Annotated in this window: 44 protein-coding genes; 11 read left to right on the forward strand and 33 right to left on the reverse strand. The window is 70.2% G+C overall.

What is annotated here, in order from left to right; genetic code table 11:
• Positions 1-179 precede the first annotated feature (179 nt).
• The 19 genes from HMPREF3165_RS11390 to dinB form a co-directional block, all read right to left on the reverse strand.
• A complete protein-coding gene (locus tag HMPREF3165_RS11390) occupies positions 180-788 on the reverse strand; it encodes a DivIVA domain-containing protein (RefSeq protein ID WP_003786267.1) in 609 nt (202 codons plus the stop codon).
• 165 nt (positions 789-953) lie between these two features.
• Positions 954-1,250: a YggT family protein gene (locus HMPREF3165_RS11395; protein ID WP_003786269.1), complete on the reverse strand. Its 297-nt coding sequence runs from the start codon at positions 1,248-1,250 to the stop codon at positions 954-956.
• Positions 1,251-1,262: 12 nt separating this feature from the next.
• Complete coding sequence (locus HMPREF3165_RS11400) at positions 1,263-1,727, reverse strand: cell division protein SepF (RefSeq protein ID WP_003786271.1); 465 nt, start codon at positions 1,725-1,727, stop codon at positions 1,263-1,265.
• A 151-nt stretch (positions 1,728-1,878) separates the two neighbouring features.
• Positions 1,879-2,694, reverse strand: coding sequence for a purine nucleoside phosphorylase YfiH/LACC1 family protein (locus HMPREF3165_RS11405; RefSeq protein WP_070513644.1), 816 nt, complete (start codon positions 2,692-2,694; stop codon positions 1,879-1,881).
• A 29-nt stretch (positions 2,695-2,723) separates the two neighbouring features.
• On the reverse strand, positions 2,724-4,097 hold the full coding sequence (ftsZ, locus tag HMPREF3165_RS11410) for a cell division protein FtsZ (RefSeq protein ID WP_176747056.1): 1,374 nt from the start codon (positions 4,095-4,097) through the stop codon (positions 2,724-2,726).
• Positions 4,098-4,364: 267 nt separating this feature from the next.
• The gene (locus HMPREF3165_RS11415; protein ID WP_256275303.1) at positions 4,365-5,603 is read right to left on the reverse strand and encodes a cell division protein FtsQ/DivIB; all 1,239 of its coding nucleotides are present in this window, start codon (positions 5,601-5,603) and stop codon (positions 4,365-4,367) included.
• On the reverse strand, positions 5,600-7,174 hold the full coding sequence (gene murC, locus HMPREF3165_RS11425) for a UDP-N-acetylmuramate--L-alanine ligase (protein ID WP_070513653.1): 1,575 nt from the start codon (positions 7,172-7,174) through the stop codon (positions 5,600-5,602). Before murC ends, HMPREF3165_RS11415 begins: the two co-directional genes overlap by 4 nt.
• Positions 7,171-8,430, reverse strand: coding sequence for an undecaprenyldiphospho-muramoylpentapeptide beta-N-acetylglucosaminyltransferase (gene murG, locus HMPREF3165_RS11430; protein WP_070513657.1), 1,260 nt, complete (start codon positions 8,428-8,430; stop codon positions 7,171-7,173). The genes murC and murG overlap by 4 nt, the downstream gene beginning before the upstream one ends.
• Positions 8,414-9,943: an FtsW/RodA/SpoVE family cell cycle protein gene (locus HMPREF3165_RS11435; protein WP_070513660.1), complete on the reverse strand. Its 1,530-nt coding sequence runs from the start codon at positions 9,941-9,943 to the stop codon at positions 8,414-8,416. The genes murG and HMPREF3165_RS11435 overlap by 17 nt, the downstream gene beginning before the upstream one ends.
• Entirely contained in the window at positions 9,940-11,499 is a 1,560-nt protein-coding gene (gene murD / locus HMPREF3165_RS11440) for a UDP-N-acetylmuramoyl-L-alanine--D-glutamate ligase (protein ID WP_176747057.1), read from the reverse strand. Before murD ends, HMPREF3165_RS11435 begins: the two co-directional genes overlap by 4 nt.
• Before the next feature lie 102 nt (positions 11,500-11,601).
• Entirely contained in the window at positions 11,602-12,702 is a 1,101-nt protein-coding gene (mraY, locus tag HMPREF3165_RS11445; RefSeq protein WP_003786289.1) for a phospho-N-acetylmuramoyl-pentapeptide-transferase, read from the reverse strand.
• Positions 12,699-14,150 carry a UDP-N-acetylmuramoyl-tripeptide--D-alanyl-D-alanine ligase gene (gene murF / locus HMPREF3165_RS11450; RefSeq protein ID WP_070513662.1) on the reverse strand — a complete coding sequence of 484 codons (1,452 nt, stop codon included), beginning with the start codon at positions 14,148-14,150 and terminating at the stop codon, positions 12,699-12,701. Before murF ends, mraY begins: the two co-directional genes overlap by 4 nt.
• Positions 14,135-15,721, reverse strand: coding sequence for a UDP-N-acetylmuramoyl-L-alanyl-D-glutamate--2,6-diaminopimelate ligase (locus tag HMPREF3165_RS11455; protein WP_070513667.1), 1,587 nt, complete (start codon positions 15,719-15,721; stop codon positions 14,135-14,137). The genes murF and HMPREF3165_RS11455 overlap by 16 nt, the downstream gene beginning before the upstream one ends.
• A gap of 106 nt (positions 15,722-15,827) precedes the next feature.
• Positions 15,828-17,627, reverse strand: coding sequence for a peptidoglycan D,D-transpeptidase FtsI family protein (locus HMPREF3165_RS11460; RefSeq protein WP_070513670.1), 1,800 nt, complete (start codon positions 17,625-17,627; stop codon positions 15,828-15,830).
• Between the two features lie 6 nt (positions 17,628-17,633).
• Positions 17,634-18,098 (reverse strand): cell division protein FtsL, encoded by a 465-nt coding sequence (locus tag HMPREF3165_RS11465; RefSeq protein WP_003786297.1) that lies wholly within the window; start codon positions 18,096-18,098, stop codon positions 17,634-17,636.
• Positions 18,099-18,205: 107 nt separating this feature from the next.
• On the reverse strand, positions 18,206-19,333 hold the full coding sequence (rsmH, locus tag HMPREF3165_RS11470) for a 16S rRNA (cytosine(1402)-N(4))-methyltransferase RsmH (RefSeq protein ID WP_070513673.1): 1,128 nt from the start codon (positions 19,331-19,333) through the stop codon (positions 18,206-18,208).
• A 266-nt stretch (positions 19,334-19,599) separates the two neighbouring features.
• Positions 19,600-20,031 (reverse strand): division/cell wall cluster transcriptional repressor MraZ, encoded by a 432-nt coding sequence (mraZ, locus tag HMPREF3165_RS11475; protein ID WP_003786301.1) that lies wholly within the window; start codon positions 20,029-20,031, stop codon positions 19,600-19,602.
• 635 nt (positions 20,032-20,666) lie between these two features.
• Positions 20,667-21,080: a DUF3040 domain-containing protein gene (locus tag HMPREF3165_RS11480; RefSeq protein ID WP_020991642.1), complete on the reverse strand. Its 414-nt coding sequence runs from the start codon at positions 21,078-21,080 to the stop codon at positions 20,667-20,669.
• A 124-nt stretch (positions 21,081-21,204) separates the two neighbouring features.
• Positions 21,205-22,476 carry a DNA polymerase IV gene (gene dinB, locus HMPREF3165_RS11485; RefSeq protein ID WP_070513675.1) on the reverse strand — a complete coding sequence of 424 codons (1,272 nt, stop codon included), beginning with the start codon at positions 22,474-22,476 and terminating at the stop codon, positions 21,205-21,207.
• 87 nt (positions 22,477-22,563) lie between these two features.
• Between dinB and HMPREF3165_RS11490 the strand changes: the two genes are divergently transcribed.
• Complete coding sequence (locus HMPREF3165_RS11490; RefSeq protein ID WP_256275304.1) at positions 22,564-23,400, forward strand: spermidine synthase; 837 nt, start codon at positions 22,564-22,566, stop codon at positions 23,398-23,400.
• Positions 23,401-23,461: 61 nt separating this feature from the next.
• Here HMPREF3165_RS11490 and HMPREF3165_RS11495 read toward each other — a convergent pair whose 3' ends face one another.
• On the reverse strand, positions 23,462-24,400 hold the full coding sequence (locus HMPREF3165_RS11495) for a PAC2 family protein (protein WP_010613651.1): 939 nt from the start codon (positions 24,398-24,400) through the stop codon (positions 23,462-23,464).
• A 494-nt stretch (positions 24,401-24,894) separates the two neighbouring features.
• Between HMPREF3165_RS11495 and HMPREF3165_RS11500 the strand changes: the two genes are divergently transcribed.
• From HMPREF3165_RS11500 to HMPREF3165_RS11510, 3 genes are all read left to right on the forward strand, one after another.
• Complete coding sequence (locus HMPREF3165_RS11500; RefSeq protein WP_070513681.1) at positions 24,895-27,510, forward strand: HelD family protein; 2,616 nt, start codon at positions 24,895-24,897, stop codon at positions 27,508-27,510.
• Between the two features lie 160 nt (positions 27,511-27,670).
• Entirely contained in the window at positions 27,671-29,587 is a 1,917-nt protein-coding gene (locus tag HMPREF3165_RS11505; RefSeq protein ID WP_070513682.1) for an AMP-binding protein, read from the forward strand.
• Between the two features lie 75 nt (positions 29,588-29,662).
• A complete protein-coding gene (locus HMPREF3165_RS11510; protein ID WP_070513684.1) occupies positions 29,663-31,447 on the forward strand; it encodes an AMP-binding protein in 1,785 nt (594 codons plus the stop codon).
• A gap of 38 nt (positions 31,448-31,485) precedes the next feature.
• Here HMPREF3165_RS11510 and HMPREF3165_RS11515 read toward each other — a convergent pair whose 3' ends face one another.
• Positions 31,486-31,932, reverse strand: a complete 447-nt coding sequence (locus HMPREF3165_RS11515) for a pyrimidine dimer DNA glycosylase/endonuclease V (RefSeq protein WP_083303312.1) — start codon at positions 31,930-31,932, stop codon at positions 31,486-31,488.
• 22 nt (positions 31,933-31,954) lie between these two features.
• Positions 31,955-32,851 (reverse strand): 4-hydroxy-tetrahydrodipicolinate synthase, encoded by an 897-nt coding sequence (gene dapA / locus HMPREF3165_RS11520; RefSeq protein WP_070513688.1) that lies wholly within the window; start codon positions 32,849-32,851, stop codon positions 31,955-31,957.
• A gap of 121 nt (positions 32,852-32,972) precedes the next feature.
• Here dapA and HMPREF3165_RS11525 point away from each other — a divergent pair, with 121 nt between their 5' ends.
• Positions 32,973-33,725: a GNAT family N-acetyltransferase gene (locus HMPREF3165_RS11525; RefSeq protein ID WP_070513694.1), complete on the forward strand. Its 753-nt coding sequence runs from the start codon at positions 32,973-32,975 to the stop codon at positions 33,723-33,725.
• 39 nt (positions 33,726-33,764) lie between these two features.
• Here HMPREF3165_RS11525 and dapB read toward each other — a convergent pair whose 3' ends face one another.
• Positions 33,765-34,517: a 4-hydroxy-tetrahydrodipicolinate reductase gene (gene dapB / locus HMPREF3165_RS11530; protein ID WP_070513695.1), complete on the reverse strand. Its 753-nt coding sequence runs from the start codon at positions 34,515-34,517 to the stop codon at positions 33,765-33,767.
• Positions 34,518-34,686: 169 nt separating this feature from the next.
• On the opposite strand from dapB, the gene HMPREF3165_RS11535 reads away from it, so the two are divergent.
• Positions 34,687-35,619, forward strand: coding sequence for an oxidoreductase (locus tag HMPREF3165_RS11535; RefSeq protein WP_083303315.1), 933 nt, complete (start codon positions 34,687-34,689; stop codon positions 35,617-35,619).
• Positions 35,620-35,872: 253 nt separating this feature from the next.
• Here the strand turns inward: HMPREF3165_RS11535 and HMPREF3165_RS11540 are convergent, their stop codons facing one another.
• Together HMPREF3165_RS11540 and HMPREF3165_RS11545 are read right to left on the reverse strand one after the other, a co-directional pair.
• On the reverse strand, positions 35,873-37,279 hold the full coding sequence (locus tag HMPREF3165_RS11540; RefSeq protein ID WP_070513697.1) for a M16 family metallopeptidase: 1,407 nt from the start codon (positions 37,277-37,279) through the stop codon (positions 35,873-35,875).
• Between the two features lie 185 nt (positions 37,280-37,464).
• On the reverse strand, positions 37,465-39,822 hold the full coding sequence (locus tag HMPREF3165_RS11545) for a polyribonucleotide nucleotidyltransferase (protein WP_070513699.1): 2,358 nt from the start codon (positions 39,820-39,822) through the stop codon (positions 37,465-37,467).
• Between the two features lie 431 nt (positions 39,823-40,253).
• Between HMPREF3165_RS11545 and fucO the strand changes: the two genes are divergently transcribed.
• Entirely contained in the window at positions 40,254-41,405 is a 1,152-nt protein-coding gene (gene fucO, locus HMPREF3165_RS11550; protein ID WP_070513700.1) for a lactaldehyde reductase, read from the forward strand.
• Positions 41,406-41,491: 86 nt separating this feature from the next.
• Here fucO and rpsO read toward each other — a convergent pair whose 3' ends face one another.
• Together rpsO and HMPREF3165_RS11560 are read right to left on the reverse strand one after the other, a co-directional pair.
• Entirely contained in the window at positions 41,492-41,761 is a 270-nt protein-coding gene (gene rpsO / locus HMPREF3165_RS11555; protein WP_010613637.1) for a 30S ribosomal protein S15, read from the reverse strand.
• Between the two features lie 221 nt (positions 41,762-41,982).
• Positions 41,983-43,008, reverse strand: coding sequence for a bifunctional riboflavin kinase/FAD synthetase (locus HMPREF3165_RS11560; protein WP_003786336.1), 1,026 nt, complete (start codon positions 43,006-43,008; stop codon positions 41,983-41,985).
• Positions 43,009-43,310: 302 nt separating this feature from the next.
• Between HMPREF3165_RS11560 and HMPREF3165_RS11565 the strand changes: the two genes are divergently transcribed.
• The gene (locus tag HMPREF3165_RS11565; protein WP_070513702.1) at positions 43,311-45,641 is read left to right on the forward strand and encodes an FtsX-like permease family protein; all 2,331 of its coding nucleotides are present in this window, start codon (positions 43,311-43,313) and stop codon (positions 45,639-45,641) included.
• Between the two features lie 11 nt (positions 45,642-45,652).
• Positions 45,653-46,474: an ABC transporter ATP-binding protein gene (locus tag HMPREF3165_RS11570; RefSeq protein WP_070513704.1), complete on the forward strand. Its 822-nt coding sequence runs from the start codon at positions 45,653-45,655 to the stop codon at positions 46,472-46,474.
• A gap of 10 nt (positions 46,475-46,484) precedes the next feature.
• Here HMPREF3165_RS11570 and HMPREF3165_RS11575 read toward each other — a convergent pair whose 3' ends face one another.
• The 3 genes from HMPREF3165_RS11575 to rbfA form a co-directional block, all read right to left on the reverse strand.
• Positions 46,485-46,787 (reverse strand): hypothetical protein, encoded by a 303-nt coding sequence (locus HMPREF3165_RS11575; RefSeq protein WP_070513706.1) that lies wholly within the window; start codon positions 46,785-46,787, stop codon positions 46,485-46,487.
• A 71-nt stretch (positions 46,788-46,858) separates the two neighbouring features.
• The gene (gene truB / locus HMPREF3165_RS11580; protein ID WP_083303313.1) at positions 46,859-47,968 is read right to left on the reverse strand and encodes a tRNA pseudouridine(55) synthase TruB; all 1,110 of its coding nucleotides are present in this window, start codon (positions 47,966-47,968) and stop codon (positions 46,859-46,861) included.
• Positions 47,965-48,462, reverse strand: coding sequence for a 30S ribosome-binding factor RbfA (rbfA, locus tag HMPREF3165_RS11585; RefSeq protein ID WP_070513707.1), 498 nt, complete (start codon positions 48,460-48,462; stop codon positions 47,965-47,967). Before rbfA ends, truB begins: the two co-directional genes overlap by 4 nt.
• Positions 48,463-48,659: 197 nt before the next feature.
• Between rbfA and rarD the strand changes: the two genes are divergently transcribed.
• A complete protein-coding gene (gene rarD / locus HMPREF3165_RS11590) occupies positions 48,660-49,652 on the forward strand; it encodes an EamA family transporter RarD (RefSeq protein WP_070513709.1) in 993 nt (330 codons plus the stop codon).
• Here the strand turns inward: rarD and HMPREF3165_RS11595 are convergent.
• From HMPREF3165_RS11595 to HMPREF3165_RS11605, 3 genes are read right to left on the reverse strand one after another with little or no spacing between them, the layout of a single operon-like run.
• Positions 49,603-50,427: a slipin family protein gene (locus tag HMPREF3165_RS11595; RefSeq protein WP_070513711.1), complete on the reverse strand. Its 825-nt coding sequence runs from the start codon at positions 50,425-50,427 to the stop codon at positions 49,603-49,605. The two genes, rarD and HMPREF3165_RS11595, sit on opposite strands and share 50 nt — an antisense overlap.
• 50 nt (positions 50,428-50,477) lie before the next feature.
• Positions 50,478-51,407 (reverse strand): hypothetical protein, encoded by a 930-nt coding sequence (locus HMPREF3165_RS11600; RefSeq protein WP_070513713.1) that lies wholly within the window; start codon positions 51,405-51,407, stop codon positions 50,478-50,480.
• Positions 51,407-53,749 (reverse strand): nitric-oxide reductase large subunit, encoded by a 2,343-nt coding sequence (locus HMPREF3165_RS11605; protein WP_070513714.1) that lies wholly within the window; start codon positions 53,747-53,749, stop codon positions 51,407-51,409. The genes HMPREF3165_RS11600 and HMPREF3165_RS11605 overlap by 1 nt, the downstream gene beginning before the upstream one ends.
• A 365-nt stretch (positions 53,750-54,114) precedes the next feature.
• Between HMPREF3165_RS11605 and HMPREF3165_RS11610 the strand changes: the two genes are divergently transcribed.
• Complete coding sequence (locus HMPREF3165_RS11610; RefSeq protein ID WP_070513716.1) at positions 54,115-55,686, forward strand: molybdopterin-dependent oxidoreductase; 1,572 nt, start codon at positions 54,115-54,117, stop codon at positions 55,684-55,686.
• Positions 55,687-55,779 lie beyond the last annotated feature (93 nt).

Below are 55,779 nucleotides of genomic sequence, written 5' to 3' on the forward strand. Positions count from 1 at the left end.
GGCGACCCGTGCGGGTCGCCGCCCTTCGTAGGAGGCCGTGTCACTGGTGACTGGTGGAGCCGAACCATCCTGATCGGATGGGGACCGTCGTGATGGGGCTCCGTTGGCCACTCCCGAAGGTGCTCACGGCGATGGGCCGGGAGGCGATCACGGCCTGGAGGATCACGACCCCTGCAGGATCACAGGCTGGAGATGGAGCTCTCGCCGCCGTCCTCGACGTTGGCCAGCAGGTTCTGCAGGTAGCTCTTGAGGCGAGTGCGGTAGTCGGACTCGAAGCGGCGCAGCTCGTCGATCTTGTGCTCGAGGTTGGCACGCTCCTTCTCCAGCTGGGCGAGGGTGCGGTTGCGCTGGTCCTCGGCCTCGCGCACGATCTGCTCACCGGTGGAGCGGGCCTCGGTGACGATGCGCTCGCCCTCGGCCTTGCCGTTGGCGACGTGCTCGTCGTGAAGGCGCTGGGCCAGCTCGAGCATGCCGGAGGCAGCAGCCGGGCCCTGGCCGCCGGTCTCGCCGGCGGAGACGGCCGGCATGGACATGGCAGGCTCCGCCTGAACCGGAGATACGGGGGAAGCGGGTGCGGAGGGGATGGCAGCCCCCTCGCCGAGCTGGGCCACTCGGCGGTTGGCGGCCTCGAGCTTGGCCTTGAGGTCGGCGTTCTCAGCCTCCAGCTGACGCATGGCCTCGACTACCTCGTCGAGGAACTCGTCGACCTCGTCCTGCTCGTAGCCCTCACGGAACTTGGTCGCCTGGAACTTCTTGTTGAGGACGTCGTCTGCTGTCAGCAGCGTCATGGGTCGTCACCTCGGTGTCGTTACGGATAAGGTCACGAGCACCGGGCATCCGGTCACTCATGCGGACAGAGTACCTGAACTCGAGGTTCAGGCCACATCAAGCGCGCTATCTCACGCTGACGTGAGAACAGCACTCTAGCGGTTCGCTCACAACTTCACACCTGTTCAGATGAGAAGCCCGAGGAACCACTGGATGATCCAGATCCCGAAGACCAGGACCAGGAAGCTCAGGTCGATACCGACCCCTCCCAGGCGTGCCATGGGAACCCTCCGACGGATCACTCGCAGAGGAGGATCCGTCAGAGCGTAGACAAGGTTGGCCAACACCAGGACGACCCCCTGGGGACGCCACTGGCGGGCGAAGACCTGAATCCAGTCGAGCACGACCCTGACCAGGAGGATGAGGAAGTACAGGCTCAGAATGCTCGACAGGATCCCGGCTACCGCAGAGACGAGGTTCACGTACGAGTCAGCTCAGCTCTGGTTGAAGAAGCGGCCGCGGGCCTCGGCGACCTCGCCGCCGTCGATCTCCACGCTGGCCGGGGTCAGCAGGAACACGCGCGGAGTGACACGCTCGATGGCACCGTGCAGCCCGAAGACCAGACCGGCGGAGAAGTCCACCATGCGACGCGCGTCGGACTCGCTCATGCCGGTGAGGTTGATGATGACGGGGACGCCGTCACGGAAGGACTCGCCGATGATCCTGGCCTCGTTGTAGGTCGAGGGGTGAACCGTGACGATGCGGCGAAGGTCGGGGGCAGCGGCAACGGGATCGGGCGCAGCCGGGGCAGAGAAGTCCTCGTACCCCTCGTCAACGAAGTCCTGCTCGTGCTCCTGCACGGCGTAACCGGCATCGGCAGCCTCGTAGCTGTCCTCGTAGGTCTCTTCCTCCGGCTCCGAGTAGCCGAGGAAACTGGTCATACTGCGCAGCGCGCCCATTTATCGCTCCTTGGTTCGTCCGGTCCCCTGCGTTCCGGATGTGCTGCGACGGTATCCGTCCCCGTGACGCCGCACGGGGACCTCACCTCGGCGTGTCCCCCACCTCAGGTTTCAGGAAGGTCACGCCCAGGAGTTACTCAGCAGACGGGCCTTATCGCGGAACTCCAATGCCTGCCAGACGTCCAGTCACTCCGTCACGGCGGTAGGAGAAGAAGCGAGGGTCCTCGTAGGTGCACCACTGACCAGCGCTGATGTGACCAACACCGGCGCGCTCGAGCTGGGCGAGGACCCCTGCCGCAACATCAAGGCCGGGCGTCCCCCACGATGTGCGCGAGGCGCACGCCGGTTCGCGCTGCGCGGACAGGGCAAGCATCTCCTCGGGGACCTCGTAGCAGGAGCCGCAGATCGACGGCCCCACGGCGGCCCACAGATCCGCCGGTTCCACTCCGCTGCGCCGAAGGAAGTCGATGGTGGCGGGGACGACGCCGTCGAGCATGCCTCGCCGACCGGCGTGCACGGCGGCCGTCAGAGCTCCGTCCCGGGACGCGAGCAGGACGGGGACGCAGTCGGCCACGAGAACGCAGCAGCCTGCAGGAGCCCCGCCCGTCCGAGAGTCCAGGACGAGGGCGTCCGCAGTGGGAACGTCACCGGCCTGGGCCGTGGCCACGACGGTGGAGTGAACCTGGTTCATCCAGGCCAGGTGGCGCCCCTGCTCGAGCCCGAGCAGCTCCTCGAGCCGACGACGATGACAATGAACACGTTGCGAGTCGTCCCCGACGTGGAGCGCCAGGTTCCACCCGTCATATGCGGCCCCTTCCTCGCGCTCCGCACCCCGGTCCTGAGCGCCGCCACCCGGGGCCGAGACGGGACGGGCCCGCAGGCCGCGGGTGGTGAAGAACCCACGAGCCCGCGGGCCCAGATCCACCTCGATCAGATCCGAGGCCTCAACGGCGGTGGTGTCGCACATGTTGCCGCGCCCCCGGACAGCGATGCCGCTCAGCGCAGGAAGTCGGGCAGGTCGATGCCGTCATCGTCGGCGTCGACCCCGATCACCTGAGGAACCTCAAGATCGGAGACCGAGTGCTGCTGCGCCGGCACCGAGCCGTAGGAGCCGTAGGACTCATCCACATAGGCCGGCATGCTTCCTGAGGAGAGGGCCTCGGCCGCACTGACCTCCGACAGGTGCGCCGCGGCCGCCGAGGAGGAGGAGGGCGGCGGAGCCAGCGGGACCGGACGAGTCACCGGGTTCTGGGCGGCATGGGCGCCACCACGAGGAGCCGGGGCCGGGGGCAGGTCGTCGACCGGGGAGGAGGGCACCGGCGGCACCGCGGCGGCGCGCGAGAGTCGAGTCATCGGGTCGGCCAGGCCACCAACGACCGGCTCGGAGTCGAAGCCGGCGGCGATGACCGTCACCCGCACCTCGTCTCCCAGGGCACCGTCGACCACGTTTCCGACGATGATGTTGGCCTCGGGGTGGACGGCCTCGCGCACCAGGTTGGCGGCCTCGTTCATCTCGAACAGACCCAGGTCGGAACCGCCCTGGAAGAAGAGCAGCACGCCGTGGGCGCCGTCGATCGAGGTCTCCAGCAGCGGCGAGGCGATGGCCTCCTCGGTGGCCGTGATCGCGCGCCCCTCACCGGTGGCCGAGCCGATGCCCATGAGCGCGCTGCCGGCGCCCTGCATGACGGACTTGACGTCGTTGAAGTCGACGTTGATGAGACCGGGGGTCGTGATGAGCTCGGTAATGCCCTGGACACCCTGAAGAAGGACCTGGTCGGCCTGCTTGAAGGCGTCAACGACGGAGATGTTCTTGTCGGCGATCTGCAGGAGGCGGTCATTGGGGATGACGATGAGGGTGTCGACTTCCTCGCGCAGCGCCTGGACGCCGTCCTCGGCCTGGGCCGAGCGGCGGCGTCCCTCGAAGGAGAAGGGACGGGTGACCACACCGATGGTCAGCGCGCCGATGCTCTTGGCCAGACGAGCGACGACGGGGGCTGCGCCGGTGCCGGTACCGCCTCCCTCGCCCGCGGTGACGAAGACCATGTCCGAGCCGTCGAGAGCCTCGCGGATCTCGGACTCGTGGTCCTCGGCGGCCTTGCGGCCGATCGCCGGGTCGGCCCCCGCTCCCAGCCCTCGAGTCAGGTCCCGCCCGACGTCGAGCTTGACGTCAGCGTCGGACATGAGCAGCGCCTGGGCGTCGGTGTTCACGGCGATGAACTCCACGCCACGCAGATCGGCCTCGATCATGCGGTTGACGGCGTTGACACCGCCGCCACCAACACCGACGACCTTGATCTCTGCCTGGTAGTGCTGTGAGTCGTCCACAGCCATGCTCTCGACCACTGGCGTCCCCTCCGCGAGTTTCGTCATGAGCCCTCCGACGAGGACTCCCCTCAAACCTCAACCTCAAGTTAAGGTCAATACTTATGTCATTCTCTGAACGACGGGCTTAACGCTATGAGACATCCAGGACGTCGCATCGCATTGAAGCCCGGCGTGTTCGTGTGCAGTTGCCTGCGGATTCCCTGCTATATCACTGCAATTTACCTGCGATGAACCTGAAGGTTTACGGGTGCATGCTGCTGCGTGCCCCGCTGTTCCTGGAGATGCCGCGCAGCGTCGGAGCGCAGCAGCCGTTCAGGACGTCGGCGATGGTGCCACGGGGGTCGCGCCGGCGCTGTCAGCAGATCGTGTGGTGGGGCGATGCGGCGAGGAGACGTCGTAGATGGAGGCGGTGGTGGTCATGAGAGTCGCCAGGACGCGTGCCTTGAGCGCGTTGTCCTGGTTGTTGCCCCAGACCACGCTGGCCCCGCTGGACAAGGTCAGTGTGACCTGCCCCGCCTCGGTGGCGCTGCCGCTGCTCACCTGGGCCAGGGTCTCCGGCATGAGGGAACCCACCACCTGGGTGACGGCGGCGACCTGCTTGGCGGAGATCCTCTGTGGCCCCGATGCCTGCGCGGCGGGATCGGGCACGATGTTCACCAGGCCTGATGGCGGCTCGGAGACCCGCTCGAGGACCACGGCCTCGTTGTCGAGGACCTGGTAGCCGTCCGAGTCCTGCACGGTGGCCACCGGCACGCGCATCGTCAGGTGCACCCGCAGCCCGTGGGGCCAGGCCCTGGTCACCTGCGCCCGGCGCACCCGGACCAGCTTGTCACTGACCTGGGTGGAGAGCCGGCCGGTGTCGAGCCGCAGCAACGAGTCGCCCTCGTAGGCAGCCAGAACCTCGCGGACCTGCTGGTCCGAGACGCTGCCGTCCGAACCCGCCACGGAGATCCTCCGGGCCTGCAGACCCAGGAGGGGTGAGAAGGCCAGGGCCCAGACCGCCACGACGATGGCGACCACCACGACGGCGGCCCTCACCGCCCGTCGCAGCCGCAACCGGCGCACGGCGGCCTGACGCTCCTTGAGCCGATCGGCCAGTCCGGTGGAGACGACCCGGTCATCTCCACGGGAAAGAGCCACCTGCCTGCGGCCGAAGACGGTCAGCTCGGTGCTCGCCGCCGCGTCGGGGCTGGAGGACTCCTGGCGGGGGCTGGTGCGGCCGGCGCCCTCGCCACCGCGACGCGGGGCCGGCGAGGAGCTGGACGCGCCCCTCGACGTCGACGGACGCCTGGGTCGCGAGGCCGACCCGGCGCCGCCGCTCGGCTCCTTGGGGGTCCTGGGGGCCGAAGCGCTCCGGGGCCGCTTGGCGGGGGCCGCCGGCCCGGCCTGCTCGGTTCCGTGATGCGCCGGCGGGGTGCTCGGCGCGGATGGTCCCTGCACCGAGCGGGAGGGACGCGGACGCCTGGGTCCGGAGCGGCGCGGCGGGATGCTGGCCGGGGCGTCCTGAGCGCGGTTGGAGCGCTCCGGACGGGGGGCCGAGGGCTTCCTCATGCCCGCTCGTCCCGGTCCGCGGGCGAGGGGGCTGCACCGCCCTCGCGTGCCGCCAGGTCGCCCAGTACCGTGCCGGCGAGCTCGGTGACGTCTCCGGCACCGACTGTCAGCAGCAGGTCGCCAGGGCGCGCCAGGTCGGCCACCGCGTGGGCGGCATCGAGGCGCTCGGCGACGAACCTGGCGGTGCCACCGGGGACGCGCTGAGCGACCGTGTCCCCGGTGATGTCGGGGAAGTCCGCCTGAGTCTCCCTGGCGGGGTAGACGTCGGTGACGACAACGGCGTCGGCCAGGGCCAGCGCCTGTCCGAAGCGGTCGGCGAAGGCCCGGGTGCGGGAGAACAGGTGCGGCTGGAACAGGACCAGGACCCGACCGCCGCGCTCCTGGGCCACGCCCCGCGCCGTGCGCAGCAGGGCCTCGATCTCCGTGGGGTGGTGGGCGTAGTCGTCGATGACGCGCACACCGTCGGCCTCGCCCCGGTCCTCGAAGCGCCGACCCGTCCCCCCGAAGGCACCCAGTGCCCGGGCCATCAGGGCCGGTTCGACGCCGAGCTCGATGCCCGCGGCCCAGGCTCCGGCGGCGTCGAGGGCCACGTGGTCCCCGGGTACGGCCAGCACCAGCTCGACCGGACCGTGATGCGGCTCCTCGCCCGCGCCGCCGGCGGGCTCGCGGCCGGCGGCCGTGGTGAGGGTCAGCAGTCCCCGAGTGGATGAGGCCCCACGTTCCTGGATGTCCAGGTGGACGTGCCCCTCCCCCACGAGCACTCCGCCGGGGAGGGTGTCGGGGCCTGCGAAGGAGTAGGTGACGACGCGCAGGCCCTCGGCGGCAGCGGACTGCGCCAGGCGCAGTGCGCCGGCGTCGGCGGCGCAGGCGACCAGCAGACCCCCGGGCACCAGCCGGTGAGCGAAGTCGACGAATGCCGTCTCGAAGGCCTCCGCGGTGCCGTAGCTGTCGAGGTGGTCGGGCTCGACGTTGGTGACGATCTCCACGCGCGGGGTGTAATTGAGGAAGGAGCGGTCGGACTCATCGGCCTCGGCGACCAGGGCGGAGCCGCTGCCCAGGTGGGCCCCGGTGCCCAGGGCCCGCACGATCCCGCCGATGGCGAAGGAGGGGTCGGCTCTGGCCTCCGTGAGGGCCTCGGCGAGCATGCCCGAGGTCGTGGTCTTGCCGTGCGCACCCGCCACGGCGACGAAGTCCAGGCCCCGAGCGGCCAGGGCCAGCGCCTGGGACCGGTGGATGACGTCCTGGCCCCGCCGGCGGGCCTCGGCGAGCTCGGGGTTGGTCTCCTTGATCGCGGTGGAGACCACAACGGTGCTCCGCTCGGGCACATTCGCGGCGTCGTGCCCCAGGTGGGTCGTGATGCCCAGATCGGCCAGGTGGTCGAAGGCGGGACCCCCGTGGGCGTCGGAGCCGGAGACCTGGGCGCCGCGGGCCGCGAGCAGCTGAGCGACCACGCTCATCCCCGCTCCCCCGATGCCGATGAGGTGGAAGGCCCGGTCTGCCAGAGTGCAGTGGTCACCGTCGGTCGATCGGTGCGAAGTACGGGAGGCGTCCTGGGATGTTGTGGCGGTCATGCCGCATTCTCCTCGTCAGTGGGAGTGTCGTGGATGGAGGCGCACTGCCGGATAAGGGCGGCCAGGCGGGCCGCCGCATCCTGGACGCCGGTGGAGGCCGCGGCCCGGGCCATGGCGGCCTGTCGCTCAGGGTCGGAGATGAGCATGGCGAAGTCAAGGATGTCCGAGGGCTTGAGCTCGGCGTCGAGCACCATACGCCCGCCTCCGGAGGCCAGGACGTCAGCGGCGTTGAGACGCTGCTCGCCGTTGCCGATCGGCAAGGGGACGTAAAGCGCTGGAAGACCCAGGGCCGTGATCTCTGCGACGGTACCGGCACCGGAGCGGCACAAGACCCCGTCGGCGCAGGCATAGGCCTGTTCCATCGTGGTCAGGTAGTCGAGCACGTGGTACCGCTCAGCGAGGTCCTGCACAGCGCCCGAGGCCACTGCCGCCTCGAGGGCGGCGCGCACCGGGGCGTCCTTGTCCTTACCGGTCAAGTGCAGCACCTGCAGGCCGGTTGGCAGGGAGTGCAGAGACTCGCTCAGGACCTCGTTGAGGTGCTGGGCCCCCAGGGATCCGCCCGTCACCAGCAGGGTGGGCAGGTCGGGGTCGAGTCCCAGCGCCTGAGCGCCCTCGACGCGGGCATGGCGGGTCCCCTCGTCCGTGGCACGCTGCGCGACCAGGGTGGCGATGGCCGGGCGCAGCGGCAGTCCTGTGACCTCGGTGCAGCCCTTGGAGGCCTTGAGACGGGTCGAGGCGAAGGTCAGGGCGACGGCCTGGGCCCAGGAGGCGCCCAGCCGGTTGGCCAGGCCTGGGCGGGCGTTCTGCTCATGGATGACGACCGTAACCCCGGCCTTCCTGGCGGCCAGGTAGGCAGGGGTCGACACGTAGCCGCCGAAGCCGACGACGACGTCGGCCTTGACCTTCTCAATGGCCTCAGTAGCCGCGCTGATCGCCTTGCCCAGCCGGTGCGGCAGACGCAGCAGGTCACCGCTGGGGCGCCGCGGCAGAGGGACTCTGGGGACCAGGGCCAGCTCCAGGCCGGCCTCGGGCACGAGCCGCTTCTCCAGTCCCTCGGCGGTCCCCAGGACGAGGATCTGCGTGCCGGGGTCACCGCCCAGGGCCGGGTCCCGCAGGGCCGCAGCCGTGGCCAGCAACGGGTTGACGTGGCCGGCGGTGCCCCCGCCGGCCAGCAGCACCCGCAACGGCCGGGGCCGCTCCGAGCCGCTGGGACGCTCCTGCTGGGGCGAGCCTGCGCTCTCACTTGTCTCGGGCACGGTTCCTCCTAGGGACAATGACTGCCAGGGAACGACGCAGCGCCCCGGGACTCGTGGACAGGGCCTCCTGCGCACCGGGTTCGTGGCGCGCGAAGGCCAGAAGCACCCCGATGGCCAGGAGGACCGACACCAGCGCGGTGCCTCCACGGCTGACGAGGGGAAGCGGGACGCCCAGCACCGGCAGCGCACCGGTGACGACCCCCATGTTGATGATCGCCTGCCCCACGATCCACGCACCGATGGCCGAGGTCGTAGCCACGACGTACAGGGAGGTGTGGCGTCTCATGAGCCGCAGGCAGCAGGCGCCGATGACGGCGAACAGGGCGATGACGACGAGGGTGCCCACCAGCCCGAACTCCTCGCCGAGCACAGCGAAGATGTAGTCGGAGTCCGCCTGGGTGAGGTAGCCCCACTTCTGGCGCGACGATCCCGGACCCACGCCGAGCCAGCCCCCGGTCCCCAGCGCCCACATCCCGTGCTTGGGCTGGTAGCCCACCCCCATGGGGTCTGCGCCCTCGGGATGGATCCAGGCGGTGATCCGGGCGCGGCGGTTGGCACTGAGCATGGAGGCCGCCGCGAACATGACGATGCCGCCGGCCCCCAGGAGGGCGAACCAGCGCTTGCGCATTCCGCCCACCCACAGGGCCCCGGCGACGATGATGACCAGGATGATGACGGTTCCCAGATCCTGTCCGCCCAGGACGCTCGCGATCGCGACTCCGACACCGCCCCAGCCCACCACCCATGCCCGGTCCCGGGGGCGCTTGTTCGCGTACCAGGTCACCAGGGTGCCCAGGACCAGGGCGAGGGCCACCTTGATGAACTCCGAGGGCTGGGCGGTGCCGACCCCCGGGACCTGGATCCAGTTGCGGTTGCCGTAGACGTTGACGCCCACGGGCGTGAACACCAGGCACTGCAGGGCGATCGTTAGCACCAGGAGCCCCCAGGCCATCCTGGGGAACCAGGACAGCGGGATGCGGGAGACCCCCACCATGCCCAGCGTCCCCACCGCGGCGAAGATGAGGTACTTGGCGAAGTCGGTGAAGGCGTTGCCACCGTTGGCGGCCACGGTCACCGACTGCACGGAGAAGACCATGATGAGCCCGAAGGTCTCCAGCACCAGGGTGGACACGAGCAGGCAGTAGTAGGTCAGAGTCACCTGCTCGGCGCTCTGGGTGGAGTCGGACCCGCCGGAGGGACGCCGACGACGCTCCTTAGGGGTGCCCTCGGGCTGAGGGCCCCCGCCGTCCCAAGGTCGTGAGAGCCGCTCGCCCCAGCGCGTCAGGCGCTTGCGCCAGGCGTCACCCAGGCGACTGCCCGCTCCCGTGGGCCGGGAGCCGGAGGGCTTCCTGGTCTGTTTGGACGCCGTGGCAGCACCCTTCCCGGGGGCGGCCCGCTCCGGCTTGCGGCCGGCACCGGCCCCCCGCGACGAACCTCCGGGGGCTCGTGAGGATCCTGACGAGGAGGGGCTCGACGAGCGGGCGTTGGTGGCCGAGGTGGACCCGGTCTTCACAGCTGCTCCTGGTCGCCGGAGACGTCCATGTCCCGGGTGCCATCGCCTCGGGTGTAGGCCTGGGCGCAGGCGGCGAACAGGTCGCCGCGCTGGGCGTAGGACGTGAACTGGTCCCAGGAGGCGCAGGCCGGGGCCAGCATGACGGTGTCGCCGCTGCGAGCCATGGCGCCGGCGGCTTCCACCGCGGCGGCGCTCACCTGCTCGGCGCTGCCGTCGCTGACGCGGGTGACGGGCAGGCCGGGGGCCTCCCGCTCCAGGGCCGCCAGGATGTCGTTCTGGTCCTTGCCGATGACAACGGCGCCGCGCAGGTGGGGGCGCACCGTGCGGACCAGGTCGAAGAACTGGGCGCCCTTGGTGTCGCCGCCGCAGATCCACACGCCGGTCCCCTGCGGCAGGGAGGTCAGTGCGGCCTCGGCGGAGTGCGGGTTGGTGGCCTTGGAGTCGTCGACCCAGGTGACGCCCTCCGCCTCGGCGACGGTGACGATCCGGTGGGCTCCGGGGCTGTAGGCGCGCAGTCCAGCGGCGACCGCCTCCGGGTCGGCTCCGGCCGCACGGGCCAGCGCGGCAGCCGCCAGGGCGTCGGCCAGCAGGTGCGCGGGCAGGTTCTGGGCACGCCGCCCGGGGGCCAGGTGCGCCAGGTCGGCGGTCGTGGCCAGCTCGACGCCGCTTGAGCGCCGCTCGGCGTGAAAGGCGCGGTCGACCAGCAGGTCCTCAACCATGCCGACCTGTCCCAACCCCGGCGCGGACAGGGTGAAGCCGACGGCTCGGCAGCCCTCGACGACGTCGGCCTGGCGGACCATGTCCTCGGTGGCGGCGTCGGCGAGGTTGTAGACGGCGGCGAGCCGGGTGTGGGAGTAGACGCGGGCCTTGTCCTGGGCGTAGGCCTCCAGGCCCCCGTGCCAGTCGAGGTGGTCGGCGGCCAGGTTGAGGCAGGCCGAGGCCAGGGGCGCCAGGGTTCTGGTGGTGTGCAGCTGGAAGCTGGACAGCTCTACGGCCAGGGCGTCGGCACTGCCGGCCAGCACCGCCTCAATGACGGGGGTGCCGATGTTGCCCACGGCCGGAGCCGTGAGTCCCTGGGCCTCAAGGATCGCCGAGAGCATGCTGACCGTGGTGGTCTTGCCGTCCGTTCCGGTCAGAGTCAGCCAAGGCACGTGCGGACGCGCTGAGTCCTGCTGAATCCTCCATGCCAGCTCGACCTCGCTCCAGGTCTCGATACCCGCCGCCGCAGCGCCTCGCAGGACCGGCCCGGTGGCCGGTACCCCGGGTGAGACGACGAGGAGCCTGGCCGGGGACTGCGCCAGGGCGGCCGCGGTCGCCTCGGCGTCGGCGACCGTGGTGGAGGCCACGGGGGTCTGCAGCATCTCGACGGAGGACTCGCGGCTGTCGAAGACGTGGATGCGGGCCCCCAGCGTGGCCAGGGCGTCGACGACGGCGCGCCCGGTGCGCCCCAGGCCGACGACGGCCACGTGGGCGCCGTCGAGCTGGTCGTTCAGGGACCCGCCGGGGCCGGTGACGGCGCTGGACGGCTCACCGGGGACTTCAGTCAGGCTGGTCACGGTGCGGGCTCACGCTCCTGGTTCCTCACTTCTCCTGACGGGGCTTCCGGCAGGATAAGACTGCTTCAATGGTTCGGGTCGCAGTGGCCCGGTCGTCCTGGCTCATCCGAAGATGAGCTGGCGCAGGTACTCGGCGTAGAAGATTCCGAGTCCCGCGATGACGCACAGGCCGGCGATGATCCAGAAGCGGATCACCACGTTGACCTCGGTCCATCCTCCCAGTTCGAAGTGGTGATGCAGTGGAGCCATGCGGAAGACGCGTCGGCCTGTCGACTTGAATGAGACGATCTGGATGATGTCGCTCATGACCTCAGCCAGGAACAGTCCACCCAGGATGACAGCCAGGAACTCGGTTCGAGTCAGGATCGACAGGCCGGCAACCGCCCCTCCCAGGGCCAGGGACCCGGTGTCGCCCATGAAGATCTTGGCCGGTGAGGCGTTCCACCACAGGAAGCCGAAGCAGGCCCCCATGAGGGCGGCAGCGATCATGGCCAGGTCTCGCGGGTCCCTGACCTGGTAGCAGGTGGTGGGGACCATGGTCTCGTGGCCGTAGTTGCAGGACTGGTTGGTCTGCCACACGCCGATGAGCGTGTAGGCACCGAAGACCATGGCCGAGGCGCCGGCGGCCAGTCCGTCGAGTCCGTCGGTGAGGTTGACGGCGTTGGACCAGGCGGTGATGAGGAAGTTGGCCCACAGGATGAACAGGATGAGCCCGACGACGCTACCGGCGAAGGCCAGGTTGATCGCCGAGTCCCGGGCGAAGGAGATCCGGGCGGAGGCGGGGGTCAGTCCGTTGCGGTCCGCGAAGTGCAGGGCCGCCACCGAGAATCCGATGCCGATGAGCGCCTGCCCCACGATCTTCTGCCATGCCCTCAGTCCCAGAGAGCGCTGCTTGGAGATCTTCTCGAAGTCGTCCAGGAATCCGATGAGCCCGAGCCCGACGACGAGGAAGAGCAGCAGGACCCCGGAGGCGCGCGGTGTGCGCAGCTGGCTGAGATTGGCCAGGGTGTAGCCCAGGACAGTGGAGATGATGATGACGAGGCCGCCCATGGTCGGCGTGCCGCGCTTGGTGAAGTGTCCCTGGGGCCCGTCCTGGCGGATGAACTGTCCGTACTCCTTGGCGTGGAGGTAGCGGATGAGCAGGGGGGTCCCCAGCAGGGTGCCCACCAGTCCGACCACACCGGAGATGAGGATGGCGGTCATCGGGGACGAACCTCCTTGAGGTGGTCGGCCAGGCGCCAGGCGCCCGAGCCGTTGGAACCCTTGACCAGGACGGCGTCGCCGTCGCAGAGCAGGGCGTCGATCTGGGAGATGGCGGTCGCGGCATCATCGAAACCGACGACCTCGACCCCTCGCGCCCTGGCCGCCTCGAGTGCCTCCTGGGTGGAGCCGATGCCGATGAGCATAGCGGCTCCGGCTCGGGCCGCGAGCTCTCCGGTGCGCGCGTGATCGGCCGCAGAGGACTCCCCCAGCTCAAGCATCTCGGAAATCACGACGACGCGACGTCGGTCCCCGGCCAGAGCCGGCAGCACCGCCAGCGCCGCCGTCATGGAGTCGATGTTGGCGTTGTAGGAGTCGTCGATAAGGAGAAGATCACCACTGAGTTCCGAAATATCCATCCGGTGGGGGCTCTCGATGCTCACCGAGCCGAGTCTGTCGGCGACGAGCTCCGGGGCCAGCCCTGCGGCCAGGGCCAGCCCCGCGGCGGCCAGGGCGTTGGACACGTTGTGCACGCCGGCCACGGCCAGCTGGACGCGGCGGGGCTCGGCAAGACCGGGCAGGTGGAGGTCGAAGGCCGCTCGGGCAGCCGCGTCCAGGTCCACATTCTCGGCCCTCAGGTCGGCCTGTCGCCCCCGGGCGGAGAAGGTCAGGACGCGTGCCGGTGCGAGCTCGGCCATGGCGGCGGCGCGGGCATCGTCGGCGTTGAGGATGGCGATTCCCTCGGGCCGCAGGCCGGCGATGATCTCCGCCTTGGCCGCGGCGACTCCCTCGATGGAGCCGAACCCACCCATGTGGGCGTGGCCGATCATGAGGACCCCGGCCGCGTCCAGGGGGGCGATGTCGGTGAGGTAGGCGATGTGGCCCGGTCCGGAGGCCCCCATCTCCAGGACGAGGTAGCGGGTGGACTCGTCGGCCTCCAGCACGGTCAGCGGCAGCCCGATCTCGTTGTTGAAGCTGGCCCGGGGCGCCACCGTGGGGCCGGAGGCGGCCAGGAGCTGGCGGGTGAGGTCCTTGGTGGTGGTCTTGCCCACCGAGCCGGTCATCGCCACCACGGTGAGACGATCGCCTTGCTCGGCTGCCGCCTGGCGCAGTGCCTCCAGGTGGGTGCGGGCCAGCGCGCCGAGGGCCGCCACGGTGTCCTCCACGAGGACGAGCCCCATGGACACCTCCTCGGCCTGCCCCTGGGACAGTCCGCTGCGGGCGGCCTCCAGGTCGGAGACGATGGCGCCGACGGCGCCCAGGTCGCGGGCCGATCCCAGGTGGGCATGGCCGTCAGTGCGCTCGCCGTGCACGGCGACGAACAGTGAGCCCTCGGCGGCCTGGCGAGAGTCGGTGACAACCGGTCCGGTCACCGGCGCGTCCGGGCCGATGAGCCTGCCGCCGACGGCTGCTGCGATCTGACTCAGGCTGAGCCTCATGCCCGTCCCCATTTCTCCTCGACGGCCTCAGCCATCACGGGCGCGTCGTTGTAGCGGATGAATTCCCCGGCCATCTCCAGGAAGGGCTCGTGGCCCTTCCCGGTGACGATGACGGTGTCGTCGGGTCCGCACAGCTCAACACCCCGGCGCACGGCGTCGCCGCGCCAGGTGGTGATCTCCTCGACGTCCGTCAGGTCGGGGCGCACGCCGCGCACCCCCTCGAGGATGGCGTTGCGGATGAGCTGGGGATCCTCGCTGCGGGGGTTCTCGTCGGTGACGACCAGAACATCGGCCAGGCGGGCGCACACCTCGCCCAGCATGGGCCGCTTGCCCTGGTCGCGGTCGCCGTCGGAGCCGAAGACCACGATGAGGCGCCCCGGGGTGATGGGGCGCACGGCCTTGAGGGCCAGCTCCATGGCATCGGGGGTGTGGGCGAAGTCGACGATGCACAGGCCGCGTCGGCCGTCACGCTGGCTGATGCGCTGCATACGGCCGGGGATGTTGTGGGCACCGGCCAGGGCCGCGGCGGCCGTAGCGGCGGGCACCCCGGCGCGGATGGCCATGACCAGGGCCAGGGCGGCGTTCTGCACGTTGACGAGTCCGGGAAGGGGGCAGGAGGCCTCGATCTTCTCGCCGTCGGGCCCGTGGAGGGTGAAGGTGGTGGCGGAGTCGGTCATGGAGACAGCGGCGTCGCTGACCCACCAGTCGGCGGGAGTCTCACCGGGGTAGGCGCGCACGCGGTCGATCTCGATGGGGGCCTCGGCGGCCAGGGCCGTCCCCCACTGGTCGTCGACGCAGACCACGCCGCGGCGGGCGTGCTCGGGGGTGAACAGCTGCGCCTTGGCCTCCAGGTAGCCCTCCATGGTCTTGTGGAAGTCGAGGTGGTCGCGCTGGAGGTTGGTGAAGCCGGCGACGTCGACGACAATCCCATCGAGCCGGTGCAGGACGATGGCGTGGCTGGAGGCCTCCAGAGAGGCGGCGCCGACCTTGTCCTCCACGGCCAGGGCCATCATCCGCTGCAGGACGGGGGCCTCGACGGTGGTGCGCGGGGACTCCACGGAGCGCTCCCCCACGCGCAGCTCGACGGTTCCGGCCACCATGCAGCCTCCGACGTGAGCGGACAGGATGGCGTCGAGGAAGTATGCGGTGGTCGTCTTGCCGTTGGTTCCCGTGACGGCGGTGGTGACCAGGCCGCGTGCCGGGTGGTGGTAGACCTCGGCGCTCAGGGGACCGACGACGGCGCGGGGGTCGCTGTGCACGAGGACGGGGGTACCGGGAGCGGTCTGGTGGACGATCTGGGCGCCGTCGGCATCGGTCAGGACGGCAACGGCACCGGACGCGACGGCATCGGCGGCGAAGCGGGCGCCGTGGACGGTGAAACCGGGCAGTCCCACGAAGAGCTCGCCCGGGACGGTGTCAGCGGAGTCGACGCTGACCCCCAGGATGCTCAGGTCGTTGAGGGCCGCGGCGTCCTCAGCTGAGGCGGGAGCCAGGGAGAAGCGCTCGCACAAGGTGCTGATGGGGATGGGACCATTGGAGCTCGGCCGTAGGGCGGCGGCCGACTCGTAGGCGTGGTTGCTCATAGTTCCTCAATCTATCGCGACCTTCCACTGTCGATGTTCCACAAGAGCCCCTCCGGCCCACTTCGCCGAGGTGCTGGTGGTCACGCTCATCTACCTATAGGCGTCCTCACTGATTCGCGTCCCTTTCTCCTCCGGCCCCGTTGCGAGCCGCCCGGGCCGCAACGACGCTGGGGTCCGGGGCGATGTTGAGCGCCTGCATGGCTGCCAGCGCCACCTCCCGGAAGACGGGGGCGGCAACGGTGCCTCCGTAGATCCCCTCGGGACGGTTGACGATGACCGCGATCGCCAGCACCGGGTCGCGCGCAGGCAGGAAGCCGACGAAGGAGGCCACGGTGGAGTCGTCAGTGAGGATCTCGGTGGTTCCGGTCTTACCGGCCACCAGGTAACCGTTGATGGAGGCCGACTCCGCGGTACCGCCCTCCTGAGTGACGCCGATGAGCATCTCGGTGAGGGTCTTGGCCGTCGCCTCGGAGATGACCCGCACCCCCTCGGGGCGGTCCTGGGGGGTCTCCTTGCCGTCGGCGTCGATCCAGGCGTCGATGACGCGTGGGGCCACGCGCACGCCCTTGTTGGCCACGGTGGCCAGCACCTGGAGGGACTGGAGCGTGGTACCGGCCACGCCCTGCCCGAACATCGTGGTGTAACGGGTGCGGTCGTCCCAGGAGCTGGGCGGGTAGAGGATGCCGTCGGACTCCGCCGGCATCTCGATGCCCGTGGCCTGCCCCCAGCCGAAGCGCTTCATGTAGTCGTAGCGGACGTCGTCGGCGAGCTTCTCGCCGATCTGCACGGTGCCGACGTTGGAGGACTCCGCCAGGACTCCGGCGGTGGTCAGGGTCTGGGTCTCGTGCTCGTGGGAGTCCTTGAAGGTCTGCCCGTTGGCCGAGGTCCAGGTGTAGGGGACGGTCCAGGTGTCCTCGGGCTTGACGGCGCCCTCCTCCAGAGCGGTGGCGAAGGTGACGACCTTGCCGACGCTTCCGGGCTCGAAGACGGCCTGGACGCTGCGGGCGGTGCGGTTCTCCTCGGAGGTGGCCGAGGGGTCGGAGGGGTCGACCGAGTTGGAGTCGGCCAGGACCACGACCTTGCCTGTGGCCGGCTCCATGGCCATGACGATGCCCCAGTCCGCGTGCTGGGCGGCCACCGTCTTGTCGATGGTCTCCTGGGCGATGGACTGCAGGTCGGGATTGAGGGTGGTGCGCACCGTGGCGCCGGGTCTGGCCGGTTCGTCCTCCTGTTCACCGGTGGGGATGATGACGCCGCTGCGCCCGACCTCCTCACTGCCCTTGCCGTCGGTTCCCGTCAGGAGCTTGTTCTGGGTGAGCTCCAGCCCGGCCGCCCCGATGAGCTCGCGGTTGTGCTCGCCCTCGTGGGTGAAGCCCAGGACGTTGCCGGCCACGGTTCCGGCCGGGTAGGTGCGTCGGGTGCGCTGGTCGGGCTCGACCCCGGGGATGTCCAGGGCCTTGATCTTGCGCCAGGTGTCAGGAGAGACCTCCTGGGCGATGACCTCGTAGCTCCGGTTTCCCACGAGCTTGGCTCCCAGCTCCAGGGGATCGACGTCGAGGATCGGGGCGAGCTGGGCCGCGACCGCCGTCGCCCCGTAGTCGACGACGACCTTCTCGTTGGCGCCGGTGGACTCGTTGAGTCGCATCTCGGTGCGCTCGTACTGGGCGATGGCGGACTGGTTGACGCCGACGTCGTAGCTGACCGCCGAGGAGGCCAGGACGGTGCCGTCGCGCCCGGTGATGTCGCCTCGGGGGGCTCGGTTGACCCAGGTGACCGTGCGCTCGGCCTTCGCCTTCTCAGCCAGCTCCGGCCCCTCAATCGCCTGAACGTAGACGGTGCGCCCGGTCAGTGCGGTGAACACGAGCAGCCCTCCGAGCTGGAGCGCCTGACGACGCGAGGGATTCACCGGCGCCTACTTCCCGCTCTTGGCGGCGTGGGCGGGGGTTCCCTCCGTGAGCTGCCCCTTGTTGACGTCGACGACGCCGGGGGCGGCGGCGGGCACCATCCCGAGCTCCTTGGCGCGGCCGGCCAGCGCGTCGGGCGCCGAGGCCTCCTGAACCTGGGTGCGCAGCGTCTCGACGTGGTCCTCGGCGACGTTGAGCTCGATCTGCTTCTCCTTCATCCGGTAGGCGGTGTCGGCCATCTTGGCGTTGAGGAGCATCGAGGTGATGAGAGCGCCGGCCAGCACGAGGATGATGACGGTCAGGAAGGGAAGGGAGGACGAGGCCGCCCGGGAGGCGCCGCTGACGACCCGCAGCTGGGGCCGGTTGACGGCGCCCGCCTCGGCGCGTCCCTGGGTGCTGGTGGAACCACTTGCCTGGGCGGTGCGCCGCGTCGCGATCGGGCGGGTGACTCGAGCAGTAGCAGTGGCGCTCATCAATGTGCCTTCCCTGTGCGTAGTTGGACTGGTGTGGATGGACGATGGTGCAGTGGGATCGTTGGCCGCCTGGGGCGGTCCGCCGGCGTCTGGAGCGGCTGGATCGCCTAGCTGCGGTGGCGACGGCGGGCGGTGCGTTGACCGCTGCGGCGCCCGGGGTCCCGTCCTCGGCCGCCGGCGGGCGCAGAGGCCTCTGGCGAAGGGGCCTGGTCGGCCGGACGCAGGCGGACGGCTGCCCGTAGTCGCACCGGTGCTGAGCGGGGGTTGTGGTCGAGCTCGCGGGCGTCGGCCTTCTCCGCGCCGTTGGTGAGCAGCTCCAGGTAGGGGCGGTCCACCTCGGGGACGACCGGAAGGTCCTGGGGCGCCCGGGAGGTGGCTCCGTGGGCCAGCGCCCGCTTGACGATGCGGTCCTCCAGGGACTGGTAGGACTCCACCACCAGGCGCCCTCCCACGCGCAGGCTGTTGAGAGCCCGGGGCACGGCCCGCTCCAGGACGTCGAGCTCGGCGTTGACGGCGATGCGCAGCGCCTGGAAGGTCCGTTTGGCCGGGTGCCCGCCGCTGCGGCGCGCCGGCGCGGGCACGGACTGACGGACGAGCTCGGCCAGGTCCTGGGTACTGGCCACCGAATCCCCGGACTCGCGGCGGCGCACGATGGCGGCGGCGATGCGGGAGGCGAAGCGCTCCTCGCCGTAGGTGCGCAGGATGCGGGTGAGCTCGGCGGCGTCGGCATGCGCCAGCAGGTCCTGGGCGGTCATTCCTGAACCCTGGTCCATGCGCATGTCGAGAGGCGCCGGGCGGGCGTAGGAGAAGCCCCGCGAGGCCTCGTCGAGCTGAAGGGAGGAGACCCCCAGGTCCATGAGGACGGCGTCCACGGTCCCCTCCGCACGAACGGAGTGCTCACGAGCCACCCGGCTGACGGCGTCGTAGGTCGCCTGAACCGCGACGAAGCGGTCCCCGAAGCGGGCCAGGCGCGCCGAGGCCAGTGCGATCGCCTCGGGGTCGCGGTCGATGCCCACGACCTTGAGGGTCGCGAAGCGCTCGAGCGCCGCCTCGGTGTGGCCCCCCATGCCCAGGGTGCAGTCGATCATGACCGGCTGGGCCGGGCCGGGCGCCGCCGCGCTGCCGGCAGCGCCCTCGATGGCGGGCGCGAGCAGGTCCAGGCAGCGCTCCAGGAGCACCGGCTTGTGCCGGCCGACGGCGTCGGCAGCGGATGCCTGCGCCTGAGAGCTGGTCATAAGGCGTGCTCCTTTCTGGTGCTGGCCCGGCCCCGGTCCGGGTACCCGGCTGGTTGTCAGTTGCTGATGAGCCCTCGACATCCGTCCCTCCCCGGCGCACCGTGCGGGGCGGCCATCTCGCCAGGACTCCTCCCGTGGTTCCGGCGCCGGGGAAGAGGCGTCGGACTCGACATCGGGCGGAGACCTCACGAGATGGTTCGCCAGAGCCCAGATGGCATCTGCGTGCGGTCCGTCGGGTTCGTTCAGTTGTCGAAGAGGTCGAGGCGTCAGAAGAAACCGGGGATGATCTCCTCGGCCGTGTCGGCGAAGACCTGTTCCTGGGCGGCCAGGTAGGTGCTCCAGGACTCGGAGTCCCAGATCTCCACCCGGGCACCGGCTCCGATCACCGCCAGGTCCTTCTTCAGGCCCGCGTAGGCCCTCAGCGGGGCCGGCAGAGTGATCCGCCCCTGCTTGTCCGGGATCTGCGAGTCCGCCCCCGAGAGCATGACGCGCACGTAGTCACGCGCCTGCTTCTGGGCGAGGGGGGCCTCACGCAGCTGGGCGTACATGCGCTCGAACTCGGCGGCGGTGAAGGCGTACAGGCAGTGCTCCTGACCTCGAGTCAGAACCACGCCGCCCGCAAGCTCCTCACGGAACTTCGCCGGGAGGATGAGACGGCCCTTCTCGTCCAGCTTGGGTGCATGCGTTCCCAAGAACATGAGCCACCTCCTTCCCCTCGACGACCCCGTGCACCCCACCCTACTCCACTTCCCTCCCTTTTCTCCCACCCCTTCTCCTCGAGAGCGTCACAGCTGCGTATCACCGACGACGGCACCACCACCCCAGACCCCTGCCTTTTCATTGGAATCACAGCAGTTCAACACCCGTTCACGCGGAGTGGAGGGAGGTGGAGGACAGGTGGAGGGAGGCATTCACCACCACCCTCCTCGGCGTGGTGGGCATCCAGGAAAAAAGCAGATTCCACTCGGCCTGCACGCAGGATTCTGGTGGAGTTCGGAGCTCCGAGCAGAGGTAGGAGCGGAGCCGCACCGCTCTCGAGGCAGCTCTTCCGAGTCCAAGGAATTCCTTGAGATTCTCAGAATTCTGTCCCGACCTGACGAGGTCCGCAGAGGGCTGATCGGGGTCTGCAGATACTCAGGTCCTGTCTGCAACGGGTGAGCGTTGGAGACAGGACCTGTGGAGCCGTGCCGGCGGGAGGGATATGGAGGTGGAGGGAAGTGGGGGCAGTGGAGGGATGTGGGGATCGGCGTACGCCAGCAAAGCTGCAGGGGCGCGGGCGTGGTGGAGCGGCTGGAGAGGAGTAGGGGGGCTCGGGGAGGTGGATGCGGGCCGGTCAGTCCTCTGAGTCGCGACGGCGATCCCAGCGCTCTGACTGGCGGTCCATGAAAGAGGAGCGCTTCTTCCCGCCGTTCCCGCTCTTGGCGGGCCCGCCTCGACCTCCCGCGGGGCGACGCGGGCTCGACGTGCTCTCGACCCGGGTCAGCGCCATTGCGACACCTCCGACGGCCACGAGGAAACCGGCGACCCCCAGCAGGATGGACAGGAGGCTGTGGGGCACCGAGACCCCTGCGATGAGGAGCGCCAGACCGACCAGGACCAGGGCCACGCCGCCGCCGATATGGCGGGGCGAAGGCCGTGAGAGCCGACGCTCCTCACGCTGGAACGTCTGAGCCAGCTCGGGGTCATCCTCATGGAGCTGCGATTCCAGGTCTCGCAGGACCTGCTGCTCTCGCTCTGACAGTGCCATCATGCTCCTTGCTTCCGGGCGGGGCCGGGGATCTGCGCCGTAGTTGCCAGGATAGGCGCTGTGGGGGCTCAGGAGAAACTCACCGACGAGGTTGGCCGGGACGCAGACGGCTCCCCCACCCGAGTCACCGACGACGACCTCGCCCTCCTCGCCCTTCCTGCCCGGGCGGCGCCTTGGTGGGGCCGTCTCCTGACAGGAGGCTGGCCGGGGCCACTGCATGAGCTCCCCACCTGCGGCGCACCGCGTCGGCGGCCCGCTCGGAGGCGCCGCGCCGCGGGTCCTCGTCCAGGAGGAGCTGCACACCGTCGTCGGGGCGCAGCAGTCCCTCGACCCGCACCCCCAGGAGGCGGAAGCCACCGGGCGGGGTGGGCAGGGCGGAGTAGAGCGAGGAGACGGTCTCCCAGATGTCCTGGGCGAGGTCGGTGGGGGTGGCCAGGGTGCGTGAGCGGGTGACGGTGGTGAAGTCGGCCCCTCGGGCCTTGAGGACGGCGACCCGGCAGCGCCGGTCCGCCGCGCGCAGACGGGCGGCGCACTGGTGGGTCTGGTCCAGCAGGACCCGCCGGGCGTGCTCCCGGTCGGTGAGGTTCTCGAAGAAGGTGGTCTCGGTGCCCACCGACTTCTCCTCACGCACCGGCTCGACCCGGCGGGGGTCGACGCCGTGGGACAGCTCGTGCAGGTGGCGCCCGACTGCCCGGCCGAGGATCTTCTCCAGGTGACGCACGTCAGTGCCCGCCAGGGTGCGCACGTCCTGAATCCCCCATCTGGCCAGGACCTCCTGCGTCCGGGTGCCGACGCCCCACAGGGCCCCAACCGGCAGCACGTTGAGGAAGTCCTGCGTGGCGGCGGCCGGCACCAGGAGTAGTCCGTCGGGCTTGGCGTGGGAGGAGGCGAGCTTGGCGATGAACTTGGTGGAGGCGATGCCCACCGAGGCCGGAACGCCCACTCGCCGGCGTATCTCGGCGCGGATCCAGCGGCCGATGGTCACCGGGGAGCCCATGCGGCGCCTGGCCCCGCTCACGTCCAGGAAGGCCTCGTCGATGCTCACCTTCTCCAGGGCGGGGGTGACCTCGGCCAGGACGGCCATGACCTGGGCCGAGACCTGGGAGTAGAGGCCGTGGCGCACGGGGAGGACCACGGCCTGGGGGCAGCGGCGGGAGGCCTCAGCCATGGACATCGCCGAGGAGACGCCGAAGGCGCGGGCCTCGTAGGAGGCTGCCGAGACGACGCCCCGGCCGTCGCTGCCGCCGACGATGACGGGACGGCCGGCCAGCTCGGGGTGCTCGAGGAGCTCGACCGAGGCGAAGAAGGCGTCCATGTCGACGTGGATGATGGGGGTGGCGGAATCATCGTCCCCCCAGGACCGGCGCGCGGCCTGGGAACGGGGTGCTCTGCTCATCTCCACCTCCTCAACGAGTGCGACGGACTCACCGGCTGACGGCCCCCGAGGAGTCCGCCCGCGCTCCTCTCAGGCTACCGTGGGGCTGTGACACGTAGACGCAGGAGCTCCGGGGCCCCGGCGCTGACCGATCTGCCCCCAGGCCCGGTGCACACTTCCCTGGCCACGGCCGAGCTCGTGGCGCGAGACACCGGGATCCTTCTCATGCTCGACGGCGCGGAGTCCTCCTTCTTGGACCTGCGCGACCCCTCCCACCTTGACTTCGAGTACCACCAGCAGATGGACGCGGTGCTCTCGGCCCTGCTCGGCGAGGGCAGCCCCGTCAGGGCGCTCCACCTGGGCGGGGCGGGCTGTGCCCTGGCCAGGGCGTGGGACGTGACCCGCCCCGGCTCCCAGCAGGTCGCCGTCGAGATCGATGAGATCCTCGCGAGCCAGGTGCGGACCTGGTTCGACCTGCCCCGGTCCCCCAGGCTGCGGATCCGGGTCGGCGACGCCGCCGAGGTGGTGGCGGGGCTGCGGCCGGGCCAGTGGGACGTCGTGGTGCGCGACGTGTTCAATGGTGGGAGCGTGCCGGCCTCCTGCAGGAACCGGGAGTTCTTCGACTCCTGCCTGAGGGCGCTGGCTCCAGGAGGACTGCTGCTGGTCAACACCGCCTCCATGCCGCGTGCCCTGGCCGGCGCTGAGATCGCCACACTCGCCGGCGCCCTGGACGGGGACACCTCCCGCGTGTTCATCGTCGCCGACCCCGCTGCGGCGCGTGGCCGGCGCCGGGGCAACCTGGTGCTGGTGGCCCGCCAGGACCCTTTCACAGCCGATGAGCTCGAGGAGGCCGAGCGCGCAGTGCGCCGCCTGCCGCTGCCGGTGCGCACCTGGTCGCTCGATGATGCCGTGCTACCGCGCCCAGAGGGTGGCCGGGCCCGCTAGACCCGCATGAGGCGAATGACCGGCCGCGCCGGTCCGGGCTGCTGGCGGCGCTCGGTACCGTTCAGCCCCCGCGGCCGGGGTTCCAGCCCTGGGGCCCCAGGTCCCCGGAGTCGTTGGCCTCCAGGAAGGCCTCCAGGCGCGCGCCGATCTCCTCGGCGCTGGGCAGGTTGAGGATCGGCGCGGAGGTGTCGACCTCATCGATGGCGATCCTGGGGGCCATGGCGTCGTACTGGGCCTCCAGGGCGGAGACGACGGCACTGACCTCCGGCTGCTGAGCGGCCTCAGCGTTGATCTCGGCGCGGTTGATGCTGGCGGCGGCCTCGAGGTCCCCCACCGGCAGCGCCAGGCCGGTGGCCTGCACGACGGCGGTCAGCAGCGCCGAGGCTCCCTGCGGGAACTCGTCGCGGGCCACGTAGTGCGGGATCGCGGCCGAGACTCCCCGAGAGTCCAGGCCCAGCTCGCCCAGACGCAGCTCGAGGTAGGCCGACATCGACCCGGGCAGCTCGACGTGCCCGAACAGCTCGGGCTGGTTGGGCAGCAGGTCGGGCTGGCTGCCGTGATGGTGCACGTAGGTCGGGCGCGTGTGGGGCACGGCCATGGGGATGCCGCTCATGCCGACGGCCTGGCTCACGCCCATGGAGACGGCCAGGTGGGCCACGGCTCCGACGAACTCGTCCCAGCGGTAGTCCGGCTCGCTGCCGTGGAGCAGGAGGACGTCCTCGCCGTCGTCGTCATGGAGGAGATCCAGGACCAGCTCGGGCATGATGACTGAGGAGTAGTTGTTGTGGACGAAGGTCATCGTGGGACGCCGGGCGCGGTAGTCCACGAGGGCGTCGATGTCGAAGGTGGCGACACGCTCACTGGGGAGCGTCATGAGCAGCTGGTCGACGGCCAGCGCGCCGGCGTTGCCGGCGTCCATGGCGCCCTCGAAGTAGTGGATGAGGACCCTCGGGGAGATCGGCTGATCCGCGGGGTGCTGGATGGTGAACAGTGGTCTCACGAGCCCGTCTCCTCCTGTCTGGTCTGGTTCATCCTCCCGTGGCATGGGTCCGTTGGTGCGCTCGCCGCCCGAGGTGACGGGCGGCGAGACCGACGGCGCCGGGGAGGGCGTGTCCGTGTCGTGCGATGGTCATGGTCTGGGCATGGCCTGGGTTCAGCACCCGGAGCGATCCCGTTTGAGTCGCTCCATGGTCGAGCGACGCCGAGCTTCCTCGACTCAGTGAGACGATTCGGCGTTTTATCAGGATTCGTCCGGGTGAGTGCCCGGGAACGGCGGTTAGCGTCCTGGGCACTCCTGCCAACACCTTCTGGATTGTCGATGTTCCCGCCCGCGCCGGGTTGGGGCGCCTTGTTCGCCCTCGGCGTCCCCGTCGGGGCGTCAGCAGGAGAATAATGGGTCGACCGTACTGAAGCCATCACCGACCCCAGTACCCGTCAGCGTCAACCAGAGCCGGCCAGTGCACCCCACGCGCATGCCTGCCAGAACCAGAACCGATGCGAGGCCTTGTGAGTCAGACGATCCCCTCTCGCCCACCGCACTCCCAGCAGGAGGCGCCGTCGCGGGCGGAGGAAGATGCGGGCAGTGTCCGCGAGCGCGAGATGCGCGGTGAGCAGGTCGTCGTCGACCTCGCCTACAGCGAGCTGGATCGCCAGCTGGCTCAGGCCCGCCACTCCCTGGCCCGTACCGAGGCCCAGGGCGTCAGCGGCACCCACCAGTCCCGCGGGGAGCGGGACGCCTACGCCGTGCACTACTCGTCTCTGGTCTCCTCCCTGGAGGGGGTCGAGGACCGTCTGGTCTTCGGACGGATGGATATGAGCACCTCGCCCGATGACGCGTCGGACTCGGGGGCCTCCGGGCGGGCACCGGCCGCAGTCTCCGGCTCTGGCAGGGGCACGGGCGGCTCCTCCCCGGTCACGGACGGGGGACGGCGCCACTACGTGGGGCGCATCGGTCTGCAGGACGCCCAGCACCGTGAGGTGATCCTGGACTGGCGCGCCCCTCTGGCCCGGGCCTTCTATCAGGCCACGGCCTCCGAGCCCATGGGGCTGGTGCGTCGGCGGCACATCGACACCCGGGCCCGTCAGGTGCTCGGGGTGGAGGACGAGGTCCTGGACCTGGCCGCCCTGAAGGCCGGCGAGGGCCCGTCCGACTCGTCCGGGACGGCCGTGGCCGCTGGGGACCTGCAGGGCGAGGGGGCACTCATCGCCGCGATGTCCAGCGCCCGTGACGGCCGTATGGGTGACATCGTGGCCACGATCCAGGCCGAGCAGGACCGGGTCGTCACCTCCTCGGGTCGGGGTGTGCTCGTGGTCCAGGGCGGCCCGGGCACGGGTAAGACGGCCGTGGCACTGCACCGGGTGGCCTACCTGTTCTACTCCGAGCGCGAGCGCCTGGAGCGTTCCGGCGTGCTCCTGGTGGGGCCGTCGCGCACCTTCCTGCGCTATGTGGAGCAGGTGCTGCCCTCCCTGGGTGAGACGGGGGTCGTCTCCACGACGATTGGCGACCTGGTTCCCGGGGTGCGGGCCACGGCGCAGGAGGATGCCCGTATCGCCGAGCTCAAAGGTCGCTCCCTGTGGGTCAAGGCCCTGGAGCGGGCGGTGCGGGGCTTGCAGCGCGTCCCGGATGCTCCCCGCGAGATCGAGGTCCAGGGGGTGCGCCTGTCCCTGGAGCCCGACGACGTGCGTGAGGCGGCCTCCCGGGCCCGTCGGGGCGGCAAGCCCCACAACCTGGCCCGCGAGGCCTTCGTGATCTGGCTGCTGGAGCGCCTGACCGACCAGTACGCGGCGGCCACGAACCAGGACGCCTCGGACGCCGACACGCGCGCCTGGATCCGGGAGGACATCCGTACCGCCCGTGACGCCCGTCGGGAGATCAACCTGTGCTGGATGCCGACGACGCCCCAGGGGCTGCTGGAGCGGCTGTGGAGCCGGCCCGCCCTCCTGGAGCAGGTGGCGCCATCCTTGAGCGAGCAGGAGCGCGCGCTGTTGCACCGTGAGCCCGGGAGCGCTCTGAGTGCGGCGGACATCCCGCTCATTGACGAGCTGGCCGAGCTGCTGGGCCCCAGTGAGGACGCCCAGGCCCGGCGCGCCCGATTGGAGGCCCGCCGCCGCGAGGACCTGGTGGCCTACGCGGCCCAGGCAATCGAGTCCCAGGAGCTGGGCGGCGGGATGGTCAGTGCCGAGATGCTGGCCGACCGGGTCTCCCAGGGCGGCCCCACTCTGACTCTGGCCGAGCGGGCTCGGGCGGATCGGACGTGGACCTACGGGCACGTTGTCGTCGATGAGGCCCAGGAGCTGGGCACCATGGCGTGGCGGGCGCTGGCGCGTCGCTGCCCGGTGCGATCCTTCACGGTGGTGGGGGATCTGGCCCAGTACTCGGGCCCCCATGCCCCGGGCAGCTGGGGTGAGGTGCTCACCGCCCTGGGGACGGCGTCGGCTGAGGATGCTGCGGAGACCCGGGGCCGCTCCCGGTCGCAGTCCCGCCACCGGGCCCGTTCGCGCTCGCGGCAGGGCCGGCAGTCGGGGCGCTCGCGTGGAGGCTCGACCCCGCTGCGCGAGGAGGCCCTCAGCGTCTGCTACCGCACGCCGGCCACGATCATGGAGGCGGCCGAGGAGACGGTGACGCAGCTGGGTCACCCGCCGGTCTACCCGGTGCGCTCGGTGCGCGACCTGCCCGACTGCCTGGAGGTCACCGATCTGTCGCAGTCCCCTCAGGGTGGGCAGCCCGAGGCCTGGGCGAGTCTCCTGCGCGAGGTCGTGGCCCAGGAGTCGGCCCGCCTGGATGACCAGGTGGGGGCCGGCGTCGGGCGCATCGCGGTCATCTGCCCCTCCCCCGGCCGCACCGAGGCGCTGCTGCGCCAGGACCCGGACCTGGCCGCGGCGATGGAGGCTCCGGGAGGCGACGTGCTGCGCTCGCGACTGCTGGTGGTCGACCCGGTGCTGTCCAAGGGGCTGGAGTTCGACGTCGTGGTGCTCGTGGATCCCGCTGAGATCGGTGAGCGCAGCGCGGGCGACCTGTATGTGGCGATGACTCGTCCCACGCGCCGCCTGCGGGTGGTCAGCCGCCTACCGCTCCTCCGGGGCCTGGAGCCGCGTTCCTCCGGCCGGTGAGCCGGATCGCACAGGGTTGTCGACGCCACCGACCACGCAGGTTACGCCACCGTAGGTTACGGTTGCTCCTGAGTTCTCATCGTCGCTCGCGGGCGGCACCCGCGGCGGGCGAAACCCTCCCCGTCGGGGGAAGGCTCACGGCAGACAAGGGGGAAGACCCATGAGTGCTTCACGCACGTCGGTAGCCGCGCTCACGCGTGGCGCCGCGTCGGCGGCCGGCTCGGACGCCTCCGGTAATGAGGTCCTTGAGGCCGTCTACCGTCAGGCGGGGGTGCCCTCCACGATCCCTGCGGTGAGCGAGCCCCTGTCCTGCATGCTCCGCGACGCCGCCCGGGACTTCCCGGACCGGGTGGCCCTGGACTTCCTGGGCGCCACGACGACTTACTCCCAGCTGGAGACCCAGGTGGCGCGGGCCGCGGAGGCCCTGCGGGGCCTGGGGGTCGGGCGCGGGGACGTCGTCGGGGTCATTCTTCCCAACTGCCCTCAGCACGTGGTCGTGGCCTACGCGGCCTGGCGCATCGGGGCGATCGTGGCCGAGCACAACCCGCTGGCGCCCGCCGCTCAGCTGCGCGAGCAGTTCCACATTCACCGTGGGCGCGTCATCATCGCCTGGGAGAAGACCCTCGAGCGCCTCGTGGCGGCGGTGGGCTCACTGGAGGCGGCGGGCCTGGGGGGCCTGAGCGTGTACTCGGTGGACCTGTCCCGTCACCTTCCGTTGCGCAGCCGCCTGGCCCTGAGGCTGCCAGTGGCGGCCGCCCGCACCCAGCGCCGCGAGCTGCGCGGCAGGATCCCGGCCGGGGTGCGCTCCTGGGACGACCTGGCCGCCTCCGCCATCCCCTTGGCCACGGGCTTCCCGCTGCCGAGCGTCTCGGAGGCGGCGGCCCTGCTGTACACCGGCGGGACGACGGGCACGCCCAAGGCCGTGTGCCTCACCCACGAGAACCTGCGCTCCAACGCCGAGATGTCCTTGGCCTGGGCGTCGGGCACCACGAGCGCGGGCAAGGAGACCTTCTACGCGGTCCTGCCCTTCTTCCACGCCTTCGGCATGTCCCTGTCGCTGCTGTGCGCGGTGGGGCTGGCCGCCACCCAGGTGGTGCTGCCCAAGTTCGGGGCGGACCTGGTGCTGGCCGCCTGGAAGCGGCGCCCGGCCACCTTCTTCCCGGGGGTGCCGGTCATGTTCGACCGTCTGGTGACCCGGGCGCGGGCCACCGGGGCGAACCTGTCCTCCTGCAAGATCGCCGTGTGCGGGGCGGCCCCCAACCCGCTGGCGGTGGCGCAGGCCTGGGAGGAGGCCACCGGGGGCACCATCATCGAGGGCTACGGGATGACTGAGTCCTCCCCCATCATCTTGGGAAACCCGATCTCGCCGGCGCGTCGGCCCGGCACCCTGGGGGTGCCCTACCCCTCCACGCAGGTGCGCCTGGTGGACCCTGAGGACGTCGAGCGCGAGGTGGCTCCCGGGGAGGTCGGCGAGCTGCTGGCCCGCGGCCCCCAGGTGTTCTCCGGCTACTGGGACAACCCCGAGGAGAGCGCCGAGGTGCTGCTGGATGGGGGCTGGCTGCGCACGGGCGACCTGGTGCGCCAGGAGGCGGACGGCTTCTACGTCATCGCCGACCGCCGCAAGGAGCTCATCATCTCCGGGGGCTTCAACATCTACCCCACGGAGGTGGAGGCCGCGGTCCGCTCGATGCCGCAGGTGGAGGAGGTCGCCGTCGTCGGGCTGCCGGCCGAGGCCGGTAACGAGTCCGTCGTCGCCGCGATCCTGCCCAAGGAGGGCCAGACGGTCACCCTGGAGCAGGTGCGCGAGTGGGCGGCCAAGAACTTGTCCAACTATGCCCTGCCACGCCAGATCGCGATCCTGACCGAGATGCCCCGCTCCCAGATCGGCAAGGTGCTGCGGCGCGTGGTGCGCGATGAGCTCCTGGCGGCCCGGGAGGCGGCCTCCGGGGCGGCGACGGCGGCAGCCGTGTCCATCGTCGAGCACTTCCCCGGCAGGGGTGAGCACAAGAACGGTGGTCAGCAGGAGGGCGGCCAGGACGGCAAGACCGGGCCGCATGACACCGCGGCCTCCCGCTGAAGGCATGCCTTCGGATCGCAGCCGTTCCAGATCACCTGACTGCTCCCACCCACAGCCCGATTCGACTCCACAGACATGACTGACAGCACGATCAACGCCGCCGCCTCGCCGCAGCGGGCCACCCAGGACCACCGCCACTACCTGCGCCCTCACTACCAGCCCGGCATCCCGGCGGTGATCGAGGTTCCCGACGCACCGCTGAGCGAGCTGCTGGAGACGGCGGCGCGCTTCTACCCCGATCGGGTCGCCATCGACTTCCTGGGTGCGGCGATGACCTACCGCGAGCTGCTGGAGGCCTCGGAGCGGGCGGCGCAGGTGCTGCGGACCTCGGGAGTGCACAAGGGCGAACGGGTGGCCCTCATCATGCCGAACTGTCCGCAGCACGCCGTGGCCCTCTACGGGGCGCTGCGCATCGGCGCGGTCGTGGCCGAGCACAACCCGTTGGCGCCCGCCGAGGAGATCCGCTCCCAGCTGGATGCTCACGGGGCCCGGGTCGTCATCGTGTGGGAGAAGGGCGTCGGCCTCGTCACCGATCCCCGTCCGACTTCAGGCACCGACGGCGATGCGCTCCAGGGGCGCACGGTCTTCAGCGTGGACCTCTCAGCCGCAATGCCGGTGCGTCTGCGCGCCGCGCTGCGTCTTCCGGTGGAGCGGGCCCGGCGGCAGCGGACCGCCTTCCGGGCCCGGAGCCTGCCGGCGGGGGTGCGCTCCTGGGACAAGGAGGTGGCCGGCGCTCACCGGATCCCCTCACGATTCCCCTACCCGGCCGGCTCCGACATCGCGGTCCTGCTGCACACCGGCGGGACGACCGGCACCCCCAAGGCGGCGATGCTCACGCACACCAATCTGCGGGCCAACGCCAACCAGGCCATCGCCTGGGTGCCGATGCTGCATGAGGGCGGGGAGAACTTCCTGTGCCTGCTGCCCTTCTTCCACGCCTTCGGGCTGACCTTCAACCTCTTCTGCGCGGTGCAGAAGGCCGCCACCCAGGTGATGCTGCCCAAGTTCTCGGTGGATCAGGTCCTGACCGCGCACGAGCGGCGCCCCTTCACCTTCTTCGTCGGCGTGCCGGTCATGTTCGAGCGGATCCTCGACGGCGCCCAGAAGCGGGGCACGAACCTGGGCACCCTGCGCTACGGGGTGTGCGGGGCGGCCCCGATGCCGCCGGAGGTCGGGGCCCGCTGGGAGAAGGCGACCGGCGGGTTCTTCGTCGAGGGCTACGGCATGACCGAGACCAGCCCGATCGTCGCGGGCACACCCATGGGACCCTCGCGCCGACTGGGTGCGCTGGGCCTGCCCTTCCCGTCCACGGATGTGCGCGTTGTGGACCCCGAGGACCCGGCCCCTGACCGGGAGGTGCCCGACGGCGAACCGGGCGAACTGCTGGTGCGCGGTCCCCAGGTCTTCGCCGGCTACTGGCAGGACGAGGCGGCCACGCAGGCCGCGATCCTGCCGGGCGGTTGGCTGCGCACGGGCGACATCGTGCGCCGGGAGGACTCCTTCCTGTGGATGGCCGACCGTAAACGCGAGCTGATCCTCACCGGCGGCTTCAACGTCTACCCAAGTCAGGTGGAGGCGGCGATCCGCTCCATGACCGGCGTGGCCGACGTCGCCGTGGTGGGGCTCCCCGACGGCGCGATGGGCGAGCTCGTGTGCGCCGCCGTGGTCCTGGCCGAGGGGGCCGAGCCGGGGTCGGTGACCCTGGAGGCGGTACGGGAGCACGCCGAGCGGACGGTCCCGCGTTACGCGCTGCCGCACCGCCTGGAGGTCATTGAGGAGATGCCCCGTTCCCAGATCGGCAAGATCCTGCGCCGCGTCGTGCGCGAGAAGGTGCTCGCCAGAACCGCGGAAGAGGGCTGAGCGGCCGCGGTACCGGTCGCCTTGAGCCCGCCCCGGGCTTACGGGGTCAGTGCCCGCTCCCAGGGCTCGACGTCGCCGGGGACGACCCGGAAGATCGGGTGCGCTTCAAGCCGCTCCGGCAGAGGCAGGAGGTCGGGGGCGCGGCCGGCCAGCTTGGCCTCAAGGTGCCTGCGCTCCAGTTCCATCTGCCCCTCGGTGACCGTCAGGCTGACGCCGGTGCACTCCGCCTCAGGCAGGTCGATGCGGGTGGCGTCGAAGCGGTAGCCGCGCCGGACGGCCTCCTCGCGCAGCCCCCACAGGTAGGCGCCCACCGCCACCGCCGGAGTGACCGGATCAGGAACGGCGCGGAAGCGTTCGAGCTGGGGGTGGTTGCGGTAGCCGCGGGTGCGCCCGGCCAGGACCGCCTGGGCCAGGAGTGACTCGCGCCAGCAGGCCACCAGGCCCGCACGGTCCAGGTGGCTCGGGTGCAGCGACCACATGCGCATGGCGGCAGTGCCCTTCCGGTTCTCAGAGCAGCCCGGAGGCTGCCAGGACCTCGCGCAGGGCGGCGACCTCGGCCTCCTCGGCTCGCACCAGGGGCAGGCGCAGGGCGGGGCTGGGCAGGCGTCCCTGGAGGTGCAGGGCCTCCTTGGCCATGACGGCCCCCTGCCCGCCGCCCATGATGGCGTGGACCAGGGGGCGCAGGCTGCGGGCGAGGGTGCGGGCGCTGGCCAGGTCGCCGGCGTCGACGGCGTCGATCATCTGGCGCCAGGAGTGGGCGTCGGCGTGGGCGGCCACGGAGATGACGCCGGAGGCGCCGTGGGTGAGCCAGGCGAAGTTGAGGCCGTCGTCGCCGGAGTAGTACTCCAGGCCGGTGGACTCCATGCGTCGGAAGCCCTGCTCGACGTCGCCGGTGGCGTCCTTGACGGCCTTGACGCGGGGGTTCTCGGCCAGGCGGGCCAGGGTCTCCTCGGTGATCTTCACGCCGGTGCGTCCGGGGATGTCGTAGATCATGACGGGCAGGTCGGTGGCCTCCACGACGGCGTTGATGTGCCGGTAGACGCCCTCCTGGCTGGGGCGGTTGTAGTAGGGGGCGTTGATGAGCAGGCCCTCGGCGCCGGCCTCCTGGGAGGCAACGCCGATGCGCACCGCGTGGGCGGTGTCGTTGGAGCCGGCGCCGGCCATGACCATGGCGCGTCCGGACAAGGCGTCCTTGACCTGACGGATCAGCTCCTGCTTCTCGGGGGTGTGGGTGGTCGGGGACTCACCGGTGGTGCCCGACAAGAGGATCAGGTCGGCGCCGTCGTCGACCAGGCTGACCGCCAGGGCTCGGGCGGCGTCGTAGTCGACCTCCCCACTGGGCGTGAAGGGGGTGACCATGGCGACGCCGACGGAACCGAAGCTGCGGGAGGGGGCTGCGCTCATGGCGCCACCCTAACGTGCACCCGGCCAGCCGAGAGGCCCTTCTCATGATTTGTCTCATAGGTACCTCTCCACTCCCGGATGCGCTCAGGGACCCGGAAGGGCCGTCACTTAGGCTCGGTCCATGACCTCCTCGATCCCCTCGCCTGCATCGCCGTCATCGTCCTCCGGGAGCCGGGACGGCTCCGTCCTGGGCGCCGATCCTCTGGCCGGGCTGAGCCCAGACCTGGACGCGCGCACGCCGCACCACCACTCCCCCGGCGCTCACAAACCGCATGACCATGACGGCCCCCAGGCGTCGGGGGGCTTCGTGCGCCCGGCTCGGGCGGAGGACCTGACGGCGATCGGGCAGGTCCAGGCCGCCACGATGCTGGCCTCCCTGGAGGCCGGCCACACCGCCGAGCACGGTGAGCCCCTGCCCGAGGGTGTGCGGGCGATGATCGCCGCCCCCGTCATCGCGGCGGGCTGGGAGACCGCAGTGACTGAGCCGCCCTCGCCCGAGCACCATGTCCTGGTGGCCACCACCGCCCAGGCGGATGCTGCGAGCCGGACGGTGGTGGGCCTGCTGGGTCTGGCCCCCACCCAGTCCATGGACGCCGAGGGGCACGTTGATGAAGCCGGAGTGCAGGCCGTGGAGGTCACGGCCCTGGGCGTGGAGCCGGCCAGTCAGCGCCGTGGGCACGGCTCCCGGCTCCTGGCGGCGGCCGTGGACCTGGCCCGTCAGGACGGGGCCAGGGCGCTCGTGGCCTGGGCGGTGCGCGGGGACGAATCGATCAGCCGGCTCCTGTCCTCGGTGGGCATGGCCCCCACCGGGGCCCACCGGGTGCTCGGTGTCGGTGAGGGCATCACTGAGGACTGCTGGGCGGCCTCGCTGTAGCGCCTCACCGCTCCTGCCCGGCCCCGACTGGCTTCCGTCTCAGAGGTCGAGCAGGGCGTCCAGGCCGATGGTCAGGCCGGGGTGGCTGGAGACCTGCCGCACGGCGAGGACCACGCCGGGCATGAAGGAGGCCCGGTCGAAGGAGTCGGTGCGGATGGTCAGCTGCTCACCGGGGTTGCCGAGCACGACCTCCTCGTGGGCGGTCAGCCCCCGCAGGCGCACGGCGTGGACGTGGACGCCGTCGACGACGGCCCCACGGGCGCCGTCGGGGTCGGTCTGGGTGGCGTCCGGCATGGCACCCAGGCCCGCCTCGGCGCGGGCGGCGGCGATGCCCTGGGCGGTGGCGACCGCGGTGCCCGAGGGCGCGTCGACCTTGTTGGGGTGGTGGAGCTCGATGACCTCGGCGGACTCGAAGTAGGGTGCGGCCTTCGCGGCGAAGCTCATGGCCAGCACGGCGGACAGGGCGAAGTTCGGGGCGATGAGGACGCTGCGGCCGGCGGCCTCGGGCCGGGCCAGGTGCTCGCGGACACGCCCGTAGGACTCCTCGTTCCAGCCGGTGGTGCCCACGACGACGTCCACTCCGGCGTCGAGCAGGGCGTGGACATTGGCCTCGGTGACGCTGGGGACGGTGAAGTCGACGGCGACGTCGGCGCCCGCCAGGTGCTCGGCGTCGAGGGTGTCCCCCACGTCCAGGCGGGCCACGAGCTCGAGCCCCTCGGCGTCCTGGACCGCCTGGCAGACGGTCGATCCCATGCGCCCGGCGGCGCCCACAACAGCTACGCGAATCGTCATGGCCCCACCCTAGCGACTCACCCACCCACCACGAGGTCACGTCCGCCTCCCGACACCGACTCCGGTTGCCCAGCGCCTGGACGTTCGGGATCCGCCTCAGGTGGGAGACTGAATGCGTCCCCCACGGGGGGGCAGCCGGGAGTCGATCCGAACAGAGTCACCAATCATGATGGATGCTGAAGGCACTCCCACATCATCAGAAAGTGAGCCGCTCGTGACTACAACCGCGGAGCAAGCACCAGCCGCCGCGCCCCAGGCATTCTCCAAGGCGCCCGGTACCAGGGTCGCCCTCGTCACCGGTGCCTCCTCCGGCATCGGCGAGGACACCGCCCGCAAGCTCCAGGCACTGGGCTACATCGTCTACGGCGCGGCCCGCCGTACCGACCGTCTCCAGGCCTTGACCGCCGACGGCATCCGCCCGCTGGCCATGGACGTCACCGACGACGCCTCCATGAGCGCCGGTGTCAACCGCATCCTGGAGGAGACTGGACGCATCGACGTCCTGGTCAACAACGCCGGCTACGGCTCCTACGGTGCCATCGAGGACGTCCCGATCGACGAGGCCCGTCGCCAGTTCGAGGTCAACGTCTTCGGTCTGGGGCGCCTTACCCAGCTCATCACCCCGCACATGCGCACCCAGGGCTCGGGCACCATCATCAACATCTCCTCCATGGGCGGGAAGCTGACCACGCCGCTGGGCGGCTGGTACCACGCCACCAAGTACGCCGTCGAGGCCCTGAGCGACGCCCTGCGCATGGAGCTGCGCCCCTTCGGCATCGATGTCGTCGTGGTCGAGCCCGGCGGCATCCGCACCGAGTGGTCGTCGATCGCCGCCGACCACCTGGAGGCTACGGCCGAGGGCAGTGCCTACGCCGATCAGATCCGGGCCGTGGCCGGAGCCATGCGCAGCGAGTCGAACAGTCGGCGCTACTCCCCGCCGGAGGTCATCGCCCGCACCATCGTCAAGATCGTCACCGCCCGCCACCCCCGGACCCGCTACGCCGTGGGCTTCATGGCCAAGCCGCTCATTGCCGCGCGTCGGGTCCTGCCCGACCGCGCCTTCGATCAGCTCATCGGTGCCGCCTTCGGCTTCCGTCGCTGAGCGAAGACCCGGCCTACGCGGACCAGCAGCACCAGGAGCCGACGACTGGAATCAGCTTGTTAGTGTCCATTTCGGATACAAAGGACCTCCATCTCTTAGAGCGCAGGCTGGAGAACCTTGGAATCATGCGGTTGCGCATCGGCCGGATGAGAGCGATCCGAGCCTTTGTCACCGATTTGGACACTCGGTCCCTCTTTTGGCTCCGGCAGTGTTCGATGAGCGGGTCATGAGCCCCGTCAGTTGTCGGCAGCTGTCAGGCGACCGGGCCAACCAGGATACGGGCGCGCTTCTGCTCCACCAGCCAGGCGGCCATCTCCCGGACCTCCTCAGGGGTGACGGCCTCCAGGCGGCGCAGGTTGTCCTCCATGGAGCGCAGGCGCCCGGTGACGACCTCGGCCCGCCCCAGGCGACCCATACGCGCCAGGGAGTCCTCTCCCCCGAGCACCATGGCCCCGCGCAGCTGGCCGCGGGCGCGCATCATCTCCCGCTCGGTGACGCCGTGCTCGGCGAGCTTCTCGAACTCGCCGATCATGACGGCACACACCTCGTCGACGTCGCCGGGGGCGCAGCCCGCGTAGAGCCCGAAGGCGCCGGCACCGGCGTAGGAGGTGTCGAAGGCGTAGGTGGTGTAGGCCAGGCCCCGCTTCTCGCGCACCTCCTGGAACAGGCGCGAGGACATGCCCCCTCCCAGGATGGTGGTGAGCACGCTCATGGCCCAGCGGCGCTCATCGCGTACGGCGATGCCCTGGCAGGTCAGGTACAGGTGGGTCTGCTCGCTCTCGCGCGGGACGGTGATGTCGTGGACGTCCAGGGGCGCGAAGGGCTCGACCTCGAAGCGGCGCTCGCGCGGAACGGCGTCAGGTGAGGCGTCCCAGCCGGCCGCTGCCAGGTCGGCCAGAACCCGCTCGCAGACCTCATCGTGGTCAACGGCGCCGGCGGCGGCCACCACGAGGGTGTCGGAGGCGTAGGTGCGCTTGTAGTGCTCCCACACGGCGTCGCGCGGCACCGCGGTGACGGTCTCGTTGGTTCCGCCGATGGGGCGGCCCAGCGGCGTGTCCTCACCGAAGGCGGCGCGGGCGAAGGCCTCCTGGGCGACGTCGGCGGGGTCGTCGGCGGCGTCGGCCAGCTCGGAGACGATGACGCCGCGCTCGGTCTCGACGTCGGTGGGCTCCAGGAGGGAGGAGGTCACCATGTCGGCGAGCACGTCGAGGGCCTGCATACCGTCAGGGGCGAGCACACGGGCGTAGTAGGAGGTGTGCTCCTTGGAGGTGGCGGCGTTGGACTCCCCGCCGATCATGTCGAAGGCCTCGGCGATGTCGTGGGCGTCGCGCGTGGCGGTGCCCTTGAACAGCAGGTGCTCCAGGAAGTGGGTGGAGCCCTCCTGGCCGGGCACCTCGTCGCGGCTGCCGACGCCGAACCACATGCCGATCGAGGCCGAGCGCAGCCCCGGCACAGACTCGGTGATGACTCGCACCCCTCCGGGCAGGACGGAGCGACGGGTGAGCGCGCCGTCGTCGTGCAGGGTCAGCTCGGTGCCGTCGCGGCCGGGGCGCCCGCGCCCGAGCTCCATCTCGGCGTAGTCGGTCGGGCTCGAGGACTGCCCGGTCGCGGGGGTCGAGGAGGGCTGAGAGGCCGCCTGCCGGGCTGATCCGGCGCGCATGTCTGGGTTGGTCACCCGCGAAGACTAGCGGGCTGGCGGGCCCAGTGTCGTTCCCGCACCCGGCCGCGTCCTGCCGCGCGCAGCGAACGCACTGCCCCGATGACGACGGTGTCCCCGCCCGGCCCAGAGGACCGGACGGGGACACCGGAGAGATGTATCAGTCGGCTAGGGCCGCTGAACGGGTCTCACTCCTCCTCGGAGGACTCGGCGCTGCGCATGCGACGACGGCGCGGACGGCGCTCGCGGCGCGGCTGCTCGCCGTCCTCGTCCTTGGTCTCGCGGCGCGAGCCGCCCTCACGGGAGGCCTTGCGGGAGGCCTCACCCTCGGCCTCGGCGGCGAGCTGCTCGTCGGTGAGGACCGCGTGCAGGCTCAGCTTGCCGCGCTGGTCGATCTCGGCCAGCTCGACCTGGACCTTGTCCCCGACGTTGAGGACGTCCTCGACGTTCTCCACGCGCTTGCCGCCGACGAGCCGGCGGATCTGGGAGATGTGGAGCAGGCCGTCCTTGCCGGGGGTCAGCGAGACGAAGGCGCCGAAGGTGGTGGTCTTGACCACGGTGCCCACGAAGCGCTCACCGATCTCGGGCATCTGCGGGTTGGCGATGGCGTTGACGGCGTCGCGGGCCGCCTCGGCCGAGGGGCCGTCGGAGGCGCCGATGTAGACGGTGCCGTCGTCCTCGACCGTCAGGTCCGCGCCGGTGTCCTCCTGGATCTGGTTAATCATCTTGCCCTTGGGGCCGATGACCTCACCGATCTTGTCCACCGGGATGCGCACGGCCAGGACACGCGGGGCCGTGGGGGCCATCTCGTCGGGGGCGTCGATGGCCTGGGCCAGGACGTCGAGGATGAACAGGCGGGCGTCGCGGGCCTGGCCGAGCGCGCCGGCCAGCACCTCGGAGGGCAGGCCGTCGAGCTTGGTGTCCAGCTGGAGGGCCGTGATGAAGTCACGGGTTCCGGCGACCTTGAAGTCCATGTCCCCGAAGGCGTCCTCGGAGCCGAGGATGTCGGTGAGGGTGGCCCACTTGGTCTCACCGTCGATGACCTCGTGCATGAGGCCCATGGCGATACCGGCCACGGGTGCGCGCAGCGGCACACCGGCGTTGAGTAGGGACAGGGTGGAGGCGCACACCGAGCCCATGGAGGTCGAGCCGTTGGAGCCCAGGGCCTCGGAGACCTGGCGGATCGCGTAGGGGAAGTCCTCGCGGGTGGGCAGGACGGGCACGAGGGCCCGCTCGGCCAGGTTGCCGTGGCCGATCTCGCGGCGCTTGGGGGCGCCCACGCGGCCGGTCTCACCGGTGGAGAAGGGCGGGAAGTTGTAGTTGTGCATGTAGCGCTTGTGGGTGACCGGGGAGAGGTCGTCCACCTGCTGCTCCATGCGCAGCATGTTGAGGGTGGTCACGCCCAGGATCTGGGTCTCGCCGCGCTCGAAGATGGCCGAGCCGTGCACGCGGGGAAGGACCTCGACCTCGGCGGCCAGGGTGCGGATGTCCTTCAGGCCGCGCCCGTCCATGCGCACGCCCTCGGTGAGGGTGCGGTGGCGCACGATCTTCTTGGTCACGGAGCGGAAGGCGGCCTTGAGGGCCTTGGTGTCCTCCTCGGTGGGGAAGGTCTCGGCGAGCTCGGCCAGGACCTCGTCACGCACGGCGTCGGTGGCCAGGTCGCGGGCCTGCTTGCCCTCGGTGGCGATGGCGGCGGCCAGGCCGTGGGCCTCGGCGGCCTTCTCGACGGCGTCGTACTGCTCGTCGGTGTAGTCCAGGTAGAGGGGGAACTCGGCGGTGGGCTTCGAGGCGTGCTGGGCGACCTCGAGCTGGGCCTCGCACAGGGCCTTGATGTGGGGCTTGGCGGCCTCCAGGCCCTCGGCGACGACGGCCTCGGTGGGGGCGACGGCCCCGGCGTTGATGAGCTCCCAGGCGTGCTCGGTGGCGCCGGCCTCGACCATCATGATGGCGACGTCGCCGGACTCCAGGACGCGGCCGGCCACCACCATCTGGAAGGTGGCGCGCTGCTGCTCGGAGTAGCGGGGGAAGGCCACCCAGTGCCCGTCGATGAGGGCCAGGCGGGTACCGGCCACGGGCCCGGAGAAGGGCAGGCCGGCGATCTGGGTGGACATCGAGGCGGCGTTGATGGCCAGGACGTCGTAGTCGTCGTCGGGGTGGATGGCCAGGACGGTCTCAACGACCTGGACCTCGTTGCGCAGGCCCTTGACGAAGGAGGGGCGCAGCGGACGGTCGATGAGGCGGCAGGCCAGGATGGCGGCGGTTCCGGCGCGGCCCTCGCGGCGGAAGAAGGAGCCGGGGATGCGGCCGGCGGCGTACTGGCGCTCCTCGACATCCACGGTCAGGGGGAAGAAGTCGAACTGGTCCTTGGGGTGCTTGCCCACGGTGGTGGCGGACAGGACGGCGGTCTCACCGTCGAGGTAGGCCATGGCGCTTCCAGCGGCCTGCTTGGCCAGGCGGCCCGTCTCGAAGCGCACCACGCGCTTGCCGAAGGAGCCGTTGTCGATCACTGCCTCGGCGGCGGTGACCTCGGGGTCGTCAATGAACATGAAGTCTCTCTATCTCGCGATCGTCGTGCCGGGTCCGTGGCCTTCGATCGAGGCCCACGGAGCCGAGTGCTGCCATACGCGGATCTCCTTGATCCGACGGCGCGAGCGCGGTTCCGGAGGCCACCACCGAAAACCGACGGGGCCGGCCGCTCCCCGGGTCTCTTCCCGGGGGCGGACTGCGCCACCTGCGCACTCCTGGCCGGCTCGCACGCTGGGAGAGCATCGATGAGCCGGCGAGTACACGAGGGCACAGCCGCGCAGATTCTATCGTGCGCGGCCCCGTGATGCCGATCAGCGCCACCGGATGCCACGTGAGATGGGACGCGCAGAACCGGCGATTTCCTGGACCCGCCTCGCCCGATCGTGACAAAGTGGTGACCAACGTCAGGACAAAGCGGTCCTGTCCCCCTCTCGTCTCAGGAGCGTCAACGATGACCTACCGCATGATCTTCAACCAGACCGGCTACTTCGGCAGGGGCGCGATCACCCATATCGCCCCCGAGATCGCCCGCCGGGGCCTGACCAAGGCCTTCATCGTCACCGACCCGGTCCTGGCCGACAACGGCACCGCCGCCCGCATCACCGACCTGCTCGACGAGGCCGGCATCGGCTGGGAGATCTTCTCCGACGTCGTCCCCAACCCGCCGATCGAGAAGGTCCAGGCCGGCCTGGCCGCCTTCCGGGCCTCGGGCGCCGACGTGCTCATCGGCCTGGGCGGGGGCTCGCCCCAGGACACGTGCAAGGCGATCTCGGTGATCGCCACCAACCCCGACTTCGAGGACGTGCTGAGCCTGGAGGGCCTGTCCCCCACGACCCGGCCGGGCGTGCCGATCATTGGCGTGCCCACCACTGCGGGCACGGCCAGCGAGACCACCATCAACTACGTCATCACCGACACCTCCAAGCAGCGCAAGTTCGTGTGCGTCGACCCCCACGACATCCCGGTCCTGGCCATCGTGGACCCCGACCTCATGGACGGCATGCCCCGCTCCCTGAAGGTCGCCACCGGCCTGGACGCCCTGACCCACGCCATCGAGGGCTACATCACGCCGGGCGCTTGGGATCTCTCCGACGCCCTGTGCCTGCGCTCCATCCAGATGATCGCGGCGAACCTGCGCGCCGCTGCTGACGGGGACGCCGACGCCGTGGAGCAGATGGGACTGGCCGCCTACATCAACGGCATGGCCTACTCCAACGTCGGGCTCGGCCTGGTCCACGGCATGGCCCACCCGCTGGGCGGGCGCTACAACGCCCCGCACGGGGTCGCCAACGGGATCCTCCTGGCCCCGGTCATGGCCTTCAACGCCGAGCATACCGGGGAGAAGTACCGCGACATCGCCGAGGCCTTCGGGGTTGAGGAAGCCCGGACCATGCCGCTGGAGGAGGCGCGCGCCGCAGCCGTGGAGGCCGTGGCCCAGCTGACGCGGGACCTGGGCAACCCCACCCGGATCTCCGAGGTCGGGGTGGAGGCCGACGGCATCGAGGCCCTGGCCGATGACGCCTTCGCCGACGTGTGCACGCCGGGCAACCCGCGCCCCGCGACCCGTGAGGACATCAAGGCGCTCTACACCTCACTGCTCTGACGACGGGCGAAGCGCCCCCTTGAACGCGATGCGGCCCGGCTCTCCTCCAGGGGGCCGGGCCGCACGGCTCGAGGCTGTCAGCGCGCTCAGCGGCGGATGCCGAGGCGGGCGATAAGAGCACGGTAGCGCTCGATGTCCTCCTTCATGAGGTAGTCGAGCAGGCGACGGCGCTTACCGATGAGCAGGTAGAGGCCGCGACGCGAGTGGTGGTCGTGGGCGTGGCCCTTGAAGTGCTCGGTGAGGTTGGAGATGCGCTCGGTGAGGATGGCGACCTGGACCTCCGGGGAGCCCGTGTCACCCTCGTGGGTGGCGTACTCGGCGATGATCTCTTGCTTGCGCTCTGCGGTAACCGACATGCGGACTCCTTCGGGTCTCGTTGCACGGAGCGCCGGGGCAGGTTCTCCCGGGCATGAGGTATCCGTGGCCGATCGACGGCCCGCCAACCTTACCAGCGCCGCTTCCCTCCGATCACGCCAGAGGCTGTGCGAACCGGCACAGTCCCGGGGCGGAAGCGCGATGCGACGGTCAGGCTCCGACGGCGAGCGCCTCCCCGAAGGCTCGACGCACACACCCGAAGCTACTGCGCGGTGACGTCCTCGGGACGGATCGGCTCGGGGACCGGGACTCCCAGAATCCGTGCGGTGTCCTCGATATCGGCGCGCATCTGCACCAGGAGCGCGTCGAGCCCATCGAAGGCGAGCATGGGGCGCAGGCGCTCGACGAGCTCGACCCCCACCTCCTCGCCATAGAGATTGAGGTCGGCTCGCCCCAGGACATGAGCCTCGACCGTGCGCTGGGGGACGTCGTCGAAGGTGGGATTGGTGCCGATCGAGATGGCGGCGGGCAGCCGCTGGACATCGCCTTCATCTGCGCAGCCGCGAATCAGCCAGCCGGCGTAGACCCCGTCGGGCGGCACGACACCGGCGGTGGCGGCCTCCAGGTTGGCGGTGGGGAACCCGAGCTCGCGGCCGCGGCGCAGACCTCGCACGACGACGCCGCGCAGCCGGTGGGGACGCCCCAGGACCCGGCTGACCTGCCGCATGTTCCCGTCCTTGAGGCACTGGCGGATCCACGTCGAGGACCAGCGACGCCCCTCGTCGGAGCAGATGGTGGAGACGATCTCCACCTCGAAGCCGTCCTGGCGACCGATCTGCTCCAGGGTGGCGGCGTCCCCGGAGTTGCGCCAACCGAAGCGGACGTCGTCGCCGACGACGACCGCGCGAGCCCCGAGCAGCTCCTCCAGCCAGGTGCGCACGAAGTCCTGCGGGCTCTGGGCGGCGAAGTCGAGGGTGTAGGTGATGACCAGGACCGCGTCGAGACCGAGGTCCCCCAGGGAGGCCAGGCGGTCGGTCAGGGAGGCGATGAGGGGCAGGTCGGCCTCGGGCTGGTGGACGCTACGGGGGTGGGGGTCGAAGGTGACCGCGACGGCCAGGGGCCGCAGGTCGCCGTGGGCGAGCTCATGGGAGAGCTCGACGACGCGTCCCAGGACCGCCTGATGCCCGCGGTGGACGCCGTCGAAGATGCCCATCGTGACCACGGCGCCCGGCCCTCCCGGAGCGCTCAGGCTCGCTGGCACCTGCTCGGCGCCGTACCAGACCTCCACTGTCGCTGTTCCTGCTCTCATCGGCCCGTGGGCGCACAGCGCCCCTGTCTTCATCCGCATCCACACACCCCCGCCCACCCCGCCGGGTCGGGAGAGGTGCGTGCGCGGGACAACCCTGCCACGGGGGCGCGGCCGGATGCGAACCAGCCGCCCTCGACACGCCTTGACGCGTTTCGACCGTCAGTCTATTCTCGATACCGACTGTCAGTCGATTAGCGTCGAGAACCGTTCCCTCACCTGGGAATCCCTCATCCGGGAAAGAGCCCGCAAGACCGAGGACAGACTCCAAGGAGGCTGCTGTCATGCTGATGCGACTTCTCAAGGCGGACCTGGCGCGCGGCGCCGTCGTGGCCGCCACCCTGACCGCTCTCATCGCCCTGGCGGCCACACTGATGTCGGCTGGGACGTCCCTGGTGGTGGACAGCCTGTCGGCCACGCACCGGCTCTCGCAGCGGGCCAAGCTGCCGGACCTGGTGCAGATGCACTCCGGCCGTATTGACGACCGCGACCGGCGGGCGATCGAGACGTGGGTGCAGGCGCGCAGCGACGTCACCGACCACGAGGTCATCAAGACCCTTCCAGTAGCGCGCCAGGAGCTGTCCATCAACGGCGTCAACCAGTCCGAGTCCTACAACGAGCCCGCCTTCGTCACCTCTCCCAAGCACCTCGACCTCCTGCTCGACGACGACGGCGAACCCGTCAGCCCGGGGCCGGGAGAGGTGGTGCTGCCGATCCACTACCGGGCGATCAACAGCGCCGATGTCGGCGACACCGTGACCGTCAGCAGTGCCGGCAGGACCACGACCCTGACCGTCGTGGGATTCGCACGCGACGCCCAGATGAATGCCGCCATGATCCCCTCCAAGCGCCTGGTGGTCTCGCCCGAGGACTTCTCCGCCCTGGAGCAGCAGATCACCGAGCCCGAGTACCTCATTGAGATGAGCCTGACCGACTCCGCCCGTCCCGGCGGCGTCATCGACGCCTACAAGGAGGCGGGTCTGCCCAGTAACGGCATCAACGTCAGCGCCTCGATGATCCAGCTCATGAACTCACTCAACGCCATGCTCATCGTGGCAGTGGCCCTGGTGGTGGCTGTCGTTCTGGCGGTTGTCGCCGTCCTCTCCCTGCGCTACACGGTGCTGGCGGCCGTCGAGACGGACCTGGCCCAGATCGCCGTGCTCAAGGCCATCGGGGCGCCACTGAGGCGGATACGCCGCCTCTACGTGGCCAAGTACCTGGCTCTGTCAGCGCTGGGGGCGGCCCTGGGCTACGTGGCCGGCCAGCCCCTGGCCACCGCCCTGGAGGCCCCGACGACCCTCTACCTGGGTCGGCCCGCGACAACCCTGTGGAGCGTGGGGCTGCCGATCCTCACGGTTCTGGTTCTGGCGTTCGGAGTCATCGGCTTCACCTGGTTGGCTCTGCGGCGCATCGGCCGCATCTCGGCCATTGAGGCCCTGCGCAGCGGCACCAGCGCCTCCCTGCGCCCACGCCGGCAGCGCTGGAGACTGACCACCCTTCGCCGCCTTCCGGTTCAGGTGTGGCTCGGGGCGCGCGAGGCACTGCGCCCCTCCAACGCCCTGATGCTCGGTGTCCTGGCGCTGTGCACCTTCACCATGGTGCTGCCGACGAATGTCTCCTCGACTCTGGGCGACCCACGTGTGGCCACCTACCTGGGGGCCGGTCGGGCCGACCTTCGTATCGACGTGCGCACCGGGGTCCAGGACCTGGCCGCCGTGGAGAAGGCCGTCGACTCCGACCCCCGCGTCGCCCGGCACACCACGATGCTGCGCCGCAGCTACAAGATGTCCGCTGCCGCCGGCGGCTCGGAGACGGCGCTCATTGATATCGGGGACCATGAGGCCTTCCCCATGGAGTACCTCTCCGGGCGCGCCCCCACCACCGACGGCGAGATCGCCCTGTCCTTCAGCCAGGCCCAGGACACGGGGGCCAAGGAGGGCGCCACGGTCACCGTCCGGACCGCCGACGGTGACAAGGACCTGACGGTCACGGGTGTCTACCAGGACATCACCAACAACGGGCATACCGCCAAGGCCACCTTCGACGACGGCGCCCCCGCACTGTGGCAGATCGTCTACGCCGACGCCGGCTCCACTCAGCAGGCCAGCGCCCTCGCCAAGCAGCTGAGCGGCGAGTACCCGGGGATCCAGGCGGTCAGCATGAATCAGTATGCCGCCCAGTTCTTCGGGGCCACCGGCTCCCAGGTCCGCGTCGTCACCACGCTGGCATGCGCCATCGCGCTGGGGCTGTCCTTCCTCATCACGGTGCTGTTCACCGTCCTCATCGTCTCGCGGGAGCGACCTCAGATCGGCGTCCTGATGGCGCTGGGGTGCACCAGACGGGCAGTTGCGGGGCAGTACCTCATCCGTTTCGGCCTCCTGGCGCTAGTGGGGACCGCCCTGGGGCTCCTGGGGGCCTCCGCTCTGGGCAGCCCCGCGATCGGGGCGGTCATGGCCTCGCGCGGAGCCCCCGACCTTCAGCTCCTCCCCAACTGGTGGCTGGTGGGGCTCGTCCTGCCGGGGGCACTGCTGGCCACCGTCGTCGGCGCCGTCGCCCTGGCAATCAGACGCCTACGCACCATGCCCCTGACCATGACCCTGACCACCGGCGAGTAAGGAGAGACAGAATGCGTGCCTCCACCCCATCGCGTTCCCCATGGCGCACCGGATCAGCAGCCGCCGGACCGGCCGTCCCCGTGGGAGCCGGGCAACCGGTCCTGCGGGCCCAGCACCTGTCCAAGAGCTACCACTCCCCCGTCCTGCGAGACCTCGACCTGGATGTCGAGCAGGGGCAGTTCGTCGCCATCATGGGGCCCTCCGGGTCCGGGAAGTCCACCCTTCTGCACTGCCTGAGCGGCATGGACCAGCCCGACGCCGGCTCGGTGCTCCTGGGCGGCCAGGAGATCACGAGCCTGAGTGAGAAGGAGCTGGCAGCGCTGCGACTGACGCGTTTCGGATTCGTCTTCCAACAGGCGCACCTCATGACCACCCTGTGCCTGCTGGACAACATCGTCCTGCCCGGGTTCCTGGCGGGCCTGCGTCCGCGCTCCGAGATCACGGCGCGTGGAGAGGAGCTCATGGAGCGTATGGGGATCGCCGAGCTGGCCACCAGCGGCGTCACCGAGGTCTCCGGAGGCCAGCTGCAGCGCGCAGGCATCTGCCGGGCCCTCATCAACGACCCCGGGATCGTCTTCGCCGACGAACCCACCGGAGCGCTCAACTCCGCCACCGCGCTGCAGATCCTCGACCTGCTCGGGGAGATTCACGCCTCGGGGACGACTCTGGTCATGGTCACCCACGACACCCAGGTGGCGGCCCGGGCCGACCGTGTCCTGGTGCTCGTGGACGGGCAGATCAAGGAGGACCTGCTCCTGGGACGATACGAGGAGGCTGACGGCCCCTCACGCCTGACGACGGTCACCGAGGCCCTCCAGCGCCACAGCGTGTGACGGGGCCGAGTCAGTGGCCTCCGCAACCGCAACCGCCACCGCCCGAGGCGGAGGCGGAGACATCACGCAGACCCAGCAGGTTACCGGCCTTGTGCCCGGGGGTGACGCCCTGCGGCGCTCCCGCTCCCAGGGCCGTCGTCACCGCTGAGGCGATGGCGACGGCGTCGACGACCTCCGGGGAGGTCTGCGCGGGCTCGGGCCGGTATCCCTCACCCACCGGCTGGGCGACTGCGGGAGCGGCGGCCCGCTCGTCCTGCTCGCTGCGCTTGCCGTGCCCGCCGCATCCGCAGCGGCATCCTCCGGTCTGGCTCATCATGTCTCCTCACGCAAAGGTGCTCATCGGGTGTGCTTTCGCCGGACGGGCCGGCGGCCCGGGTGCGCGTCTCAGGCCGGGTCCAGGACCAGCACCGGGCGCGCACGTGGACCCTGGTGCCTCAACAGTGCCACGAGGCGCCCACCGGGGGCGAATCCGGCGACGACGCGCTGCTCGGCCGTCTTCGCAGAGGCCTGCAGCCGCCGGCCCTCGGGTGCCTCACCCCTCTCCAGGACCTCGGCGTCAAGGGGCTGGCCGTAGCGCAGTGCGCGTGCCTCGCCCTCGGTCAGAGCCAGCCACTCGAAGCAGCGCCGGGCGACCTCCTCCAGCGGGAGTGTGGTGACCCCGTGAGGCTCAGGGCTGGAGGCGTCGGTCTCGACCTGGGCGGACAGGTCCGCCAGGGTGTGAGCCTCATCGATGTCGAAGGGGCCCACTGCGGTGCGCCGCAGCGCGGTCAGATGAGCCCCGCAGCCCAGCGCCCACCCCAGGTCCCGGGCCAGGGCGCGCACGTAGGTGCCCGACGAGCAGGAGACGAGGATATCGATGTCGACGGCCTCCGCTGCGTCCGGGCCGTCGCTGAGGGCGGCTTCGACGACCGTCTTCCGGGGCTCTGCGGTCAGTCGCAGCTCGTGGATGGTGACGGGCCTGGCCTGCAGCTCGACGTCCTGCCCGTCACGGACGCGTTGGTAGGCTCGCACGCCGTCGACCTTGATGGCGGAGACCGCACTGGGCACCTGCTGGATCGGTCCGGTCAGGGCTGTCAGCACCTCCTGGAGGCGGGGCTCGGACAGGCCCTCGATCCGGCAGCCGCGGGCTGCGACGATCTCCCCGTCGGCGTCCTCCGTCGTGGTCTCCACCCCGAGGCGAACGGTGGCCTCGTAGGTCTTGTCGGCTCCCACCAGGTAGGTGAGGAAACGGGTGGCGCGCCCGATGCCCAGCAGCAGCAGGCCGGTGGCCATGGGGTCGAGGGTGCCGGCGTGCCCCACCTTGCGGGTGGCGGCCAGGCGGCGGGTGGCACCGACGACGTCGTGACTGGTCAGCCCTTGGGTCTTGTCCACCACGAGGATCCCGTCGGCCGCCGTGACCGCGCCGCGGGGGACGTCGGGGCGACGACGTGCGCGGTCGGGGCCACTATGACGGCCGGTCCGCTCCACGGGCTCGGCCCGCTCAGAGGCCTTCACCGGTCCTCGGCGTCCGTTGCGGACTCCTGATCGCCCTCCTCGGCCTGGGGGTCGCCGTCCCCGGCCTCCTCATCCTCCTCATCGTGGCGGTAGGGGTCGGCGTCACCGGCGTAGGTGGCTCCCTCGGCGACCTTGGCGATCTGGGCGTCACGCACCCTGGCCTGGGCCAGGGCGTCCTCGAGGGTCTTAGCGGTGGTGGGCAGGGCATCGAGCTGGAAGGACAGTGAGGGGGTCAGGCGGATGCCGAGGGCCTTGCCAACCTCGGAGCGGATGAGTCCCTTGGCTGAGCGCAGCGCCTTGGCCGTCTCCTCCCGCTCCTCATCGCTGCCGTAGACGGTGTAGAACACGGTGGCCTGCTGGAGGTCGCCGGTGACACGGACGTCGGTGACGGTGACGAAGCCCAGGCGCGGGTCCTTGATGCGCCCTTGAAGGAGGCGGGCGACAGTCTCATGAATGCGGTCGGCGACCTTGCGGGCGCGGGCGGCGTCGGCCATGGCGGGGCTCCTTCACGTGCGGGGTCCGGGCCTGTCAGGCCCGGGGCTGAGCGATCGGGACCGATCGGCGCGCCGTCCTCACCCACGAAAGAGCGGACCCTTCCGAGGCGGTCCAGTGCGCCTCACTATGCTACGCGGAGCGGCGACACGGTCACCGCAGCCATCCCCAAGCGCGAACGGATCAGGAACAGATCACAATGAGCTCCTCCCCCGGTGCATACTCCTCGAAAGACGGCCCCACCGCTACGCCACCGGCCCGTCCTGAGGCCGCGGCGACCTCGGCGTCAGGGACGCTCGACAGCACTGGGATGGCTCTGGTCATCGGCTGCTACACCCTGTGGGGCGTCTTCCCCCTCTACTTCCACCTCCTCTCGGCCGCCGGCAGTGTGGAGATCATCGGTCACCGGATCCTCTGGACGCTCGTCTCCTGCCTGACGCTCATCGCCCTGCGGCGCCGCTGGGCGCAGCTGGTTCACGTGGTGCGCTCACCGCGCCTGCTGGGGATGCTGGCCGTCTGCGGGCTGCTGGTCTCAGTCAACTGGCTCGTCTACGTCTACGGCGTCAACAGCGCGCGCACGGCCGACGCCGCCCTGGGCTACTTCATCAACCCGCTGGTGACGGTGGCCCTGGCCTCGCTGGTGCTGCATGAGCGGTTGCGCCCCGCTCACCGGGTCTCGATCGCGCTGGCGAGCGCTGGAGTGGCCCTCCTCGTGGTGCTGCAGGGCTCGCTGCCGTGGATCTCCCTGGCGCTGGCCTTCTCCTTCGCCTTGTACGGGCTGGTCAAGAAGCAGCTCGGGCCCGACGTGGACGCTCTGACCGGGCTGACGGTGGAGAGCGCCGTCGTGACTCCCATCGCACTCGCCTACCTGGGCCACCTGGCCTGGCAGGGGCAGTCGGCCTGGCAGGCCCCCGCTCAAGGGTGGTGGATCCTGGCGCTGCTCGTGGTGGCCGGCCCGGTCACGGCCGTGCCCCTGCTGCTCTTCGCCGCCGGGACCAGGCGCGTGCCGTTGTCCGTGGTCGGGATGGGACAGTACATCGCCCCAACCATCCAGTTCCTGCTGGCCTGGGGCGCCTTCCACGAGCGGATCCCGCTGGCCCGATGGGCGGCCATGATCCTGGTGTGGGCGGCGGTCGCAGTCTTCATCGGTGACGCGGTACGCCAGCTCCTTCGCCGTCCTCGCCCTCGTTAGCCTCCGGCAGGCCGCCCTGGGGACCGAAGCGCTCCAGGAGCGGTCCGATGATGTCCATCGGCAGGGGGAAGACGACCGTGGAGTTCTGGTCGGCGCCGAGCTCCAGGAGGGTCTGCAGGTAGCGCAGCTGGAGAGAAGCCGGTGACTTCGAGAGCGTGTCCGCCGCCTGGCGCAGCTCCTCGGAGGCCTGGAGCTCACCGCGGGCGTTGATGATCTTGGCGCGGCGCTCACGCTCAGCCTCAGCCCCACGAGCCATGGCCCGCTGCATCTGCTCGGGAATCTCGACATCCTTGATCTCAACGACACTGACCTCCACGCCCCAGGGCTCGGTGAGCTTCTCGATGATGTCTCGCAGGTCGGCGTTCAGGGCGCTGCGGTGGGCGAGCACGGTGTCCAGGTCAACCCGACCGAGGACGGACCTCAACGTGGTCTGCGCGATCTGGGAGGTGGCGATCGCGTAGTTCTCCACCGCCATGACGGCCTTGACCGGGTCAGTGACGTTGAACAGGACGACGGCGTTGACGCGCGCCGGCACGTTGTCCTCCGTGATGACCTCCTGGGGCGGGATGGTCAGGGTGACCACGCGGGTGTCGACCCGCACCAGGCGCTCGAGGAAGGGAACAACCAGGTGCAGGCCGGGGTCGTAGACAGGTCGCAGGCGCCCCAACCTGAACACGATGCCCCGCTCGTACTGGGTGATGATCTTGAGCGAGAGGGCCAGGACGAGCAGGACGAGGACGGCCAGGGCCGCAATGGCGGTGGTGGTGGTAGTCATGAAGGATCCTTCAGGAAGGTGGGTCGACGTGGCTCAGGACTGGGCCCGAATCATCTGCTGGTGGTGTCGGTGGCCTCATTCCACGCCGAGGACCACGAGCGCCGGGCCCCACCACGGGTGCCATCCGACCCGAGCTCGGCGCCAGTGGTCGGGACGCGCTTGCGGGTGCGCAGGGCGGTGACGCGGCGCAGCTCGGGCTCCACGGAGGCAGCGGAGGCGACAGTCCCGCCGTCCGCCTTCCCGGTGCCGTCAGCCCCGGAGAGGAAGGAGACATGCACGGTGCGCCCCGTTGCGGCCGCACGGGCCTGGGCGGTGGCGATCGCCTCGGCCGCCTCACGCACTGAGCGGTATCCCGAGGGGCGTGCGCTGATCGACACCGGGACGGGCCCGGTGCCCGATGAGCGACGAGCCTCCTCGGCCTCCAGGTACTCCTGCGAGCCGACGTGGGGCAGGTGGGCCGGCGCGTTGTCGGGGGTGCTCCACAGGTGACGGGCCAGCGGCAGGACTCCGGCCACGATGACGACGACGGTCGTCGTGCCCAGGACGATGAGGTCGCCGGTGGCGTGAAAGACCACCATGAGCAGCACCGGGATGAAGACGCCAACGCAGGCGATGACCAGGCCCACGCCACGGTGGAAGCGTCCGGCGTCGGAGTAGGGCCACGGGTCGACGGGCCGGGTGATCTCCCGTGGGCCGGGAGTGGGCGAGCAGCTGTCCTTGGACGGGCAGCGCCCGCAGATCGCATGGGCGCCCTCATAGCGGATGACACGCTTGTCCGGGTCGAAGGCGGTGGGCCACAGCCACTGGTCCTCGTGGCACCTCCAGCCGTCGACGTCGTCGTGGTACATGAAGTCCGAGTGCCTCCAGGACATGGAGTGCCGGGCGCTGCGTGAGCCGAGGACGTCCACGGCCCACGCAGCAGCCAGCATGATGAGCGCGTAGGCGGCGATGAGCCACACGCTCAGGTCGGGTGAGTCCATCAGTCGTTCAGCTCCGCGCGCTCACCGCGCCAGGCCTTGCGCCCACCCTGGATCTCCTCGTAGAGGGCGTCCTCGGCGAAGGTGTCCACCGTCCGCCCTCGACGCCAGTTCCTCAGTCCCAGGAAGGCGATGTAGAGGTAGGGCAGGACTCCACCGAGGATGAAGATGAGGTCGCCGGGCATCCGCCCCCACTCGATGATCGTGTTGACCGAGTTGGTGACGTAGGTGAGCTGGCGGGCCTCGAAGTAGCCCGTGCTCACCGAGTAGCGCAGCTGGAGGATGCCCAGCGGCAGCAGGGTGGCGAAGCACATCCAGGCCAGACCGATGTTGAGGCTCCAGAAGGAAGTCTTGGCGAGCTTCTCGGGCCACTTGTCGGCCGGCACCAGGTAGCGCAGGGCGAACATCCCCAGCGCCAGCGCCATGAAGCCGTAGACGCCCATCATGGAGGCGTGGGCGTGGTTGGCCGTCAGCGCGGTCCCGATCTCGTAGTAGGACACGATAGGCAGGTTGACCAGGAAGCCGAAGACACCGGCCCCCAGGAAGTTCCAGAAGCCGACGGCCATGAGGAACATGACGGCCCAGCGGTGCGGGAAGGGACCGGCCTCCTTGCCATGGCGGTTGGCGCCCAGCTGCATGAAGGCCCAGGCCTCCACCGTCAGGAAGGTCAGGGGGATCACTTCGGCGGCTGAGAAGAAGGCGCCCAGGGCCATGTGCTCGACCGGCGTGCCGGAGAAGTACAGGTGGTGCATGGTGCCGATGACGCCGCCGGCGGAGTACAGGATGATGTCCATGAAGATGATGCCCAGTGCGATCCTCTCGCGGACAACGCCCAGCAGGACGAAGACGTAGGCGACCATGACGGTGGTGAACAGCTCGAGGAAGTCCTCGACCCACAGGTGCACCACCCAGAAGCGCCAGAACTCGGCGACGGTCACGTGGGTTCCGGTGCGCGCCATCATCCCCACGGCGTAGAAGGCGGGGATCGCCAGGGCCGCGAACATGAACAGCCAGGGCATGTTGGCCACGTGCTCGTTGCTCAGGCGCGAACGCATGGCGCGCCAGATGATGAACACCCATACGAACAGGGCCAGGGTCAGCAGCACCTGGAAGACGAAGGGCAGGTCGAGGTACTCCCACTGCTGGGCGAACAGCGGTCCCTTGGCCCAGCTCAGGCCGTGCTGGCTGGCCCCCTCCGCCAGGCAGGACAGGACGACGACGACCGTGGCGGCGATGAACAGGGTCCACACCAGCACGTGCTGCTTCTTCGGCTCGCGCCTGGCGATGAACGGGGTCAGGAACAGGCCGGCCGCGAGCAGTCCGATGGCGGTCCAGAACAAGGAGAGCTGGACGTGCCAGGTGCGGGCCAGGGAGAAGGGCAGGAGCCGGCCCAGGTCGAAGCCGAAGAAGGACAGCACGTCGGCCCGGTAGTGCTCGGCCAGGGCCCCCAGGAGCGTCTGGACGAGGAAGAGGGCGGCGATGGTGAAGACGTACCAGGCCACTACTCGCTGCGACTTGGTCAATCCGACTTCCTCCGGCTGTCGGAAGGACAGGGCTGGCGCTTCCTCGGAGTGCCAGCCGATCTTCTGGCTCCAGCGGCCGTAGATGGCGAACATGACCCCGGTTCCACCGATGAGGACGATCAGTGACAGGACCGACCAGATCATGAGGTCACCGGTGGGCGCATTGCCGACCAGGGACTCGGCGGGCCAGTTGTTCGTGTACGAGTAGTCGTGGCCGGGGCGCTGCGCTGACGAGCCCCAGGCGGTCCAGCCGAAGAAGGCCGTCACCTGCTTGACCTGGACGGGGTCGGTGATGAGATCCGGCTTGAGGCCGTGGCTGTGGGCGTCGGGCCCGAACATCGTGGTGTAGTGGCTGACGGCCTCGTTGTAGGCCTTGACCTGCTCATCGGTCCACACCAGGGTTCCCGTGGAGGGGTCGTAGCGGTTGGTCCGCATCATCTCCTTGGTGGCGGCCGCCGGGTCGGCGACCCCCTTGGCGGCGAGCTGCTTCTTGACGCTCGTGGCCTCCATGCGAAGGTACTCGGCGGTGAAGTCCGGACCGAGGTAGCCGCCGTGTCCCAGGATGGAGCCGTACTCCATGAGACCCCTGGCCTGGAAGAGCTTCTGCCCCTCAGTGATGTCCTGCGTCGTGAAGAGGGTCTCGCCGCTCTCGGTGACCACCTTCTGCGGTTGAGGCATGGAATTGGTGTAGGTGCGGTAGGCCAGCAGGCCCATGACAGTGAATCCGAAGAGCATGACCAGGGCGACCCCCTGGATCCACCCCTTGCCGATGAGGCGAGCGCGTCGGGAGGACGCCCCCTCAGTCGTGGCAGCGGATGACATGAGATTACCTCCGTGTATCTCAGGAGACGGCGGATGTCTTCCGCGTCGTCACAGCCACCGTACAAGCCCCACAGAGCGTCGCGGGGGAACAATCCAGGACTTCTCCGTCGATATCCCGGCCGATCGGCCCCATTTCCTCAGATTCTCTCCATTGATATTCAACGCGTGGAACGGCGACACAACCGGCGTGCCATCCATTTTAGTTACTCCTGTGTTTCCTATTTAAGGAAGGTTGATATAACTTCAGCTCCGTCACATCGTCACCCCGATTGCGACGTCTTGTCACCATCTTCTAGATAGAACCGAGAAACAGCAGTACAATGATTTATACGGAAAGACTGTCACCCCGTTTGTAAGGCACGACGATGTCCCTTTTGCCCCTAGCCGCACAGACCGCCAACGACGTCGCCCAGCAGTGCGTGGACACTGAGACCTTCCCGCTGTGGTTGCGCGTCACCCACTTCATCAACTTCCTCCTCATGGGCGTGCTCATCCGCTCCGGGATTGAGGTCATCGCCTCGCACCCGCGCTTCTACTTCAAGGACCAGTGCGAGCCCGGCTCCGAGTGGATCCGGTTCACCAAGGACAAGGTGCCCCTCGAGGAGGGGGCTTTCACCGCCCGGGATGATCAGCGCGACCTCTCTCCCCTGCTGTCCCTGCCGGGCCGGGCCAAGATCGGGCTGGGGCGTGCGTGGCACGGGGTGGCCACCAGCTTCTGGCTGCTCAACGGCGTCATCTACGTCGCCTTCCTCGTGGGCACCGGGGCGTGGCACCGCCTGGTTCCCACCACGTGGCAGATCCTGCCCGACGCCTGGGACTCCCTGCTGACCTACGCGCACCTGCGCACCCCGTCCTTGTGCGACTTCACTCCTTATGACAGCCTCCAGCAGCTGGGGTACTTCTTCATCGTCTTCATCGCCGCTCCGCTGATGATCGTCACGGGACCGGTCATGTCCCCCGCCGTCGTGGGACGCTTCCCCTGGTACGCCAAGATGTTCGGTGGACGCCAGGCCGCCCGCTCCCTGCACCTGATCGGCATGTTCATCTACCTGGGCTTCGCCATCGTTCACGTGGGCCTGGTGTTCATCGTGCACGCTCCCCACAACCTCACCCACATCGTCTTCGGCTACTACGACCCCAACCGGGTGGGTCAGGCCTACGTCACCGTGATCGGGACGATCGTCGTCGTGGTGGCGCTGTGGATCGCCATGTCCTACTGGACGCTGACGGACACCCGTCGCAGCCAGCGGATCCTGTGGGACGCCACGCGGGGGATCCGCCGCCTCACGGTGGACCGCTTCAGTTCTCAGCAGGCCGTTAAGAAGCCCTGGACGGAGAAGGACATCTCCAAGTTCCACTGGGTCAACACCCGCACCCCCTCACGGGAGGAGTCTCCGGAGTACCAGGAGCTGGCGGCGAACGACTTCGCCGACTTCCGTCTCGAGGTGGGTGGCATGGTCTCGGCGCCGGCGTCCTTCTCCCTGGCGGAGCTCAAGGCGATCGCCAGCCAGTCCCAGATCACCATGCACACCTGCATGCAGGGCTGGACGGGGATCGCCAAGTGGACGGGGATCCGTGTGCGGGACCTGCTCGCGCAGGTCGGTCAGATCGATCCCGAGGCCGGCTGGGTGATGTTCGAGTCCTTCGGCATGGCCCAGCACATGCACGACGGGCGTCCGGTCGAGCCGTACTACACGTGCCTGCCTCTGGACATGGCCCTCGAGGATGACACGATCCTGGCCTGGGACCGCAATGACGCGCCGCTGTCGGGCATGTTCGGTGCTCCGCTGCGCCTGCGCTGCGAGACGAGCCACGGCTACAAGATGATTAAGTGGGTCCGGTCGGTGACGTTGATCCGTCACTACAGCGAGGTCGGTGACGGCATGGGCGGGACCCGTGAGGACTCCGGGTACCAGGACGTCAACGCGCGCATCTGACGCTCATCGCCCCACCCGCATTTTCTCTCTCGTGGACGAGGCGATGCGGGTCCGTCTGACACGGTGGCCGGCCACCCCAGTGCGGGGTGGCCG

The organism is Actinomyces sp. HMSC08A09 (assembly GCF_001807465.1).
GTDB classification, from domain to species: Bacteria; Actinomycetota; Actinomycetes; order Actinomycetales; family Actinomycetaceae; genus Actinomyces; species Actinomyces oris.

Coding starts and splice junctions, on each gene's coding strand:
- murC (WP_070513653.1), bottom strand. CDS start 7,174: ATGACCGCCACAACATCCCAGGACGCCTCCCGTACTTCGCACCGATCG.
- HMPREF3165_RS11565 (WP_070513702.1), top strand. CDS start 43,311: ATGCTGATGCGACTTCTCAAGGCGGACCTGGCGCGCGGCGCCGTCGTG.
- fucO (WP_070513700.1), top strand. CDS start 40,254: ATGACCTACCGCATGATCTTCAACCAGACCGGCTACTTCGGCAGGGGC.
- HMPREF3165_RS11595 (WP_070513711.1), bottom strand. CDS start 50,427: ATGACTACCACCACCACCGCCATTGCGGCCCTGGCCGTCCTCGTCCTG.
- murF (WP_070513662.1), bottom strand. CDS start 14,150: ATGGGGACGGGCATGAGGCTCAGCCTGAGTCAGATCGCAGCAGCCGTC.
- HMPREF3165_RS11570 (WP_070513704.1), top strand. CDS start 45,653: ATGCGTGCCTCCACCCCATCGCGTTCCCCATGGCGCACCGGATCAGCA.
- HMPREF3165_RS11415 (WP_256275303.1), bottom strand. CDS start 5,603: ATGAGGAAGCCCTCGGCCCCCCGTCCGGAGCGCTCCAACCGCGCTCAG.
- HMPREF3165_RS11390 (WP_003786267.1), bottom strand. CDS start 788: ATGACGCTGCTGACAGCAGACGACGTCCTCAACAAGAAGTTCCAGGCG.
- HMPREF3165_RS11505 (WP_070513682.1), top strand. CDS start 27,671: ATGAGTGCTTCACGCACGTCGGTAGCCGCGCTCACGCGTGGCGCCGCG.
- HMPREF3165_RS11525 (WP_070513694.1), top strand. CDS start 32,973: ATGACCTCCTCGATCCCCTCGCCTGCATCGCCGTCATCGTCCTCCGGG.
- HMPREF3165_RS11480 (WP_020991642.1), bottom strand. CDS start 21,080: ATGGCACTGTCAGAGCGAGAGCAGCAGGTCCTGCGAGACCTGGAATCG.
- rbfA (WP_070513707.1), bottom strand. CDS start 48,462: ATGGCCGACGCCGCCCGCGCCCGCAAGGTCGCCGACCGCATTCATGAG.
- HMPREF3165_RS11455 (WP_070513667.1), bottom strand. CDS start 15,721: ATGAGCAACCACGCCTACGAGTCGGCCGCCGCCCTACGGCCGAGCTCC.
- mraY (WP_003786289.1), bottom strand. CDS start 12,702: ATGACCGCCATCCTCATCTCCGGTGTGGTCGGACTGGTGGGCACCCTG.
- HMPREF3165_RS11465 (WP_003786297.1), bottom strand. CDS start 18,098: ATGAGCGCCACTGCTACTGCTCGAGTCACCCGCCCGATCGCGACGCGG.
- HMPREF3165_RS11405 (WP_070513644.1), bottom strand. CDS start 2,694: ATGTGCGACACCACCGCCGTTGAGGCCTCGGATCTGATCGAGGTGGAT.
- HMPREF3165_RS11515 (WP_083303312.1), bottom strand. CDS start 31,932: ATGCGCATGTGGTCGCTGCACCCGAGCCACCTGGACCGTGCGGGCCTG.
- HMPREF3165_RS11600 (WP_070513713.1), bottom strand. CDS start 51,407: ATGGACTCACCCGACCTGAGCGTGTGGCTCATCGCCGCCTACGCGCTC.
- HMPREF3165_RS11605 (WP_070513714.1), bottom strand. CDS start 53,749: ATGTCATCCGCTGCCACGACTGAGGGGGCGTCCTCCCGACGCGCTCGC.
- dapB (WP_070513695.1), bottom strand. CDS start 34,517: ATGACGATTCGCGTAGCTGTTGTGGGCGCCGCCGGGCGCATGGGATCG.
- rpsO (WP_010613637.1), bottom strand. CDS start 41,761: ATGTCGGTTACCGCAGAGCGCAAGCAAGAGATCATCGCCGAGTACGCC.
- dinB (WP_070513675.1), bottom strand. CDS start 22,476: ATGAGCAGAGCACCCCGTTCCCAGGCCGCGCGCCGGTCCTGGGGGGAC.
- rarD (WP_070513709.1), top strand. CDS start 48,660: ATGAGCTCCTCCCCCGGTGCATACTCCTCGAAAGACGGCCCCACCGCT.
- HMPREF3165_RS11575 (WP_070513706.1), bottom strand. CDS start 46,787: ATGAGCCAGACCGGAGGATGCCGCTGCGGATGCGGCGGGCACGGCAAG.
- HMPREF3165_RS11540 (WP_070513697.1), bottom strand. CDS start 37,279: ATGCGCGCCGGATCAGCCCGGCAGGCGGCCTCTCAGCCCTCCTCGACC.
- HMPREF3165_RS11500 (WP_070513681.1), top strand. CDS start 24,895: ATGCGAGGCCTTGTGAGTCAGACGATCCCCTCTCGCCCACCGCACTCC.
- HMPREF3165_RS11535 (WP_083303315.1), top strand. CDS start 34,687: ATGGATGCTGAAGGCACTCCCACATCATCAGAAAGTGAGCCGCTCGTG.
- ftsZ (WP_176747056.1), bottom strand. CDS start 4,097: ATGACGAAACTCGCGGAGGGGACGCCAGTGGTCGAGAGCATGGCTGTG.
- dapA (WP_070513688.1), bottom strand. CDS start 32,851: ATGAGCGCAGCCCCCTCCCGCAGCTTCGGTTCCGTCGGCGTCGCCATG.
- rsmH (WP_070513673.1), bottom strand. CDS start 19,333: ATGACCAGCTCTCAGGCGCAGGCATCCGCTGCCGACGCCGTCGGCCGG.
- HMPREF3165_RS11510 (WP_070513684.1), top strand. CDS start 29,663: ATGACTGACAGCACGATCAACGCCGCCGCCTCGCCGCAGCGGGCCACC.
- mraZ (WP_003786301.1), bottom strand. CDS start 20,031: ATGTTCTTGGGAACGCATGCACCCAAGCTGGACGAGAAGGGCCGTCTC.
- HMPREF3165_RS11400 (WP_003786271.1), bottom strand. CDS start 1,727: ATGGGCGCGCTGCGCAGTATGACCAGTTTCCTCGGCTACTCGGAGCCG.
- HMPREF3165_RS11545 (WP_070513699.1), bottom strand. CDS start 39,822: ATGTTCATTGACGACCCCGAGGTCACCGCCGCCGAGGCAGTGATCGAC.
- HMPREF3165_RS11610 (WP_070513716.1), top strand. CDS start 54,115: ATGTCCCTTTTGCCCCTAGCCGCACAGACCGCCAACGACGTCGCCCAG.